The 55,932-nt window shown below is 60.9% G+C and carries 53 protein-coding genes and 2 pseudogenes (2 of these 55 only partly in view); 32 read left to right on the top strand and 23 right to left on the bottom strand.

Going from position 1 to position 55,932, the window contains the following annotated elements:
• Both CLU80_RS17100 and CLU80_RS17095 read left to right on the top strand, forming a co-directional pair.
• On the top strand, positions 1–75 hold the 3' portion of the coding sequence (locus tag CLU80_RS17100; protein ID WP_093430325.1) for an ABC transporter permease. The gene continues 1,032 nt to the left of window position 1, outside the view; 75 of the gene's 1,107 nt are visible here — the last part of the coding sequence; its start codon lies off the left edge, out of view; it ends in the stop codon at positions 73–75.
• Positions 75–1,001, top strand: a complete 927-nt coding sequence (locus CLU80_RS17095) for an ABC transporter permease (protein ID WP_099757921.1) — start codon at positions 75–77, stop codon at positions 999–1,001. Before CLU80_RS17100 ends, CLU80_RS17095 begins: the two co-directional genes overlap by 1 nt.
• Positions 1,002–1,060: 59 nt before the next feature.
• Here CLU80_RS17095 and CLU80_RS17090 read toward each other — a convergent pair whose 3' ends face one another.
• Positions 1,061–1,477 carry a hypothetical protein gene (locus tag CLU80_RS17090; RefSeq protein ID WP_099759386.1) on the bottom strand — a complete coding sequence of 139 codons (417 nt, stop codon included), beginning with the start codon at positions 1,475–1,477 and terminating at the stop codon, positions 1,061–1,063.
• 84 nt (positions 1,478–1,561) lie between these two features.
• Here CLU80_RS17090 and CLU80_RS17085 point away from each other — a divergent pair, with 84 nt between their 5' ends.
• From CLU80_RS17085 to CLU80_RS17075, 3 genes are all read left to right on the top strand, one after another.
• The gene (locus CLU80_RS17085) at positions 1,562–1,912 is read left to right on the top strand and encodes a MerR family transcriptional regulator (protein WP_099757920.1); all 351 of its coding nucleotides are present in this window, start codon (positions 1,562–1,564) and stop codon (positions 1,910–1,912) included.
• A 22-nt stretch (positions 1,913–1,934) separates the two neighbouring features.
• Positions 1,935–2,621: an SDR family oxidoreductase gene (locus CLU80_RS17080; protein WP_099757919.1), complete on the top strand. Its 687-nt coding sequence runs from the start codon at positions 1,935–1,937 to the stop codon at positions 2,619–2,621.
• Positions 2,622–2,874: 253 nt separating this feature from the next.
• Positions 2,875–4,233 carry an 8-oxoguanine deaminase gene (locus CLU80_RS17075; RefSeq protein WP_099757918.1) on the top strand — a complete coding sequence of 453 codons (1,359 nt, stop codon included), beginning with the start codon at positions 2,875–2,877 and terminating at the stop codon, positions 4,231–4,233.
• A 123-nt stretch (positions 4,234–4,356) separates the two neighbouring features.
• Here the strand turns inward: CLU80_RS17075 and CLU80_RS17065 are convergent, their stop codons facing one another.
• The gene (locus tag CLU80_RS17065; protein ID WP_099757917.1) at positions 4,357–5,448 is read right to left on the bottom strand and encodes a calcium:cation antiporter; all 1,092 of its coding nucleotides are present in this window, start codon (positions 5,446–5,448) and stop codon (positions 4,357–4,359) included.
• Between the two features lie 288 nt (positions 5,449–5,736).
• Between CLU80_RS17065 and CLU80_RS17060 the strand changes: the two genes are divergently transcribed.
• The 3 genes from CLU80_RS17060 (at position 5,737) to CLU80_RS17050 (ending at position 8,865) form a co-directional block, all read left to right on the top strand.
• A complete protein-coding gene (locus CLU80_RS17060) occupies positions 5,737–6,810 on the top strand; it encodes a BMP family ABC transporter substrate-binding protein (protein WP_099759385.1) in 1,074 nt (357 codons plus the stop codon).
• Between the two features lie 55 nt (positions 6,811–6,865).
• The gene (locus CLU80_RS17055) at positions 6,866–7,831 is read left to right on the top strand and encodes a 2-oxoglutarate and iron-dependent oxygenase domain-containing protein (protein ID WP_099757916.1); all 966 of its coding nucleotides are present in this window, start codon (positions 6,866–6,868) and stop codon (positions 7,829–7,831) included.
• Between the two features lie 80 nt (positions 7,832–7,911).
• Positions 7,912–8,865 (top strand): adenosine deaminase, encoded by a 954-nt coding sequence (locus CLU80_RS17050; protein WP_008082147.1) that lies wholly within the window; start codon positions 7,912–7,914, stop codon positions 8,863–8,865.
• Between the two features lie 118 nt (positions 8,866–8,983).
• On the opposite strand, the gene CLU80_RS17040 is transcribed toward CLU80_RS17050, so the two are convergent.
• The 3 genes from CLU80_RS17040 to vimR form a co-directional block, all read right to left on the bottom strand.
• On the bottom strand, positions 8,984–10,366 hold the full coding sequence (locus CLU80_RS17040) for an MFS transporter (RefSeq protein ID WP_093430308.1): 1,383 nt from the start codon (positions 10,364–10,366) through the stop codon (positions 8,984–8,986).
• Between the two features lie 140 nt (positions 10,367–10,506).
• Positions 10,507–11,241: an ArsR/SmtB family transcription factor gene (locus tag CLU80_RS17035; RefSeq protein WP_093430305.1), complete on the bottom strand. Its 735-nt coding sequence runs from the start codon at positions 11,239–11,241 to the stop codon at positions 10,507–10,509.
• A gap of 317 nt (positions 11,242–11,558) precedes the next feature.
• Positions 11,559–12,488 carry a transcription regulator VimR gene (vimR, locus tag CLU80_RS17030; RefSeq protein ID WP_093430303.1) on the bottom strand — a complete coding sequence of 310 codons (930 nt, stop codon included), beginning with the start codon at positions 12,486–12,488 and terminating at the stop codon, positions 11,559–11,561.
• Positions 12,489–12,607: 119 nt separating this feature from the next.
• On the opposite strand from vimR, the gene CLU80_RS17025 reads away from it, so the two are divergent.
• From CLU80_RS17025 to CLU80_RS30265, 3 genes are all read left to right on the top strand, one after another.
• On the top strand, positions 12,608–12,901 hold the full coding sequence (locus CLU80_RS17025; protein WP_093430300.1) for a putative quinol monooxygenase: 294 nt from the start codon (positions 12,608–12,610) through the stop codon (positions 12,899–12,901).
• Between the two features lie 32 nt (positions 12,902–12,933).
• Positions 12,934–13,947, top strand: coding sequence for a zinc-binding alcohol dehydrogenase family protein (locus tag CLU80_RS17020; RefSeq protein WP_099757915.1), 1,014 nt, complete (start codon positions 12,934–12,936; stop codon positions 13,945–13,947).
• A gap of 160 nt (positions 13,948–14,107) precedes the next feature.
• Positions 14,108–14,281, top strand: a complete 174-nt coding sequence (locus CLU80_RS30265) for a hypothetical protein (RefSeq protein ID WP_007914687.1) — start codon at positions 14,108–14,110, stop codon at positions 14,279–14,281.
• Between the two features lie 5 nt (positions 14,282–14,286).
• On the opposite strand, the gene CLU80_RS17015 is transcribed toward CLU80_RS30265, so the two are convergent.
• Complete coding sequence (locus CLU80_RS17015; RefSeq protein ID WP_093430290.1) at positions 14,287–15,489, bottom strand: multidrug effflux MFS transporter; 1,203 nt, start codon at positions 15,487–15,489, stop codon at positions 14,287–14,289.
• A gap of 88 nt (positions 15,490–15,577) precedes the next feature.
• On the bottom strand, positions 15,578–15,775 hold the full coding sequence (locus CLU80_RS17010; RefSeq protein WP_007914683.1) for a cation transporter: 198 nt from the start codon (positions 15,773–15,775) through the stop codon (positions 15,578–15,580).
• Positions 15,776–15,922: 147 nt separating this feature from the next.
• Between CLU80_RS17010 and CLU80_RS17005 the strand changes: the two genes are divergently transcribed.
• Entirely contained in the window at positions 15,923–16,306 is a 384-nt protein-coding gene (locus tag CLU80_RS17005; protein ID WP_093430287.1) for a hypothetical protein, read from the top strand.
• An 8-nt stretch (positions 16,307–16,314) separates the two neighbouring features.
• Here the strand turns inward: CLU80_RS17005 and CLU80_RS17000 are convergent.
• Positions 16,315–16,407, bottom strand: a pseudogene (locus tag CLU80_RS17000) (metal ABC transporter ATP-binding protein); the annotation flags it as partial.
• Between the two features lie 93 nt (positions 16,408–16,500).
• Here CLU80_RS17000 and cueA point away from each other — a divergent pair.
• Both cueA and cueR read left to right on the top strand, forming a co-directional pair.
• The gene (gene cueA / locus CLU80_RS16995; protein WP_099757914.1) at positions 16,501–18,894 is read left to right on the top strand and encodes a copper resistance metal-translocating P1-type ATPase CueA; all 2,394 of its coding nucleotides are present in this window, start codon (positions 16,501–16,503) and stop codon (positions 18,892–18,894) included.
• Complete coding sequence (cueR, locus tag CLU80_RS16990) at positions 18,891–19,304, top strand: Cu(I)-responsive transcriptional regulator (RefSeq protein ID WP_025111722.1); 414 nt, start codon at positions 18,891–18,893, stop codon at positions 19,302–19,304. The genes cueA and cueR overlap by 4 nt, the downstream gene beginning before the upstream one ends.
• On the opposite strand, the gene CLU80_RS16985 is transcribed toward cueR, so the two are convergent.
• The gene (locus CLU80_RS16985) at positions 19,258–20,466 is read right to left on the bottom strand and encodes an MFS transporter (RefSeq protein WP_099757913.1); all 1,209 of its coding nucleotides are present in this window, start codon (positions 20,464–20,466) and stop codon (positions 19,258–19,260) included. The genes cueR and CLU80_RS16985 overlap by 47 nt on opposite strands.
• A gap of 309 nt (positions 20,467–20,775) precedes the next feature.
• Positions 20,776–21,672, bottom strand: a complete 897-nt coding sequence (locus tag CLU80_RS16980) for a PA4780 family RIO1-like protein kinase (protein ID WP_007914672.1) — start codon at positions 21,670–21,672, stop codon at positions 20,776–20,778.
• A gap of 447 nt (positions 21,673–22,119) precedes the next feature.
• Between CLU80_RS16980 and CLU80_RS30700 the strand changes: the two are divergent.
• Both CLU80_RS30700 and CLU80_RS30695 read left to right on the top strand, forming a co-directional pair.
• A pseudogene (locus CLU80_RS30700) lies at positions 22,120–23,208 on the top strand (cache domain-containing protein); the annotation flags it as partial.
• 90 nt (positions 23,209–23,298) lie between these two features.
• Positions 23,299–24,066: a methyl-accepting chemotaxis protein gene (locus tag CLU80_RS30695; protein WP_371748302.1), complete on the top strand. Its 768-nt coding sequence runs from the start codon at positions 23,299–23,301 to the stop codon at positions 24,064–24,066.
• Between the two features lie 250 nt (positions 24,067–24,316).
• Here the strand turns inward: CLU80_RS30695 and CLU80_RS16970 are convergent, their stop codons facing one another.
• Positions 24,317–25,594, bottom strand: a complete 1,278-nt coding sequence (locus tag CLU80_RS16970; protein WP_099757911.1) for an acetyl-CoA C-acetyltransferase — start codon at positions 25,592–25,594, stop codon at positions 24,317–24,319.
• A gap of 284 nt (positions 25,595–25,878) precedes the next feature.
• Here CLU80_RS16970 and CLU80_RS16960 point away from each other — a divergent pair, with 284 nt between their 5' ends.
• From CLU80_RS16960 to CLU80_RS16945, 4 genes are all read left to right on the top strand, one after another.
• Entirely contained in the window at positions 25,879–27,231 is a 1,353-nt protein-coding gene (locus CLU80_RS16960; RefSeq protein WP_099757910.1) for a 3-oxoacyl-ACP reductase, read from the top strand.
• A gap of 2 nt (positions 27,232–27,233) precedes the next feature.
• Entirely contained in the window at positions 27,234–28,088 is an 855-nt protein-coding gene (locus CLU80_RS16955; protein WP_099757909.1) for a MaoC family dehydratase, read from the top strand.
• A 299-nt stretch (positions 28,089–28,387) separates the two neighbouring features.
• Entirely contained in the window at positions 28,388–29,944 is a 1,557-nt protein-coding gene (locus tag CLU80_RS16950) for a collagen-like triple helix repeat-containing protein (protein WP_099757908.1), read from the top strand.
• A 134-nt stretch (positions 29,945–30,078) separates the two neighbouring features.
• Positions 30,079–31,749, top strand: coding sequence for a ShlB/FhaC/HecB family hemolysin secretion/activation protein (locus CLU80_RS16945; RefSeq protein WP_099757907.1), 1,671 nt, complete (start codon positions 30,079–30,081; stop codon positions 31,747–31,749).
• Positions 31,750–31,893: 144 nt separating this feature from the next.
• Here CLU80_RS16945 and CLU80_RS16940 read toward each other — a convergent pair whose 3' ends face one another.
• The 4 genes from CLU80_RS16940 to CLU80_RS16925 all read right to left on the bottom strand — a co-directional run bounded on the left by CLU80_RS16940 (position 31,894) and on the right by CLU80_RS16925 (position 35,854).
• Positions 31,894–34,302 carry an autotransporter family protein gene (locus CLU80_RS16940; protein ID WP_099757906.1) on the bottom strand — a complete coding sequence of 803 codons (2,409 nt, stop codon included), beginning with the start codon at positions 34,300–34,302 and terminating at the stop codon, positions 31,894–31,896.
• 631 nt (positions 34,303–34,933) lie between these two features.
• Complete coding sequence (locus CLU80_RS16935) at positions 34,934–35,341, bottom strand: response regulator (protein ID WP_093430277.1); 408 nt, start codon at positions 35,339–35,341, stop codon at positions 34,934–34,936.
• 72 nt (positions 35,342–35,413) lie between these two features.
• Positions 35,414–35,626 (bottom strand): Flp family type IVb pilin, encoded by a 213-nt coding sequence (locus CLU80_RS16930; RefSeq protein ID WP_093430276.1) that lies wholly within the window; start codon positions 35,624–35,626, stop codon positions 35,414–35,416.
• A gap of 18 nt (positions 35,627–35,644) precedes the next feature.
• Positions 35,645–35,854, bottom strand: coding sequence for a Flp family type IVb pilin (locus CLU80_RS16925; RefSeq protein ID WP_175559555.1), 210 nt, complete (start codon positions 35,852–35,854; stop codon positions 35,645–35,647).
• Positions 35,855–36,185: 331 nt separating this feature from the next.
• Here CLU80_RS16925 and cpaB point away from each other — a divergent pair, with 331 nt between their 5' ends.
• From cpaB to CLU80_RS16885, 8 genes are read left to right on the top strand one after another with little or no spacing between them, the layout of a single operon-like run.
• Positions 36,186–37,127, top strand: coding sequence for a Flp pilus assembly protein CpaB (gene cpaB, locus CLU80_RS16920; RefSeq protein WP_099757905.1), 942 nt, complete (start codon positions 36,186–36,188; stop codon positions 37,125–37,127).
• Positions 37,128–37,147: 20 nt separating this feature from the next.
• Positions 37,148–38,365, top strand: a complete 1,218-nt coding sequence (locus tag CLU80_RS16915; RefSeq protein WP_093430274.1) for a type II and III secretion system protein family protein — start codon at positions 37,148–37,150, stop codon at positions 38,363–38,365.
• The gene (locus CLU80_RS16910; protein WP_099757904.1) at positions 38,362–39,552 is read left to right on the top strand and encodes a CpaE/TadZ family protein; all 1,191 of its coding nucleotides are present in this window, start codon (positions 38,362–38,364) and stop codon (positions 39,550–39,552) included. Before CLU80_RS16915 ends, CLU80_RS16910 begins: the two co-directional genes overlap by 4 nt.
• Positions 39,549–40,817: a TadA family conjugal transfer-associated ATPase gene (locus CLU80_RS16905; protein ID WP_093430272.1), complete on the top strand. Its 1,269-nt coding sequence runs from the start codon at positions 39,549–39,551 to the stop codon at positions 40,815–40,817. Before CLU80_RS16910 ends, CLU80_RS16905 begins: the two co-directional genes overlap by 4 nt.
• An 18-nt stretch (positions 40,818–40,835) precedes the next feature.
• On the top strand, positions 40,836–41,720 hold the full coding sequence (locus CLU80_RS16900) for a type II secretion system F family protein (protein WP_099757903.1): 885 nt from the start codon (positions 40,836–40,838) through the stop codon (positions 41,718–41,720).
• Between the two features lies 1 nt (position 41,721).
• Positions 41,722–42,606, top strand: coding sequence for a type II secretion system F family protein (locus CLU80_RS16895; RefSeq protein WP_099757902.1), 885 nt, complete (start codon positions 41,722–41,724; stop codon positions 42,604–42,606).
• Between the two features lie 22 nt (positions 42,607–42,628).
• Positions 42,629–43,351, top strand: coding sequence for a tetratricopeptide repeat protein (locus CLU80_RS16890; protein ID WP_093430269.1), 723 nt, complete (start codon positions 42,629–42,631; stop codon positions 43,349–43,351).
• Positions 43,352–43,361: 10 nt separating this feature from the next.
• The gene (locus CLU80_RS16885) at positions 43,362–43,634 is read left to right on the top strand and encodes a DUF3613 domain-containing protein (protein WP_099757901.1); all 273 of its coding nucleotides are present in this window, start codon (positions 43,362–43,364) and stop codon (positions 43,632–43,634) included.
• Between the two features lie 118 nt (positions 43,635–43,752).
• Here CLU80_RS16885 and CLU80_RS16880 read toward each other — a convergent pair whose 3' ends face one another.
• From CLU80_RS16880 to CLU80_RS16870, 3 genes are all read right to left on the bottom strand, one after another.
• A complete protein-coding gene (locus CLU80_RS16880) occupies positions 43,753–44,115 on the bottom strand; it encodes a DUF6124 family protein (RefSeq protein ID WP_099757900.1) in 363 nt (120 codons plus the stop codon).
• Between the two features lie 803 nt (positions 44,116–44,918).
• Positions 44,919–45,707 carry a response regulator transcription factor gene (locus CLU80_RS16875; protein ID WP_093430265.1) on the bottom strand — a complete coding sequence of 263 codons (789 nt, stop codon included), beginning with the start codon at positions 45,705–45,707 and terminating at the stop codon, positions 44,919–44,921.
• A gap of 126 nt (positions 45,708–45,833) precedes the next feature.
• The gene (locus tag CLU80_RS16870; protein ID WP_286079747.1) at positions 45,834–46,304 is read right to left on the bottom strand and encodes a prepilin peptidase; all 471 of its coding nucleotides are present in this window, start codon (positions 46,302–46,304) and stop codon (positions 45,834–45,836) included.
• A gap of 75 nt (positions 46,305–46,379) precedes the next feature.
• On the opposite strand from CLU80_RS16870, the gene CLU80_RS16865 reads away from it, so the two are divergent.
• Both CLU80_RS16865 and CLU80_RS16860 read left to right on the top strand, forming a co-directional pair.
• Positions 46,380–46,823 carry a TadE/TadG family type IV pilus assembly protein gene (locus tag CLU80_RS16865; RefSeq protein ID WP_093430263.1) on the top strand — a complete coding sequence of 148 codons (444 nt, stop codon included), beginning with the start codon at positions 46,380–46,382 and terminating at the stop codon, positions 46,821–46,823.
• The gene (locus CLU80_RS16860) at positions 46,820–49,573 is read left to right on the top strand and encodes a PAS domain-containing sensor histidine kinase (protein WP_099757898.1); all 2,754 of its coding nucleotides are present in this window, start codon (positions 46,820–46,822) and stop codon (positions 49,571–49,573) included. The genes CLU80_RS16865 and CLU80_RS16860 overlap by 4 nt, the downstream gene beginning before the upstream one ends.
• On the opposite strand, the gene CLU80_RS16855 is transcribed toward CLU80_RS16860, so the two are convergent.
• The 5 genes from CLU80_RS16855 to CLU80_RS16835 all read right to left on the bottom strand — a co-directional run bounded on the left by CLU80_RS16855 (position 49,570) and on the right by CLU80_RS16835 (position 54,071).
• Positions 49,570–51,558: a pilus assembly protein TadG-related protein gene (locus CLU80_RS16855; protein ID WP_099757897.1), complete on the bottom strand. Its 1,989-nt coding sequence runs from the start codon at positions 51,556–51,558 to the stop codon at positions 49,570–49,572. The genes CLU80_RS16860 and CLU80_RS16855 overlap by 4 nt on opposite strands.
• Before the next feature lie 222 nt (positions 51,559–51,780).
• A complete protein-coding gene (locus tag CLU80_RS16850; RefSeq protein WP_099757896.1) occupies positions 51,781–52,338 on the bottom strand; it encodes a DUF4136 domain-containing protein in 558 nt (185 codons plus the stop codon).
• Positions 52,339–52,392: 54 nt separating this feature from the next.
• On the bottom strand, positions 52,393–53,007 hold the full coding sequence (locus tag CLU80_RS16845; RefSeq protein ID WP_099757895.1) for a DUF4136 domain-containing protein: 615 nt from the start codon (positions 53,005–53,007) through the stop codon (positions 52,393–52,395).
• 12 nt (positions 53,008–53,019) lie between these two features.
• Entirely contained in the window at positions 53,020–53,769 is a 750-nt protein-coding gene (locus CLU80_RS16840; protein ID WP_099757894.1) for a methyltransferase, read from the bottom strand.
• Positions 53,769–54,071 carry a MazG-like family protein gene (locus tag CLU80_RS16835; protein ID WP_007914625.1) on the bottom strand — a complete coding sequence of 101 codons (303 nt, stop codon included), beginning with the start codon at positions 54,069–54,071 and terminating at the stop codon, positions 53,769–53,771. The genes CLU80_RS16840 and CLU80_RS16835 overlap by 1 nt, the downstream gene beginning before the upstream one ends.
• 242 nt (positions 54,072–54,313) lie before the next feature.
• Between CLU80_RS16835 and CLU80_RS16830 the strand changes: the two genes are divergently transcribed.
• Both CLU80_RS16830 and CLU80_RS16825 read left to right on the top strand, forming a co-directional pair.
• Positions 54,314–54,607: a hypothetical protein gene (locus CLU80_RS16830; RefSeq protein WP_007914623.1), complete on the top strand. Its 294-nt coding sequence runs from the start codon at positions 54,314–54,316 to the stop codon at positions 54,605–54,607.
• A gap of 272 nt (positions 54,608–54,879) precedes the next feature.
• Positions 54,880–55,932: the 5' portion of an MATE family efflux transporter gene (locus tag CLU80_RS16825; RefSeq protein ID WP_099757893.1), read on the top strand. The gene runs 297 nt beyond the window's last position; 1,053 of the gene's 1,350 nt are visible here — the first part of the coding sequence; it begins with the start codon at positions 54,880–54,882; its stop codon lies off the right edge, out of view.

Raw genomic sequence — 55,932 nt, 5'->3', positions numbered from 1 at the left:
CTCTATCGGCCACGCCTGAACCTGCGTTGGGTGAAGCGCACTTCGACCACTGCCGTAACCGCCGGAGCGCTGTGATGGATATCGATCTGTTGAGCAATATTTTCTACGCCATGGTGCGTTGCGGCACGCCGTTGTTGCTGGTGGCGCTGGGGGAATTGATCTGCGAGAAGAGCGGCGTGCTCAACCTCGGGCAGGAAGGGATGATGCTGTTTGGCGCGGTGATCGGTTTTATCGTCGCGCTCAACAGCGGCAACCTGTGGCTTGGCGTGTTGTTGGCGATGCTGGCCGGGATGTTGTTGTCGTCGCTGTTTGCGCTAGTGGCGTTGGTGTTCAACGCCAATCAGGTAGCGACCGGATTGGCCCTGACGATTTTCGGTGTCGGGCTGTCGACCTTTGTCGGCGCAGCTTGGGTCGGTAAACCACTGGCCGGTTTTGAGCCGTTGGCGATTCCTTATCTGAGTGAGATTCCGCTGATCGGGCGGATGCTGTTTGCTCAGGATTTGCTGGTGTATCTGTCGTTCGCGCTGTTTGCGCTGGTGGCGTGGGTGATCATCAAAAGTCGTGTCGGGTTGATCATTCAAGCGGTCGGCGAGAATCCGGATGCGGCCAGTGCAATGGGGTTGCCGGTGTTGACCGTGCGCACGTTGGCGGTACTGTTCGGCGGGGCAATGGCCGGGCTGGCCGGAGCGTATTTGTCGCTGGCGTACACGCCAATGTGGGCGGAAAACATGACCGCCGGGCGTGGCTGGATCGCCCTGGCGCTGGTGGTGTTTGCCAGTTGGCGGGTGTGGCGGTTGTTGCTCGGGGCTTATTTGTTCGGCCTCGCCAGCATCCTGCACTTGGTGGCGCAGGGGTTGGGGCTGGCGATTCCGTCGAGTTTGCTGGCGATGCTGCCGTATGTGGCGACGATTGTGGTGCTGGTGCTGTTGTCGCGCGATGCGCTGCGGACGCGGTTGTATGCGCCGGTTTCGCTTGGGCAGCCTTGGCAGTCAGGGCATTAAGAGGTGAATTCACTGCCCTCTTCGCGAGCAAGCTCGCTCCCACAGTTGACCGAGTTCACTCAGATCCCCTGTGGGAGCGAGCTTGCTCGCGAAGGCGTCCGCACAGGCAACACCTGAGCAACGCCCCACGCCAGTTCGAAGACCAGGAAAATAATCAGGATCGAACTGGCGCCATGGGCCAAGGCATATGCTTGCCAAGTCGCAAACAAAAACCGCCCCACCGCGTCATACCGTCCATAAAGCGCCTGCGGATCACGAATCCGCAGCACCGCCCACACGCACACCACCGAGCCCAGCAAATTCGCCATCAACAGGTGCACAGGCGCAAACGCCGGCAGTTCACCGGGCAAATTCAGCGCGGTCAAAAACCCATGCAAAGAGGCAAAACTCCACGGCGTGGCAAATGCCACCGTGACGATCAGGTCATACCAGGCACTGCCAAGCACCACATTGCGATACTGCGTTGAAGTCCACATCATCCATGCTCCGCAAAATTCAGGGAGCAAGCACGGTAAAGCCTGGAGTATGCTCCAGGGTCAATAGCCTTTTTGAGAGCCCGCATGCGCATCGGTGAATTAGCCCAGGCCTGCGCCGTCAGCCGTGACACTCTGCGCTTCTACGAGCAGCGTGGGCTGATAGCCGCGCAACGCCGTGCCAACGGTTACCGCGACTATCCGCCAGACATGGTGCAACTGGTGCTCTATATCAAAACCGCGCAACGCCTGGGATTTACCCTCGGCGAGATCAGTGAAAGCGTTGCCGCGCTGTGGAACGCCCCCAACCCGGACAACGCCGTGGCGCAGTTGCTGCGCGACAAACTGCAACTGATCGAAACCCGTATGCGCGAACTCGACACGCTGCGGCAAGAGTTGCAACTTCGCCTCGGTCAGGCCTGTCCATTGAATCCATGATCCTCATTCATCAAGGAAGCCCATCATGTCTGCAAAAAACGCACTGATCATCGGCGCCTCCCGGGGCCTTGGCCTCGGTCTGGTGAAAACCCTGCTGGCCGACGGCTGGCAAGTCACCGCCACCGTGCGCAATCCGCAAAACGTCGAGGCGCTGCAAGCGCTGGGCAAGGTGCGGATCGAGAAGCTCGACATGGATGACCAGCAAGCGGTGATCACCCTGAGTCAGCAGCTCAAGGGCGAAACCTTCGACCTGCTGTTCGTCAACGCCGGGGTCAAAGGCCCGGCGGACCAGACCCCGGGCGGCGCGACACTGGCCGAAGTCGGTCAGCTGTTTTTCACCAACGCGGTGGCACCGATCAATCTGGCCCAGCGGTTTGTCGGGCAGATCCGCGATGGCAGCGGCGTGCTGGCGTTCATGAGTTCCGGGCTGGGCAGCGTGACGGTGCCGGACGCGCCGGAGTTGGCGCTGTACAAAGCGAGCAAGGCTGCGCTGAATTCGATGACCAACAGTTTTATCACGCAACTGGGTGAGCAGAAGATGACAGTGTTGTCGCTGCATCCGGGTTGGGTGAAGACGGACATGGGTGGCGAAGGGGCTGACCTTGACGTGGATACCAGCACCCGTGGGCTGGTTGATCAGGTGAATGCGTATACCGGCAAGGGCGGGCATCACTTCATCAACTACAAGGGTGAAACCATTCCCTGGTAAGCATACAAATCCCCTGTAGGAGTGAGCCTGCTCGCGATAGCGGTGTGTCGTTCAGCAAAAGTATTGCCTGATACACCGCTATCGCGAGCAGGCTCACTCCTACAAGGGACCGTGTTGTCCTGTCGGGTTGGGCTTGCCCGCTGCAACAATTTGTTTGAAACTGCGCACCTCGTCCTCGCGGCGACCCTGGATCAGCAGACAGGGCATCACTGAGCTGGCAACCCTGAACCCCATTTTCAGAGGAGCCGGCAACATGCCCGCGACCCGTACCTGGTTAAAAAATCCCCTCGCCATTTTCACCTCCAACTCGCTCGATGCCCGTGGCGGTCTTGTTGTGCAAGACGGTGTCATTGTCGAAGTCCTCGCCGCTGGCCAACAGCCGTCGGCGCCGTGCAATGCAGTGTTCGACGCCCGTGAACATGTGATCCTGCCGGGCCTGATCAACACCCACCATCACTTCTATCAAACCCTGACTCGCGCCTGGGCGCCGGTGGTCAATCAGCCGTTGTTCCCGTGGCTGAAAACCCTGTACCCGGTCTGGGCGCGCCTGACGCCGGAAAAACTCGCGCTCGCCACCAAAGTCGCTTTGGCCGAACTGCTGCTGTCGGGCTGCACCACTGCGGCCGATCACCACTACCTGTTCCCGGACGGCCTGGAAAACGCCATCGACGTGCAAGTCGAAACCGTCCGCGAACTGGGCATGCGCGCCATGCTCACTCGCGGTTCGATGAGCCTCGGCGAGAAGGACGGTGGCTTGCCGCCGCAGCAAACCGTGCAGGAAGGTCAGGTGATTCTCGACGACAGTCAGCGCCTGATTCACGAGTACCACGAGCGTGGCGACGGCGCGCAGATCCAGATCGCTTTGGCGCCGTGCTCGCCGTTCTCAGTGACCCCGGAAATCATGTCGGCCAGCGCGGAACTGGCGAACAAGCTCGACGTGCGCCTGCACACCCACTTGGCCGAAACCCTCGATGAAGAAGATTTCTGCCTGCAGCGTTTCGGCCTGCGCACCGTCGATTATCTCGACAGCGTCGGCTGGCTCGGCCCGCGCACCTGGCTGGCCCACGGCATTCACTTCAACCCGGACGAAATCGCCCGCCTCGGTCAGGCCGGCACAGGTATTTGCCATTGCCCGAGTTCGAACATGCGTCTGGCCTCCGGCATTTGCCCGAGTATCGATCTGACTGATGCCGGCGCGCTGTTTGGTCTGGGCGTCGATGGTTCGGCGTCCAACGATGCGTCGAACATGATTCTCGAAGCGCGTCAGGCGTTGTACATCCAGCGTCTGCGTTACGGCGCCGAGAAGATCACCCCGGAACGCGTGCTGGGTTGGGCGACCAAGGGTTCGGCGAGCTTGCTGGGCCGTACCGATATTGGTGAGATTGCCGTGGGCAAGCAGGCGGATCTGGCGTTGTTCAAGCTCGATGAGCTGCGCTTCTCCGGTAGCCATGACCCGATTTCGGCGTTGCTGTTGTGCGGTGCCGATCGTGCGGATCGGGTGATGATTGGTGGTAAGTGGCGCGTGGTCGATGGCCAGGTTGAGGGTCTTGATCTGAAAGGCCTGATTGCCGATCACAGCCAGGCGGCGCGCCAGTTGATCGCCGGTACCTGATCCGATCACCAATCCCTGTGGGAGCGAGCTTGCTCGCGAAGGCGTCGTGTCAGTCAATATTTGAGTTGACTGATACGACGCTTTCGCGAGCAAGCTCGCTCCCACAGTTGTTTTGTGTCGGGGCTAGAGACCGAGCAGGGACAACATGATGAACGTCGCGAACAGCACGAAGTGGGTCATGCCTTCGATGGCATTGGTCTCACCGTCATTGAGGTTGATCGCGCTGACGATCAGCGTGATGAAGATCATCACCGTCTGCACCGGCGTCATCGCCATCTGAAACGGCTGGCCGGTATACAGCGCCATCGCTTCCATCACCGGCACCGTCAAAATCACCGTCGACAGCGACGCGCCCATCGCAATGTTCACCACCGACTGCATGCGGTTGGCCAACGCTGCGCGCAACGCGGTCAAAATCTCCGGCGCGGCGGAAATCGCCGCCACCAGAATCGCCGTGATCACCGGCGGCGCGCCCGTGCCTTCCAGGCCCAGATCGAGGGTCTTCGACATCACTTCGGCCAGTGCGCCGATCACCACAATGCCAAACACCAGAATGCCGATCGACAGGCCGATGCTCGGCGCATTCGTCTGCGCGTCCTGCGGTTCTTTCTTGCGGCGTTTGTCCGGATAGCTGTAGCTGAAAAAGTAACTGTGCGGGCCGACCTGCATGCGCAGAAACAGCGCGTAAAGCACCACCATCGCGCCGATGGTGAACGCCGAATAAATCTTCCAGTTGGCCTCGGGAATAAACTCCGGCACCACCATCGACACCCCCATGGCGGTGAGGATCATCACGCTGTAGCTGCGCGCGGAATCGTCGTTATAGGACTGCTCGCCATGTTTGATCCCGCCCATCAGTGCGGCGAGGCCGAGGATGCCGTTGATGTCGAGCATCACGGCAGAATAGATCGTGTCGCGCACCAACGTGGGCGACGCTTCGTTGCTCATCATGATCGCGAGAATCACCACTTCGACCAGCACGGCCGCAAGCGTGAGGATCATCGTGCCGTAAGGATCGCCAACCTTTTCCGCGAGCAATTCGGCGTGATGGGCGACGCGCATCGAGGCGGCGACGATGAAAGCGATCAGCACCAGACCGCCGAGTAGCGCGACGATCTGGCCGCTGTGCAGCAGCCAGTGTTCCAGGGGATAGGCAACGCACGCGGCGATGACTGCCAGCAGCAGAAAGCTTTCTTGCTTGAGAATTGTGAGCATGGCGGGCCTTTTGCCGAAAGAGAGCGAATGAGCTACTGACTGCGGGGCGGCGCTAACGTTTCGTTACACCTTAGCGCACCAAGCGATGGCAGCTAGTTTCAGGCATGCACTTTTATCGGCCCTGCCGGCCCCTTCGCGAGCAAGCTCGCTCCCACATTGAAATGCGTTCACCTGTGGGAGCGAGCTTGCTCGCGAAGGTCACACTGCGGTTTCGAAGGAGTTTGTTGTCCTGTTGGTCAGCAATTTGCATTGGCCCTGACCACACACAACAAAATGGAGTTCGAATTCATGCAAATACGTCCGCTGCACAAACTGCTGTGCGCCGCCCTCGGTCTGGGAATCAGTCTGAGCGCCAGCGCTGCCGATCCGCTCAAGGTCGGTTTCGTCTATATCGGCCCGATCGGTGACCACGGCTGGACGTATCAGCATGAGCAGGGGCGCAAGGCCCTCGCGGAAAAATTCGGCAATCAGATCACCACCAACTATGTGGAGAACGTCGCCGAGGGCGCCGACGCCGAGCGGGTGATCCGCAACATGGCCAAGGATAAATACGACCTGATCTTCACCACTTCCTTCGGCTACATGAATCCCACCGTCAAAGTCGCCAAGCAGTTTCCCAAGGTGACCTTCGAACACGCCACCGGCTACAAACAGGACAAGAACCTCGGCACCTATCTGGCGCGTACTTACGAGGGTCGCTACGTCGGTGGTTTCCTCGCGGCGAAGATGACCAAGACCAAGAAGATCGGTTACGTCGCTTCGTTCCCGATCCCGGAAGTGATCCGCGACATCAACGCCATCCAGCTGGCGCTGAACAAGTACAACCCCGGCACCGAGATCAAAGTGGTGTGGGTCAACTCCTGGTTCGACCCGGGCAAGGAAGCCGATGCGGCCAACGCGCTGATCGATCAAGGCGTCGACGTGGTGTTCCAGCACACCGACAGCCCGGCGCCGATTCAGGCCGCCGAACGTCGTGGTGTGTATGCGGTGGGGTATGCCTCGGACATGGCCCACTTCGGGCCGAAAGCGGTGCTGACTTCGATCGTCAACGACTGGGCGCCGCATTACATTCAGGCGACGCAGAGCGTGATCGATCACAGCTGGAAACCTCAGGATTACTGGGGTGGGTTGAAGGAAGGCACGGTTGAACTGCCGATCAGCGACCTGGTACCGGCACCGGTGAAAGCCGAGGCCGAGCAGATCATTGCCGACATCAAGAGCGGCGCGTTGCAGCCGTTTACCGGGCCGATCAAGGATCAGGCCGGGGTCGAAAAAATCCCCGCAGGCGTAAGCGCGACGAATGCGCAACTGGCGTCGATGAATTATTACGTTGAAGGCATGAAGGCCGAGATGCCGAAGTAATCCCCCGACTCACCACGCTCCCACATTGGAAACACAGCGTATTCAAGGATTGTGTATGGATCAGCTTCCGATCATTGATATCAGCCCGCTCTATAGCGACGACGAAAACGCCTGGCCCGCCGTGGCCGGGCAAATCGACCAAGCCTGCCGCGACTGGGGCTTCTTCTACATCAAGGGTCACCCGATTTCAGCGCAACGCATCGACGCAGTGCTCGACCACGCCCAGCGTTTCTTCGCCCTGCCAGCAGCAGAAAAACTCAAGATCGACATCACCCAGACCCGCCACCATCGTGGCTACGGCGCCATCGCCACCGAGCAACTCGACCCGAGCAAACCCAGCGACCTCAAAGAAACCTTCGACATGGGCCTGCACCTGCCGGCCAACCATCCCGATGTGCTCGCCGAAAAACCGTTGCGCGGTCCTAACCGGCATCCATCGCAAACGGGTTGGGAAACCTTGATGGAGCAGCATTACCTCGATATGCAGGCACTCGCGCAAACCCTGCTGCGCGCGATGACCATCGCCCTGAACATCGAACGCGATTTCTTCGACAGCCGTTTCAACGACCCCGTCAGCGTGCTGCGCATGATCCATTACCCACCGCGCCACACTGCCAGCTCCGCCGAGCAGCAAGGTGCCGGCGCGCACACTGATTACGGCTGCATCACCCTGCTCTATCAGGACAGTGCCGGTGGCTTGCAGGTCAGGAACGTGCGAGGCGAATGGATCGACGCGCCGCCCATCGACGGCACCTTCGTGGTCAACCTCGGCGACATGATGGCGCGCTGGAGCAACGACCGTTATCGCTCAACCCCGCACCGGGTGATCAGCCCGCTCGGCGTGGATCGCTACTCGATGCCGTTCTTCGCCGAGCCGCATCCGGACACCCGCATCGAATGCCTGCCGGGTTGTCAGGACGCACAGCATCCGGCGAAATATCCGACGACCACCTGCGCCGAATTCCTGCTCTCGCGTTTCGCCGATACCTACGCCTATCGCCGCGAGCAAGAAGCCGTGTGATGGATCGCTTGGTCAGGTTTTGCCAATTGTTTCGGCGAGCATCTGTAGAATGCCGTCATTGCACCTGATGAGAAAAGAATATGTACGACTGGCTCAACGCCTTGCCCAAGGCTGAACTGCACCTGCATCTGGAAGGCTCGCTGGAGCCTGAGTTGCTGTTCGCCCTGGCCGAGCGCAACAAGATCGCCCTGCCGTGGAACGACGTGGAAACCCTGCGCAAGGCCTACGCCTTCAACAACCTGCAGGAATTCCTCGACCTGTATTACCAGGGCGCCGACGTATTGCGCACCTCGCAGGACTTCTACGACCTGACTTGGGCCTACCTGTTGCGTTGCAAAGCGCAGAACGTGATTCACACCGAACCGTTCTTCGACCCGCAGACCCACACCGACCGGGGTATCCCGTTCGAAGTGGTGCTCAACGGCATCGCCGCGGCACTCAAGGATGGCGAGCAGCAACTGGGCATCACCAGCGGTTTGATCCTCAGCTTCCTGCGCCACCTCAGCGAAGAAGAAGCCGAGAAAACTCTGGACCAGGCACTGCCATTCCGTGACGCGTTTGTCGCGGTCGGCCTCGACAGCTCCGAGATGGGCCACCCGCCGAGCAAGTTCCAGCGCGTTTTCGACCGTGCCCGCCACGAAGGCTTCCTGACCGTTGCCCACGCTGGCGAAGAAGGCCCGCCGGAGTACATCTGGGAAGCCATCGACCTGCTGAAGATCCAGCGTATCGACCATGGCGTGCGCGCCATCGAAGACGAGCGCCTGATGCAGCGGATCATCGACGAGCAGATTCCGCTGACCGTGTGCCCGCTGTCGAACACCAAACTCTGCGTGTTCGATCACATGTCGCAGCACAACATCCTCGACATGCTCGAGCGTGGCGTGAAGGTCACGGTGAACTCCGATGACCCGGCGTACTTCGGTGGTTACGTGACTGAAAACTTCTACGCGCTGCATGAACACTTGGGCATGACCCAGGATCAGGCCAAGCGTTTGGCGCAGAACAGCCTGGATGCGCGACTGGTAAAACCCTAAGCAACACCGAATAACCTTTGTAGGAGTGAGCCTGCTCGCGATAGCGGAGTGTCAGACACCGATGTGTTACCTGACAGACCGCTATCGCGAGCAGGCTCACTCCTACATTGGATCGGTGTTAGCCGATGGATTGGGCTTCAGTCAGCTCTTCCAGGGTCTTACCCCGCGTCTCCATCCCGAACAACCACACCACCCCCGCCGCAATCGCAAAGCACGCCGCGCCCAGCGCAAACACCCCGCCCTGCCCGGTAATCGGGAACACCAGTCCGGTCACCAACGGCCCGAGCAGCGAACCTACGCGGCCAATCGCCGAGGCGAAGCCCGAGCCGGTCGCCCGCGCCGACGTCGGATAAAGCTCCGGCGTATAGGTGTAGAGCACCGCCCACATGCCGAACAGGAAAAACTGCATCAGCAAACCGGTGCCGATCAGCAGCGCCACGTTGCCGCCAAACACCGCGCTCTGCCCATACAGGAACGCCATTACACCTCCGCCGAGCAACGTCACGATGCATACCGGTTTGCGCCCCCAGCGCTCAACCAGCCATGCGGCCATGAGAAACCCGGGAATCCCGCCCAGGGAAATCAGCACCGTGTAATACACCGACTGCGTCACCGCGAAACCCGACTGTTGCAACAGCGCACTGAGCCACGACGTCAGCCCGTAAAAGCCGAGCAGCGCAAAGAACCACAGACTCCAGAGCATCGTCGTGCGCTGGCGATACTGCGGCGACCAGATCTGTTTCAGCGCCGCAAAGAAGTTGCCCGGCGGCGTCACGGTACGCGGCAATCGAATCGGTTCCGGCAACGCGGCACCGCCGAGCGACGAACGCACCCGCGCCTCGATGCCGTTCAACACCTTATCCGCAGCGTCATCGCGCCCGGCCTGCTCCAGCCAGCGCGGTGACTCGGGAATGAAAAACCTGATCGCCAGTACGAACACCGCCGGCACCGCCAAGACCAGAAAGATGTCGCGCCAGCCAATCAGCGGCAGCAGAAAGTAGGACAGCACGCCGGCAGCAACGAAGCCGAGAGGCCAGAAGCCGTCCATCAACGCGATGTAACGTCCGCGGCGCTGCGCTGGAATCAGCTCGGACAGCATCGACTGGGCGATCGGAAACTCCATGCCCATACCGATCCCCAACAGGATGCGGAACAGCGTCAGCGTCTCGACCGTTTGCGCTGTCGAGCACAGATAACTGGCCACGCCCCACAGCACGATGCTCCACTGAAACACCGGTTTGCGCCCGAAGCGATCGGCGAGCATGCCGGACAGCGACGCCCCCAGCACCATGCCGAAAAAACTCGAGCTGGCGAGCAACCCCGCTTGCGCACTGCTCAGACCGAACTCGGCTTTGATCGAGCCGAGCAGGAAGGTCATCATCGCCAGATCCATGGAATCGAAGAAAAACGCCAAGGCGATGATGATGAAAATGATCCGGTGATAACCGCTGATCGGCAGTCGTTCCAGACGTTCTGCCGCGCTGTAGCCGTGAGTCTCCATGCCACCTCCCCCATCCGAAAAATATCCCCGGATCGAGTGTGCTTGATCGCGAAACGGCGTTCGTGCTGGATACGACCTGTTCGCAGTCGCGGGCGACGCCAGAAGCGCTTACGCAGTTCCGGCCGTCGATTGCGAGTGCTCTACAACGCCATTTCCAGCTCGGTCTCCTTGGCGAAACGGTGAAGTTCCCGTTGGCCGGTGGCGGTCAATTGCAAAGCTCTCGAGTCGTTGGGCAGGGTCAGCCAGCCGGACTGCATGAACAACTGCAATAACGCGGCGCCGAGTGATCCCCCCATGTGCGGACGACGTTCGCTCCAGTCTGGACAAGCACACGCCACCTGCACGTTGCGATGGGCCAGCGCCTGAATGAACACGCCACGTCCAGCCAACAGTTTCGAACCCTTGTGGGTCACCACGACGCGTTGTTCGAGCTGTTCGATCCAGCCGGCATCGAGCAAGCGCTGATACAGGTCCGCCGCCAGCGTACCGCCGAGGTGGTCATCGCAAAAACGCGCGCGCAACAATGAGGACGGCGCGGTTTGCGGTTTGGCCATGGGGGTGGTGCGTTTGAAGACCTCGGGAATTTCCCGTGGAGCACTGGCAATGGTGGCGCTGGCCAATGCTTCTATCGCAGCACCGACCTCCGGTGCCGAGAGACGGAAAAAGCGTTTGCGACCACGGACTTCGACCTTCAACAGACCACCCGTGGATAGCCGCGCCAGATGCGCACTGGCCGACGATGGCGACAGCCCTGCCAGTAGCGCAAGCTCCTCGGTTTGCCGGGCCGAGCCATCCATCAACGCCCACATCATCGCGCTGCGCTTGGGGTCGGCCAGCAACGTGGCGATCTGGCTGATGCAAGGTGCATGTTCCATGTGTTCACTCCCTGTTGAATCGTATCGTCTACTGCTCGGAGACATCTTGGCCGGTAATGAGTCATCGGCCAAGACGCGAAAATCGCCATGAACCGGGGCGAGGCAAGCCGCTGACGCAGCCTGCTCCGGCACAGAACCCGCAGCAGTTGCGCGACCGTCACTCGAAGACTGGCGACGCGGTGCGAGGGTCTCCGGGCCGGGGTGTCGGTGCTGGCATGAGGCGGGCGCTAGTATAAGCGGGTTAGCCCGCGCGTCCTGCGCCGGGGCCTGCGCAGGTGGTGATTGTTCCTGACAGAAATTTCTCTATTTACCTGCGACTAATGATCAACTTCCGAAAAAGCGGGAAATTGACTACTCACTTCAGCGCATCGGCTGGCGAGCATTTCCCTCAGAAGGTTCACCGGCTTACTCAATTGGGCGCGATGGGCGCACAACAAATTCAGCGGTGCGCGCTCACAAAGCAGCTCTGGCAGCAGCACTTTGAGCCGCCCGGCGAGCACATCGGCGCCCACGTCCAGCCACGACTTGTAGGCAATGCCGGCGCCGGCCACCGCCCACAGACGCACAACGTCGGCGTCATCGCTGAAACGGTCACCACTGACGGTCAGACCAACTTCACGTTTACCGTCATGAAAACTCCAATGGTCATGCACCCGGCTGCCGAGCATGTACAACAGGCAGTTGTGCTGGGCCAGTTGTTCGAGCTGGCGCGGTTCGCCGTGTCGGGCCAGATACGCCGGGGAGGCGCACAGCACACGGCGGTTGTGCGGGGCGATAGGCAAAGCAACCAGACTCGAGTCCTCCGGCTCGCCGTAACGCAAAGCGATGTCCACGGGTTGGCGGAACAGGTCGGCGATGCGATCGCCGAGCAGCAAGCGCACGGTCAGCTTCGGATGCTCGCGCTGGAACTCGTCGAGCCACGGCAGCAACAGGTTGCGGCCGAAGTCCGAAGGCGCCGACAACTGCAGGACACCACTGACCTGATCCTGTCCGCTGGCCAGCAAGCGCCGGCCTTCATCAAGGTTGCTCAGCGCCGCCCGCGCGTATTCGAGAAAGCCGTCGCCCTCGGCTGTCAGGCGCAGACTGCGGGTCGAGCGCGCGAGCAAGCGCGCACCGAGCTGCTGTTCGATCCGTTTCAACGCCGCACTCGCCACGGCAGCGGACATGTCCATCACCCGCGCGGCTGCCGACAGACTGCCCAGATCCGCCGCCCGGACAAACAACTGCAAATCGTCAAAACGCAGCATGCTCAGCCTCGATTATCAAAAAAATATTGAAAGAGACTGCTCTTTTAGCCGGTTTTATCTCGCAGAGAAATAGCCAATCATCTCTCCATCGCATTCATCCCGCGTCTCTGGAGCCGAGCATGTCCCAGCCCTTCACCGCTATCGCCACCCTGACCGCCAAACCCGGCCAACAGGATCTTCTCGAACAAGGCCTGCGCGCCCTGGTTGAACCGAGCCGCGCCGAAGACGGTTGCAGCCAGTACGACTTGCACCGCGACCTCGCTGATCCGCAGGTGTTTTATGTGATCGAACACTGGGCCAGCGAAGCGATTCTTGAGGCGCACAACGCCAGCGCGCATTTCCAGCATTTCCAGGCCAGCGCCGGCCACGCCATCGAACACTTCCAACTCAAGCGCCTCGGCGCGATTGTCTGATCCCTTCTTCTATTACCCGTACGGAGCCACTCATGAAAGCCATCGCCTATTACGCTTCCCTGCCGATCAACGACGCCAAGTCCCTGCAAGACATCGAACTGCCAGAACCGGTCGCCGGCCCGCGCGACGTGCTGGTGGAAGTCAAAGCCATTTCGGTCAACCCGGTCGACACCAAAGTGCGGCAGAACGCGGCACCGGAAAACGGCGCGGCGAAAGTGCTGGGTTGGGACGTTGCCGGTGTGGTCAAGGCTGTCGGCAGCGAAGTGACGTTGTTCAAGGCCGGCGACAAGGTTTTCTACGCCGGCTCCATCGCCCGTGCCGGCGGCAACAGTGAACTGCACGTGGTGGATGAGCGCATCGTCGGCCATATGCCGAAATCCCTCGGTTTTGCCGAAGCCGCCGCACTGCCGCTGACCGCGATCACCGCATGGGAGTTGTTGTTCGAGCGCCTGCAAATCCGCGAAGGCAATACCGATGAAGGCCAGAGCCTGCTGATCGTCGGTGCCGCCGGCGGGGTTGGCTCGATCCTGACGCAATTGGCCAGGCAACTGACCGGCCTGAAGGTGATCGGCACCGCGTCCCGCGAGCAAACCCGCGATTGGGTCAAAGAACTGGGCGCCGACCTGGTCATCGATCACAGCCAGCCGCTGAGCGAAGAACTCAAGCGCGCCGGGATCGACAGCGTGACCCACGTCGCCAGCCTGACCCAGACCGACCAGCACCTGGATCAACTGGTCGAAGCGCTGGCGCCGCAAGGCAAACTGGCGTTGATCGACGATCCGAAGTCGCTGGACGTGAGCAAGCTCAAGCGCAAGAGCCTGTCGCTGCACTGGGAGTTCATGTACACCCGCTCGCTGTTCGAGACGCCAGACATGATCGAGCAGCACAAACTGCTCAACCGCGTGGCGGATCTGATTGATGCCGGGACGTTGAAGACCACGGTGGGCGAGCATTTCGGCACGATCAATGCGGCGAACCTGCGTCGCGCCCATGAGCTGCTGGAAAGTGGCAAAGCCAAGGGCAAAATTGTTTTAGAAGGTTTCTAAAAAACCGCACAGCGCAGCCTTCGCCGAACCTAGAGCGGTCGGCGGGGCTGCGCTGTTTTTTGCCGTCAGTCCGATGCTTGACCCTTGTCACAATTGCGATCGTATTCAGGTCTACAATCGAAGCCTCTGCGATACATCTTTTACGCAAGGGAGGTCAGCAATGAAGATCCTGATAAAAGAAGTGGCAAAGTCTCAATGGCAGGTTCGTCTGGACCAGCACGCCGTGACATTCCGCAGTGAAGCCGAAGCACTGGCCTTCACCCGCACCCTCGAAGCGCGACTGTGCGCACCCCATCAGATTCCCGATCGCAGCCAGCAGCGCGCTGCCGGCTGAGGTATTTATGCCTCGGCCTGAGCTTGCGCCAGTGCCCGGGCATTCTGCAGACGGCGGGTGAGCAGCGCCACGCACACCACCAGCAAACCGCACAGGCTGATGACCATGGCCATCGGCACGGCGGTGCCGTCGTGCAAGACCCCCACCAGTGCCGAAGCGCCGGCGGCGACACTGAATTGCATGCAACCGAGCAACGCCGAAGCACTGCCGGCCCGTGCGCCCTGCCCGTTCATCGCGCAAGCGGCGGCGTTCGGGCTGATGCAACCCAGGCTTGACACGCAGATGAACAGTGGAATCAGCAGCGGCCACAAGGACTCTGTGTGCATTGCGCTGACCGCGAGCAGCGTCAGCCCGGCGGCGAAGTAAACCCATACCGCCCGCGACAGCAGGAATGCCGGGCCGCGCTTGGCCAACATCCGCGCGTTGACCTGCGCCACCAAAATGAACCCCGCCGCGTTAGTGCCGAACAGCCAGCCGAAATGCTCGGCCGGCACGCCGTAAAGTTTGATGAAAATGAACGGTGAACCCGCGATGTAAGCGAACATCCCGGCGATGGCGATGCCGCCGGTCAGGGCGTGGCCGAGGTAAACCCGGTCCTTGAGCAAGCGCCCGTACTGACGCAGCGCGCCGGACAACGGCTGACGCGGCATGTGCGCCGGCATACTTTCCGGCAGCCCCAGCGCCACGGCCAACCCGGCCAATGCGCTGAAGCCGGTCAGCACCAGGAAGATCGACTGCCAGCCTGTGGTGTTGACCAGCAGACCGCCGAGCATCGGCGCCAGAATCGGCGCCAGGCCCATCACCAGCATCAATTGCGAAAAGACTTTCGCCGAACCGACTGCATCGCACTTGTCGCTGACTACCGCCCGGGAAATCACCATCCCGGCACAGCCGCCCAGCGCCTGGACGAAACGCGCACCGATCAGCCATTCCAGGTTTGGCGCATAAGCGCAGGCCAGCGACGCCAAAGTGAACAGCGTCAGACCAACGAGCAACGGAATACGTCGGCCGAAGCGGTCCGCCACCGGGCCATAAGCCAGTTGGCCGATGGACAGACCGGCGAAATACGCCGCCAGCGTCATCTGCACGTGTTTCTCGTCGGTGCCGAACGCCAGCGCCATCGAGGGAAAGGCAGGTAAATAGAAGTCGATCGCCAAGGGCCCGAAGGCGGTCAAGGCACCGAGAATCAGAATGGTACGGAAGTTCATCAGGCATCCAGGTTGGCAAGTCGGCAGCCCGACAGTCTAGCCGCGCCCGAACGCCTTGAACATTCCGATAGCTCGCTAACGATCAAATTCAGACGAGCTTCACCTCATATCCTTCCTCGCGGATCGCTTCGATGACCTGATCAGCACTCATGGCGCTTTCGACGCCGACCTCTTTAGCCGCCAGATCAACCCGCACACTGGCCGCTGGATCCTTGGCCTGCACGGCGTTGGTGATGGCTTTGACGCAGTGACCGCAGGACATGCCTTGAACGTTGAACACTTGCATGGAATGACTCCTTTGAGTGAGGTTGCCGGCAGTCTCGAGCTTGCCACGATGGCAAGGTCAAGTTCTTCAATAAACTGCCGGGCTGGCAATCGGCGTCGCGCTCGGCCAAGCTGCGTACATCAATGACTCGATTCAGGAGATTCAGCCATGCGCTGGTCAGCTTTCAGCCTGTTTGGCTTTCTCAGCCTCTTTGCCGCCGTCCCTCAAGTGCAAGCTGCTGGCGAGGATTATGCGGTGCTGATTATTTCCCGCGAGCGCCTGGAAGTGTCGACTTCTTGCGAGATCGGCGTGTACATCCAGGATCAGCTTTCGGCGCGGCTGCTGCAGGAGCAAAGCATTTCCTTCAACTTGCCGCCGGGGACTGTTTCGCTGCGCTTGAAGTTGCTGCCGGGACAGGTCGCCGGTTGTAACCCGGGGATGCTCGCGCCGGGGTCGCAGGAGATCAAATTGCATGCCGGTGATGTGCTGAAGTATCGGTTGGCGATGAATTCGGAAGGCGTCTACTTGAAGCGCGCCGATCTCGAATACTAAGTAAATCCCAATTGTGGGAGCGAGCCTGCTCGCGAATACGGTGTGTCATTCAGCGATGATGTTGACTGACCCGCCGCTTTCGCGAGCAGGCTCGCTCCCACAGTTGGTTTTGCGGCGCGTCAAAGATTGGCGCTTGACCTTGCCCGCATGGCAAGGTTGATCCTTGTAGGCATCTACTACAGGGAGTACGACCGATGTCCGATTCCATCACGTTCGATCTGCCGATTACCGGCATGACCTGCGCCAGTTGTGCCGGGCGTGTCGAGCGGGCCTTGAGCAAAGTCAGCGGTGCCAGTGCCGTCAGCGTCAACCTCGCCACCGAGCAGGCCCGCGTACAGGCGCCCGGCGACAGTCTGCCGGCCTTGATGGCAGCAGTTGAGCGCGCCGGTTACAGCGTGCCGCAGCAGGCTATCGAATTGAATATCGAAGGCATGACCTGCGCCTCCTGCGTCGGTCGCGTCGAACGTGCGCTGAACAAAGTGCCGGGCGTGAAAAGCGTCAGCGTGAACCTGGCCAACGAACGCGCACACCTCGAATTGCTCGGTCAGGTCGACCCGCAAACGCTGCTTGAGGCCGTGAGCAAGGCCGGTTATTCGGCCAGCGTCTGGCAAGCCGAACACCCGCAAACCGATAACCAGCAACAGCGCCTCAAGCATGAACGCTGGGCGCTGATCTGCACGATTGCCCTCGCCCTGCCGCTGGTGGCGCCGATGTTGCTGCAACCGTTCGGCATCCACTGGATGCTCCCGGCCTGGGCGCAATTCGCCCTCGCCACGCCGGTGCAGTTCATTTTCGGTGCACGTTTTTATGTCGCCGCGTGGAAAGCCGTGCGTGCCGGAGCGGGCAACATGGACTTGCTGGTGGCCCTCGGCACCAGCGCCGGCTACGGCTTGAGTCTTTACGAGTGGGCGACCGCCGCCGGGCGCATGCCGCATCTGTATTTCGAAGCGTCGGCGGTGGTCATTGCCTTGGTGCTGCTCGGCAAATACCTGGAGAGCCGCGCCAAACGCCAGACCGCCAGCGCCATCCGCGCGCTGGAAGCATTGCGTCCGGAACGGGCGATTCAAGTCATCGACGGTCGCGAGCAGGATGTCGCCATCAGCGCCTTGCGCCTGAACGATCTGGTGCTGGTCAAACCCGGCGAGCGTTTCCCGGTCGACGGCGAAGTCATCGAAGGCCAGAGCCACGCCGATGAAGCACTGATCAGCGGCGAAAGCCTGCCGGTACCGAAACAACCCGGAGACAAAGTCACCGGCGGCGCGATCAACGGTGAAGGCCGCTTGCTGGTGCGCACCCTGGCGCTCGGCGCAGAAACCGTGCTGGCACGGATCATTCGTCTGGTTGAGGACGCTCAAGCCGCGAAAGCACCGATCCAGAAACTGGTGGATAAAGTCAGCCAGATCTTCGTGCCAACGGTGTTGCTGATCGCGTTGGTGACACTGATCGGCTGGTGGCTCTACGGCGCCCCCATGGAGACCGCGTTGATCAACGCCGTCGCGGTGCTGGTCATCGCCTGCCCTTGTGCGCTGGGCCTTGCCACGCCGACGGCGATCATGGCCGGCACCGGCGTGGCCGCGCGTCACGGCATTCTGATCAAGGACGCCGAAGCGCTGGAACGCGCCCATGAAGTCAGCAGTGTGGTGTTCGACAAAACCGGCACGCTGACCTCCGGCACGCCGCGCATTGCCCATTTCAGTGCAATGGATGGTGATGAAGACACGCTGCTGAAACTGGCCGGCGCGCTGCAACGCGGCAGTGAACATCCGTTGGCCAAAGCGGTACTCGATGCCGCAGCGGAACGAGGCCTGAACGTGCCGGATGTCAGCGACAGTCAATCGCTGACCGGTCGCGGCATTGCCGGCAATCTTGAAGGCCGGCGTCTGGCGCTGGGCAATCGGCGGATGCTCGAAGAAAGTGCTTTGAACGCGGGCAACCTGAGCGAATCTGCCCAGACTTGGGAAGCCGAGGGCCGCACGCTGTCGTGGTTAATCGAGCAAAGCCCGGAACCGAAAGTGCTCGGCTTGTTCGCCTTCGGTGACACCCTGAAACCCGGTGCACTGGAAGCCGTGCAGCAGCTCGCCGCCCGCGATATCCACAGCCATCTGCTGACCGGCGACAACCGTGGCAGTGCGCGCGTGGTCGCCGAGGCCCTCGGTATCAGCAATGTCCACGCCGAAGTGCTGCCAGCGGACAAAGCCGCGACCGTCAGCGAGCTGAAAAAAACCGGCGTGGTCGCCATGGTCGGTGACGGCATCAACGACGCCCCGGCCCTCGCCGCTGCCGACATCGGTATCGCCATGGGTGGCGGCACCGACGTCGCCATGCACGCGGCGGGCATTACCCTGATGCGCGGCGATCCACGGTTGGTGCCGGCGGCACTGGAGATCAGTCGCAAGACTTATGCGAAGATCCGCCAGAACCTGTTCTGGGCCTTCGTCTATAACCTGATAGGCATTCCGCTGGCGGCGTTCGGCTTCCTCAATCCGGTGCTGGCCGGCGCGGCGATGGCGCTGTCGAGCGTCAGCGTGGTGAGCAATGCGTTACTGTTGAAAACCTGGAAACCCAAGGACCTGGAGGAACACCGATGAACATCGGCCAAGCGGCCAGACACAGTGGCCTGAGCGCGAAAATGATCCGCTATTACGAGTCGATCGGCCTGCTCAAAGCGGCGCATCGCACTGACAGCGGTTACCGGGTCTATGGCGACGATGATCTGCACACGCTGGCGTTTATCAAGCGCTCGCGGGATCTGGGCTTTTCGCTGGAGGAAGTCGGCAAACTGCTGACCCTTTGGCAGGATCGCCAACGGGCCAGCGCCGATGTGAAAGCATTGGCGCGCCAGCACATCGACGAGTTGAACCAGAAGATTCGCGAGCTCGGCGAATTACGCGACACCCTGCAAGACCTCGTCGAGCACTGCAACGGCGACCACCGCCCCGATTGCCCGATCCTCAAGGAGCTGGCGTCGGGCTGCTGCGCACAACCCGCCCGCGCTTGAGCGCCAGAACTTTCACCAGCAGCAACGTACTGAGCGGAATGCCGTGGAACAGCATGACCACGGCACCCGGCGTCCACCACGCGTAGAACGGCGCGGCGATCAGCATGCCGATACCGAACCCGGTCATTTGCAGCAAAGTCAGTACGCTAAAGATCGGCAGGCGCAATTGCTCGGGTTCACGTTGCAGACGCGACATCAGCCCGACCTCGGAAAAACCGTCACCCAACCCTGCCGGCAAGGAAAACAGCAACAGAGCATAGAGGCTGTGTTGCTGGAACATCAGGATAAAGCCGCAGGACATCAGCGCCACGCCAAAGAAAAACCGCCGTTCCAGATGGATGTTGTCCGAGCCTTTGAGACGGCTGGCGATTCGCGCACCGAGGAGCTTGCCGCTGGCCCAAACTGCGAGCATCAGCCCCAGCGTGGTACTCGCCGACTCCGGCGTGAGCAGTCTGGAGATGATCGGAAAGCCGACGTTGTGCGCGGCGCTGCCCAAAGTGTCGGCCATGGTGACCGCGAGCATCGCGGCAATCACCGGCGCAGAACGCAGGCCTTGCTTGAGCGCTGTCCATTCGCCGCGTTCCGGTGCGTCGTTGACGGTTGCGGGTGCGAACCGCAGCGGCACAATCAATAACGCGGCCAGCAAATAGGTCAGCGCATTCAGTGCGAACACCGTTTCAAAACCAAACCCCGCGACCAGCAAACCTGAAACCAGACTGCCGCCAACCATCGCAGCGGATGAGGCCGAAGTGATCCAGGCGTTGGCCTTGAGCAGTTGATCAGCGGGGACCAGACGCGGCAACTGGCTGTTGAGGCCGATGGCAAACATCGAATTGCCCAGGCCCAGACCGAAGGCGATCACCGGCAACAGCAAGGCCTGTTGGCTGACGGGCACGATCAACAACAGACCGAGCACGCTGGCGCGCAGCAGGTCGAAGGCGATCAGCGGTGCGCGTCCGCTGCAACGACGGTAAAACGCGGTGCCGATCAGACTGGCAAAAATCCCCCCGCCGACACGACTGGCGAGAAAGATCCCGACGCTTATTGCGCTGTTGCTCAGCAGGTAGACGTAGGTGGCCAGCGCGACCATGTTGAGGAAGGCGCCGAAATCGGAGATCAGTCGAGCGGTGACGATCAGGTGGGTGTTGCTCGGGGTGGTCACATTCAGTCCTTGAGTGTGGTTGGGGCGGTGGACAGTAGACTTGAATTTGCGGGGATCCGAAAGAGCCCTCACCCTAACCCTCTCCCATGGGGAGAGGGGACTGATTGGGGGATATTTGGGAGGTACACCGACCTGAACGTTTTTCGTTGAATCCATAATCGACTCGTTTTTTCAGGTCGATGTATGACGCAAGACACCTCGGTCGGCCCCCTCTCCCTCTGGGAGAGGGCTGGGGTGAGGGGCTTCTGGGTTCCAAGGCTTCTGATTCAAACAAAAAACCCGGCCGAAGCCGGGTTTCTCATCAAGCAATCACTGCATCCACGGTGGTGGCGGTGGTTCGTCGGACTTGCCTTTCGGCTCGTCGTCCGCTGCACGGATGGCCTGCTTGCGTTCCTCGTCGAGGCGCGCCGCTTCGATCTCGCGCAACACCCCGCCAACGTCGGCCAGGTCTTCCGGATCATCGAACTCACCGGTGAGCACACTGTTTGGGTGCAGAGTGCCGGCTTCGTACAACGCCCACATTTCCTTGGCGTATTTGGTCAGCTTCAACTCCGGGGCAAAGCGTCCGAAGTAGGAAGCCATGTTGCCAACGTCGCGCTCCAGCATGCTGAACGCGTGGTTGTTGCCGGCAGCGTCGACAGCTTGCGGCAGGTCGATGATGACCGGGCCGGTCGGCGTCAGCAGCACGTTGAACTCCGAGAGGTCACCGTGCACCAGACCGGTACACAACATCAGCACGATCTGCGAAATCAGGAACGCGTGATACTCGCGCGCCTGATCCGGCTCCAGCACCACGTCATTGAGACGCGGCGCGGCATCGCCGAACTCGTCGGCCACCAGTTCCATCAACAGCACGCCGTCGAGGAAGTCGTAGGGTTTGGGCACCCGCACACCGGCGCCGGCCAGACGGAACAGCGCCGCCACTTCGGCGTTCTGCCAGGCATCTTCGGTCTCTTTGCGACCGAACTTGGAGCCCTTTGCCATTGCGCGAGCCTGTCGGCTGTTGCGCACCTTGCGGCCTTCCTGATACTCGGCCGCCTGGCGGAAACTGCGTTTGTTCGCCTCCTTGTAGACCTTTGCGCAACGTAACTGATTGCCGCAGCGCACCACATAAACAGCTGCTTCTTTGCCACTCATCAGTGGGCGCAGCACCTCGTCGACCAGACCGTCCTCGATCAGGGGTTCAATGCGTTTTGGAGTCTTCATCAGCTTTTATTGTGGGTCCTTTATTACCAAACACGCGAATGTCACTCGTTATACGGCAATCCTCGCATCACGGGGAGGGGTTGCCGACCTGTGAACGTTGAGAATGCACACACTGTGCCGGATTAAACAGGGCCAACTCTGCGCTCGCGCATCGACCGTGGGGAATCATAGCCGAGGCTGTTGTACTTGTTGGTACATGTCTTCAAGGGCATTTGCGACAGAATCTGACATCCGGCTGATGCCCCTTCGGCAGATTTTTGCAAAGTCGCCTCAATTTCCCTGTTTTGCAGCCGAAGCCCTCAATGACAGAGGGATTTGTCCGGCAATCGTTCCACAACAATCAGCGATGCCGCGCTCGGGGATACGAGTGATCCACAACGTTTTCGGCTGCCAATAAACCACAAGTCATCTGCACTGCGTGGGCCTACAAGAAAATCTGGAGCGCGGATGAACATCAAACAGAAATTGACGTGGGCGTTTGCAATCATCGCCTGCTTGCCGGTGGTGCTGGTCGCAACGCTGGTGGTGATGAACTTGCGCAGCGATGCCCGGGACAGTTTTGTCGACAGCAGCGGTCGCGAAATCCGTCAGGTCAGCAATGCCATGCAGCTGTTTTTTGATGGCATCAGCCAGAACGTCGATTACCTGGCGTCGCAGCCGCTGATCAAAAACACCGACGACAGCCTCAAGACCTACATGAGCGCCAACGCCGAATCCATCCCGCAGGGCGAGATGGACAAAAAGGTCTTCGCGTTCCTCCAGGACCTGGGCAACGCCCACCCGGCTTACGCCTACGCCATCGTTGGCACCGCCGCCGGTGGTTATGTGTCATGGCCGGACGATCCCAAACTCAACAATTACGACCCGCGTCAGCGGCCGTGGTACAAGGCTGCCCAGGCCAAACCGGGCAAACCGTTGCGGACCGCCGCTTACTACTGGGCGCAGGACGATGCGACCTACGTCAGCACCGTGCGCACCATCGACAACAAACTCGGCAGCAACGGCGGCGTGGTCAGCATCGACGTGACGCTCAAGCAGCTCACCGAGATCGTCAAACAGATCAAGCTGGGCGAAACCGGCTACCTGATGCTCCTGGAAAACAGCGGCACGGTGCTGGTCGATCCGAAACAGCCGGAACACAACTTCAAGCCGCTGGACAGCCTCGGCGAAGGCTATGCGCAGCTGGCCAAGGCCGGCAAAGGCCTGGTCGAAGTCGAGCTTAACGGTGAGCGCTACATGGCCAACGTCTGGCCATCGGAGCAATTGGGCTGGACCTTCGTCGGCCTGATCAAGCAGAGCGATGTGATGAGCTCGGCCACGCAACTGACCTGGCTGATCGCGATCATCGCCGCCGTGCTCGCCGTGCTGTTCGCCGTGGTTGGCGCCAGTTTCGCCACCCTCATCGTGCGGCCGATCCGCAGCGTCGCCAGTGGCCTGGAAGGCATTGCGCAGGGCGAAGGCGACCTGACCAAAAACCTCGACATCCGTGGCAATGATGAAACCGCGCAACTGGCCAACTGGTTCAATCAGTTCCTCACCGCGATCCGCAGCCTGATCCAGCACATCGGCGGCGCCGCCGGGAAAATCCTCGCGACCTCGCAGAGTTCGACCCGCGTCTCAAGCGACATGGCCGAAGCCGCCGGGCGTCAGCGTGAAGCGGTCGACATGGTCTCGACCGCGTTCCACGAAATGGTCGCCACCGCTAACGAAGTCGCGCGCTCGTGCAGTCAGGCAGCGGACTCCGCCGACAGCGGCCAGCGTCAGGCCCGCCAAGGCCAGCAACAGATTGATGCGGCGGTGCACAGCGTCGATCAACTGAGCCAGGAGCTGGAGCAATCGGCGCAGTCAATGCAACAACTGGAGCGCGACAGCAACGATATCCAGTCGATCCTCGGCACCATCCGCTCCATCGCCGAACAGACCAACCTGCTGGCGCTCAACGCCGCCATCGAAGCAGCTCGCGCCGGTGAACAGGGGCGCGGTTTTGCCGTGGTGGCGGATGAGGTGCGCGCCCTGGCCAAACGCACGGCGGATTCGACGGCAGAGATCGATGGTCTGCTCGGCAATCTGGCCAAGCGCACCAGTCAGGTCACACAACAGATGCACGCCAGCCTGCAGGTCTCGCAGCAGTCGGTGACGCGTATCGGCGAAGCGCGCGAGAGTTTCGGGCAGATCCGCGAGTCGGTGGACGTGATCCGTGACATGAACACGCAAATCGCTACCGCCGCTGAAGAACAGCATCAGGTGGCTGAGGACATCAACCGGCACATCAGCCAGATTCACGGGGATGCGCAGTTGGTGGCAGAACTGGCCAACTCGGCGCGTCTGGATTCGCAGAGTCTGGCGGGGTTGTCGAATGAGCTGGATGGGTTGGTCAGACGGTTTCGTACCTGAACCTCAACAGCCACCCTCACCCCAGCCCTCTCCCGGAGGGAGAGGGGGCTGACCGAGGTGTCTGGCGTTATGCATCGACCTGAAATACCGCGTCGATTATGGACTGGCAGAATTCTCCAAATCGGTTCGATTCTGGATTCAGCACGACTCTCTCAGGTCGGCGCACCTCTGAAGCATCCCCCAATCGGTCCCCTCTCCCTTTGGGCGGTCCGACGTTTCGGGAGGGTTAGGGTGAGGGGCTCTTTCAGCGTCAGCGTTCGATGATGGCGGTGACGCCCTGCCCACCCGCCGCGCAAATCGATATCAACCCCCTGCCCTTCCCCGCTGCGTCCAGCAACTTCGCCAGGTTCGCGACGATGCGCCCACCGGTCGCCGCAAACGGATGCCCGGCCGCCAGCGAACTGCCCTTCACATTCAGCCGGCTACGATCAATCGAACCCAGCGGCGCATCAAGGCCCAGACGGGTTTTGCAGTATTCGGGATCTTCCCAGGCCTTCAACGTGCACAGCACTTGCGCCGCGAACGCTTCATGAATTTCGTAGTAGTCAAAATCCTGCAAGGTCAGCCCGTTGCGTGCCAGCAACCGTGGCACGGCATACACCGGCGCCATCAGCAGCCCTTCGGCGCCGTTGACGAAATCCACTGCCGCCGCTTCGCCATCGCGCAGGTACGCGAGGATCGGCAAGCCGCGTTCCTTCGCCCACTCTTCACTGCCGAGCAGCACCACAGACGCGCCATCGGTCAGCGGCGTGGAGTTGCCTGCCGTCAACGTGCCTTTCGCGCTTTTTTCGAAGGCGGGCTTCAGCGTCGCGAGTTTTTCCAGGGTCAGGTCCGGGCGCAGATTGTTGTCGCGGGTCAGACCAAGGAACGGTGTCATCAGGTCGTTGTGCCAGCCCTCGCTATAGGACGCAGCGAGTTTGTGGTGGCTTTCGAGGGCCAGTTGATCCTGATCTTCACGCGGGATGTTCCAGGTCTGCGCCATCAGTTCGCAGTGCTGCCCCATCGACAGGCCGGTGCGCGGTTCACCGTTACGCGGAAATTCCGGGATCAGGTGTTGCGGCCGCAACTGCAGTAAGGTTTTCAGCTTGTCGCCGGTGGTCTTGGCGCGGTTGGCTTGCAAGAGGATTCTGCGCAGGCCTTCGCTGACACTGATCGGCGCGTCCGAGGTGGTGTCGACGCCACCGGCGATGCCGCTCTCGATCTGGCCGAGGGCGATCTTGTTCGCCACCAGGATCGCCGCTTCCAGGCCAGTGCCGCAGGCTTGCTGAATGTCGTAGGCGGGCGTCGCCGGGGACAGACGCGAGCCGAGCACACATTCACGGGTCAGATTCATATCTCGTGACAATTTCAGCACTGCGCCCGCCACCACTTCGCCAATGCGCTGGCCGTGCAGGTTGTAGCGTTCGATCAGGCCTTCGAGGGCGGCGGTGAGCATCGCCTGATTACTCGCCGTGGCGTACGGCCCGTTGGAACGGGCGAAGGGAATGCGGTTACCGCCGATGATCGCGACGCGGCGCAGCTGACTCATGAATAACTCCTTTTCCGAAGGTTTGAATTCACGCCGATCCCCTGTAGGAGTGAGCCTGCTCGCGATAGCGGTGGGTCAGATAAACATTTCTTGACTGATACACCGCTATCGCGAGCAGGCTCACTCCTACAGGGGGTCAGCTGTGTTTCTGACTGTGGGTTCGGCAACACAAACGCCGGGGGCAAACTACTCTGCTGTTCTAGCGTAGGCCTTATTGCGTGGATCGAACGATTGATTGCCATCGGTAGTCCACACTTTGAACCCCAACTTCTGGAGAGCGTTCCATGTCTGACCGCTATATCGACTTCGCCAACTCGTCCATCGGCCATCGCCTGGTCGGGGCGCTGGGCCTGCCGTCGCCGGTGCGGCTGGAACGCTGGCAGGCCGGGCGCCTGCGGCCGGTGGAAGGGGCGCTGCTGATCGGCGGCGGGCCACTGGCGGAGCGCGTCAGTGCCTTCGCCAACCGTTTGACCGACGGCATCTACCGTTACGGCGAACAACCGGCAACCGCTACCGAATGGATTCCCGGCCACGGCCCGAAACTCAAAGCCGTGGTGTTCGACGCCAGCGAGTTGCTGCATACCGACCAGCTCAAGCAACTGCGCGAATTCTTCCAGCCGTTGATGAAGAATCTTGAGCACAGCGCCCATCTGGTGATCCTTGGCCGTGCGCCGGAAACCCTCAGTGATCCGTTTGCTGCCAGTGCGCAACGAGCGCTGGAAGGGTTTTCCCGTTCGCTGGCCAAGGAACTTCGCAGCGGCGGCACGCTGCAACTGATCTACGTCGGTGAGGGCGCCGAAGATCAACTGGAAGGCCCGCTGCGGTTTTTCCTCTCGCCGAAAAGTGCGTTCGTGTCCGGGCAGGTGATTCGCCTGACAGCTTGTGCGACGCCAGTGACTGACTGGACCCGGCCGCTGGCCGGACGCAAGGCGCTGGTCACTGGTGCGGCTCGCGGTATCGGCGCATCGATTGCCGAAACCCTGGCGCGCGACGGCGCCGAGGTGATCCTGCTCGACGTGCCGCCGGCGAAGACCGATCTGGAAGCCCTTGCCGCCCGCCTCGGCGGCCGCGCGATTACCCTGGATATCTGCGCCGCCGACGCCGCCACGCAATTGATCGAACAACTGCCTGACGGCCTCGATATTCTGGTGCACAACGCCGGCATCACCCGCGACAAAACCCTGGCCAATATGACCCCGGAATTCTGGGACGCGGTGCTGGCGGTCAACCTCAACGCACCGCAAGTGCTGACCCAGGCCCTGCTCGACAGCGGCACGCTGCGCGACAACGCGCGGGTGATTCTGCTGGCCTCGATCAGCGGCATTGCCGGCAATCGCGGGCAAACCAACTACGCCGCGAGCAAGGCCGGGCTGATTGGTCTTGCGCAAGCCTGGGCGCCTACGCTGCTGGAACGTGGGATCAGCATCAATGCCGTCGCCCCCGGTTTTATCGAGACGCAAATGACTGCACACATTCCGTTTGGCCTGCGTGAGGCGGGCCGACGCATGAGTTCGCTCGGTCAGGGCGGTTTACCGCAAGACGTCGCCGAAGCCGTCGCGTGGCTGGCGCAACCGGGCACCGGAGCATTCACCGGGCAGGCGCTGCGGGTCTGCGGACAAAGCGTTCTGGGGGCTTAGGCATGAGCATCGAATGGCATACGCTGGATCGCGAACCGAGCCTGCCTGGGCTCTACGCACGGGCGGCGACGCGACGCAAAATCACCGGCACCCAATTACCCGACAGCGGCCTGCGCTGTTGGGTCGATGTCGATGGCCAACGCCTGGCGGGCTATCGCAAGGTCTGCGGATTCGTCGATGACGGTCTGTTGCCGCCGACCTATCCGCACATCCTCGCCTTTGCATTGCAGATGCAATTGCTCACCGCCAAAGCCTTTCCGTTCCCGCTGCTGGGGCTGATTCATCTGAGCAACCGCATTCGCGTGTTGCGCCCGATGGGCGGGATCGGTCGGGCGCAGGTCAGCGTGCGCGTGACGAATCTGCAAGCGCATCCCAAAGGTGCGACGTTCGATCTGCTGACCACCCTGGATGATCAGCTCGGGCCGCTGTGGGAAGCGGAAAGCCAGATGCTCTGTCGCGGTGTGAAACTTGAGGGCGAGCCGGCCGAGCAGACCTGGGAGCCGTCGCAATCGCTGGTGGAGGTGGCGCGCTGGAAAGCCCCGGCCGATATCGGTCGGCAATACGCCAAAGTGTCCGGAGACTACAACCCGATTCACCTGAGTGCGGCCAGTGCCAGGTTGTTTGGCTTTCCAACAGCGATCGCCCATGGTTTGTGGAACAAGGCGCGGACCCTCGCGGCGCTGAACGATCATTTGCCCAAGGCCAACCTTGAGATCGCCGTGCACTTTCGCAAACCGGTGCGCCTGCCCAGTGAGGTGACCCTGCTGGCGAGTGCGGCGGGGTCCAGTGGTGAGTTGCGGCTGATCGGTGCGCAAGACCTGGAGCATATGGTCGGGCAGTGGCAACCGATTGCCTGAGCACGCGGGATACCGTTAATTGTGTGTATATAACTTAAGTTTTCGCCGTCCTTCCGCCTTCCGCTGAAAAAACCATGGCCTTGATTATCAAGGCCTTTTTTTGTCCGGCTATATCCTGGGTATTAGTCCTTAGGCGCTGAACTTCACCTTATATATAAAGGCGTTAATACCAACTTGAGAATGGCCTGAAACCTGCCTCTGGACTGAGATTGAGCACAACGGGCGAAGGCATCACCGACAACAGATCGGCGAGCCATCGAAGACAACGAACGTTGTGACAGGTGCAAGGAATCTCAATCATGAAAACTCAAGATGTGTGGTGCAAATCGGCAATAGCTCTGGCATTGATTCTCTCCCTCGGCCTCGCCGGCTGCAGCAGCGGCGGTGGCGGCCATCACAGCAGCTCCGGCAGTTCTGCGGCGGACGGCACCGCTGGCACTGGCGGCACCTCGGGTACTGGCGGTACGGGCGGCAGCGGTGATACTGCAGGCACAGGCGGAACCGGCGGGACCGGGAACACAGGTGGTACTGGCGGAACCGGTGGCACCGATCCGACCAATCCAACCAACCCGACAGACCCAACGGATCCGACCAACCCGACCAATCCGACCACCACACCGCTGGTGACCACCACCCTGGTGCAGGATGTCGGTAAGACCGTCGCTGGCGTCGGCGATGGCGTTGGCCAGATCGGCGACTCGCTGGGTACCGTACCGGTGGTCGGTGGTGTGGTGCAGAGTGCGGCCAACACCGCAGGCAATGTTGTCAGCACCTTGGGTGATGGCGTCGCCAATGGCGTAGGCAAACTGGCCACCGACCCTAATGGCCTGACCACCACCGTTGCTTCGGTTGGCGGTGTAGTGACGGATGTTGGCAACGGCGTCTCCGACCTCAGCGCCAAGCTGTCCACTGCGACGGGCAGCGTACCGGTGGTGGGCGGTGTGGTGACCAAAGTCGCGCCGCTGCTTGATGGTGTCGGCGAGAAAGTCACCATGCTCGGCAATACCCTCGACACCACGCTGACCAGCGGCCCGACCAGCCAATTGACGAACAAACTCGGCGGTAGTCTGGTGCCAGTGATTGCGATGGTTGAAAGCACCACGGACAAACTCGGCGCGACCACAGGTCTTGGCGATCCACTCAAAGGCGTGGTTGCGCAAGTCGGTGGTGCGGTGAACACACTGGGCGGCAATGTTACCGATGCGGGTAACGGCAACGCCTTGACCAACACACTCGGCGGCGCGTTGAGCGATACCGGCACCGCAGTCGCCAAGGCCGGTGGTCTGGTGTCCAACGGCACTGGTTCGGGTACTGGTGGAGTGGGCGGTGGCCTCGGTGGTACTGGCCTGCTGCAAACCGTTGGCGGCGCGGTGGTCAATGTCGGCTCAGGTCTGGCGGCAGGCAACGGCACTCTCGCAGCGCCTGGCAACGTCCTCGCAGCGGCCGGCAACACAGTGGCTTCGCTCAACACCGTACTCGGCGGTTCGGGCACCCCGATCACCGCAACCACCTCACCTCTGGCCACGGTTGGCGGAACCTTGGGGGCAGGCCTGAACCCGGTCACCAGTGGCGTTACCAACGTGACTCAGCAACTCGGCGCCGCTACCGGTATCGGCTCACCTGTTGCAGGTCTCACCGGCCAGGTGGGCGGCGCGGTCAGCAGTATCGGCGGCAGCATTGCTGCGACCAACAACCCGGTCACCACCGCAGTCGGTGGTCTGGTCAGCAACGTCGGCGGCACCGTCGCCGCCGTCGGTGGCCTGGTTAACGGCGGTACCAGCGGGGGTACCACCAGTGGCGGTCTGGGCGGTGTACTCGGTGGTCTGACTGGCACTCTGGGAGGCAACACACGCTAAATTGCACCTGGCCGATTCGACGGCCTCACCTACAGCGCCTACGCTTGGTTGAGGGCGGAAGATTCCCACGAGTCTTCCGCCTTTTTTCTTAGGAAAATTCAGCCCAGTGCCGTGATCTGACCATGGAGTGTCCTATGCGCGTAATGGCATCCCTGCTGTTCCTCAGTCTCAGTTCCGCCGCCCTCGCCGACACCCTGCCCAGCTTTCTCAACAGCAACGAAACCATCCGCAATCTGCCGGTGCCGAACCTGCCGGCCGACGCCTATCGCCCAAGCGCCACGCCGGTGCAAGTACCGGACGCTGGTGCCGCCACTGCGCAACCGCTGTTGATGGACACCAAGATCAAACTGCAAACCGTGCAGATCGAAGGCGGCACCCTCTACCCGCTCAACGAACTCGCCGAAATCTATAAGCCCCTGATCGGCCGGCAAGCCACGCTCGCCGAGCTGATCGAGGCCACGCGCAACATCACCCGACGCTATCAGCAGGACGGTTACCTGCTGTCCTACGCGTTCTTGCCGCAGCAAAATTTCAATGACGGCGTAGCGCGCGTGGTGCTGGTGGAAGGCTACGTCCGCGATATCCAGATCCAGGGCGATGTCGGCCGGGTCAAAGCGCTGCTCGACAAACTGGCGGCGAAGATTCAGACCGAGCGGCCGCTGACCCGCAAGACGTTCGAGCGCTACACCACGCTGATGACGCGCATTCCCGGGGTGACGATCCAGGCCCAGGTGCCACCGCCCGGCACCACCGACGGCGCCACAACGCTGGTGGCCCAGGCCAGTCGCAAACCCTTCACCAGCACGCTGAGCACCACCGAAGACAACCGCAACGGCACCCAGGCCCTGCTCGGTGTCAGCAGCAATTCGCAAACCGCGATGGGCGAGCAACTGACCCTCAGCGGCCTGTTTCCACCGGGTGACGATCACGAACATTACTACCGGCTCGACTACAACCAGTTCCTCAATGACGAGGGCGCACAACTGGCGCTGTCGGCTTCACGCTACCGTGCTGACCCCGGCACCAATGTCCTGCTCGACAATGGCCTGCAACTCAAACCGCACCGCGAAAACGACCGCTACTCGATCGGTTTCACCTTGCCACTGATTGCCGCCTCCAACGAACTGCTAACGGCCGGTTCAAGGCTTTACGCGGTCAACGACAAGACCCGCTACAAGGTAATCGGCTTCCCGCTGAGTGTCGAAGAACGCACCGACATCCGCGCCCTCGCCTTCGAGAGCGACTGGCGCAAGGCCGATGCCCGCCAGTTGCGGATCCTCAGCGGCGGCGTGTACCAGGGCCTCGACAGCATGGGCGCGAAAACCAACAACAACGCCATCGACCTCGACTTCTTTCGCCTGCGCCTGTCTGGCGTACAGAGCGACAAGTTCCTCGACAACTGGCAAGGGGTGCTGTCGGCCGCGCTGTACTGGAGCGACGATACCCTGCCCGACAGCGAGCGCGCGGTGTTCGGCGGGCAGAACTTCGGTCGTGGTTATCCCGACGATCAAGCGTCCGGCGACAAGGGCTGGGGCGTGGCGTACGAGGTCAACTACAGCTTCAACCGCGACGGCAACTGGGTACGCATCCTGCAACCGTATGTCGTGCTTGATCGCTCGCGCAGTTGGTTCAACGAATTGCCGGTAAAGGCCAACAACCTGTCATCGGCGGCGATCGGGCTACGGTTTGGCGATGCCAAGTACTACAACATTGCGCTGGAAGCGGCGAAGGCGATGTCGGATGAAGCACTGGACACGTTCAATCGCCGGACGCGGTACAGCATTAGTTTCAGCTATCAGTTGTAGGGCCGGGATTGCACCCCGACCGTGAATCAAAACAACGATGGGAGCGAGCCTGCTCGCGAAAGCGCTGGATCAGCCAACAAATCTGTCGACTGACACACCGTCTTCGCGAGCAGGCTCGCTCCCACAGGTTTTACGTGATGCGGATCAGAACGCGTAACGCACCTTCGCGGTAAAGCCGTCGGCATTGAAACCGCTGGCCGTTACGTAGTTGTACGAACCGCCGACACTCCACGCGCCCATCCGGTAGTTGGCGCCCAGGCCCAGTTCATAGCTGTCACGCACAGGTGTGGTGCCACGGCTGGTGAATGAATCGCCGCCGAGTACGAACGATGAGGAGGTCGCAACCTTGTCGCCAATCACGTCATGCCAGGCCATGACTTTCGCCTCAGGCTCCAGACTGCCGGTGCCGAGCGCAAAATCGGCGGCCAGGCGCGCACCGAAGCCCATCTCACCGACTTCGTAACGCTGGCCGCCGACATTCAGCGCTGCCGAACTGCCCTTCTCGCGATAAGAATCCATGCCGACGTTGGCGTAACGCGCACCGACCTGCGGCTCCAGCACCACACCCGGGGTCAGGCGCAGGGTATAACCGGCCAAGGCGCTAACGCCGAATACATCGCTGTCGTAATCGCCTTTGGCGCGGGTGCCGGCGATGTAGCGTTTGGATTCGTTGTCGTTCCAGCCGTACATCAGCGAAGCGTCGACAAACCAGTTGTCACGCGTCCAGTTGCTGTAAACCGTCAGCGCATGGCCGGTCACTTTGGTTTTGCTGCCGAGATCGGATTTCACATCGGTGTCGAGGTAGCTGTAAGCCAGACCGATCGATGTGTCGGCGGTCAACTGACCGTCGGCACCAACGGCAACCCCGTGGCTATCGGCGTCATAACCGGCGACACCGCGACGGGCATCCTGGTCGGCATCGCTGCTGAGGGCTTGCAGCCAAACGCCTTTTTCCAGGCTGCCGATGGCGGTGCGTGCACGATTGGCGCGGCCGTTGATCACGTCAGAAACCAGCGTCTGGCTGTTGGTGGCGGCGTGCAGCACGCCACGGCTGACGTCCGGACTGAGTGTCTCGGCCAGCCGCGCCAGTTGCGTGTTGGTGCTGGCGTTGGCAAACGCCTGGAACACCGGATCCTGTTCACCAAGACGTGACATCAGCGAGGCCGACAGTCCGACCAGAGCAGAAGCAGCGTTTTGGCTGCCACCGGCATCGAGGGTATTTTGTGTTAACACATCTTGCGACTTGGTGCTGACCAGCGCCTTAACGTCGTTGCCCTCAACGCCATAGCTTTTGACTTCGAGCAATGCCGAGGTCGACTCGACCGTAAGGTTTTCGCCGCCGATCAGATTGCCAGAACGGATCAACGTGTAACGGTTGCCGCCAGCGGCCGTGCGAAAATCGCTAGAGCGCGCCTGCAATTGCAGGTGTCCGCCCGGCGCGATCTCGGTGGTGCCGGTGACCGTCAGAATCGCCCGGTTGATGTCGGTGTCATTGCCGACCGACATCGCGATATTCGAGTCCGCTTCCTCCATGTCCAGATTGCCGATGATCGTGGTGTGAGGCTGCATCAAGGTCAACGTGGCCTCTTGAATGGCCACATAACCGGACTTGATCACCGAGCCATAGAAGTCGACCTCACCATCGACCGACATCCCCGACAGCCCGAGCAAATCGCCTTTGACGTCACCGCCCCACCAATACAAATAACTCGTCCCATCGTCCACTTGAATGGCCGCCGTCGAGCCTTCGACCAAGCCTCCCCCCAAGGTGATATTGAATGAGCCTTGCGCCGCTGGTTGATTGCTCACATGGATGCCAATGCTCTCGCCGGAAATGGTGCCCCTGTTGAAAAGGCTGTAGGCGGTATTGCCAGGCTGGGGTACAAACGCCGCCCCGTTCAACGTCAAACCTTCCGCGCCACTGCCAGTGGCCTTGATCGTCGAGGCGTTGAAGATCGGCATGGACTGCGAGGTGTTCTCCAGGTAAATGCCACGAGCGTTGTTACCGCTGACGATGATGGAGCCACCGGCATCGTTGGTCACGCCGTAGCCCATGGTCGTGCCGATCAGCGAAACCCCTGTGGCGTTATTGCCGGAGACGTTGATAGCACCGGTGTTGTTGAAGTTGCCGGTGATCGGCATGTCCTTAATGGCAATACCCGTCGAATCCCCATTGCTGGCCAGACCATTGACCGTCACCGAACCCTGGTTGGTGAAGTTCGAGTCCAGCTCGACCCAAGACACCCCCGCCGACTTGATGTCGATCCCGACACCGTGGGTGGCACCATCAATAGTGATCGCGGCCTTGTTGATGATTTCAGCATTGACCCTCGAACCGGAGAATTGAGCGGCGCTGGTCATGGCCGATGGCGAGCTCTCGGCGACGTTTACTACACCGACGAGGTTCAGGAAGTCATAAGTCTGGTTGACGCTGACCAGAGGTCCGCTACCCAGATCGTAATTGAGCGTGACAGCCCCGGTAACCGGAGCGTTGACAGCGGAAGCCGCAACAGAAAGCGCCAGCAAAGAGCGGCGCAGACAAGAAGTATTCAAACGAGAGTCCCTTCGAAAACATGAAAAACAGTTTCAGCAGGGTTCACGTACTCATACAGGCATCCCTACCGGCCCGCCATGTGTCCTGGCTCGGGCGCGGGGAATCTACAGGAGCCATCATTTTGATACCACCAAAAAGTCAAAGAGATGGCGCCAAATTCTCAAGAACCCGACCAGCAGTCGAACCGCCATCGCGAGCAGGCTCACTCCTACAGAAGAACAAAAGCAATGCACCAACCCCCGCATCACCTCTGCCCTTCACCACTCAACAGGATGAGCGTTAGCTCGGCTGCAGCTTTTGATCTTGACTCACCGGCCGCGTCGGCAGGCTGAGTGGAGGGATTGATCCGGGGGTGGGAGCGTAGCGACCGTTTGGCGAAGCCAAACACAGCGAGAGGAGGTGCAGCGAAGCAAACCGTAGGCGCTGCCCCCGGATCGATCCCGGAGCGAAGGAACCCCGAGCCTCAGCGAGTGGGCCGAACGTTGCGGCAAGCCTTTTTGGGTACTTTTTCGGCGTCTGGAAAAAGTGCCTCGCCGTAAGGGCGAAACCGCCAGCTGCAACACCCAAAAAAACGGATATTCACCCAAAACACCCAAAGCACGGTCGGCCCAGAGGCCGCCGAGTTCAACCTCAGCCAACCTGAACCTTAGGCTTGGGAAACAAATTATCCAAAGTCTCCAACAACCTGACGTAATAAATCGGCTTGCGAAACAGATCCACCACCTGCAACCGCAACAAATCACTGACGTCTTCCATATCCGCATGCCCCGACATCACAATCACCGGCAAATGCTGCCGAGAAGTATGCTCACGCAACCTCTTGATCAACGACATCCCGGACTCCTCCGGCATACGCAAATCAGTAATCACCAGCGCGATATCGGGATGGCGAGTCAGATGATGCAACGCCAGCTTCACCGACGTCGCTGTATGACAGACAAACCCCTCCCCCTCGAGCAACTCCGCCAGCTCCAGCAACGCGTCCTCTTCATCGTCAACCAGAAGCAACTGTTGGCGCGGCAGCGAGGAAGCAGTCATGGGCAATCCCTGAAAACTGAAAGTGAACCCGAGTGTAGCCCGACATCAGCCGGGCATTGAGCTTCGTTCAACTCAGGGTGTCGCGGGTGGCGTCTGCACCGTCGATCCGCCCAACGCGACCAACAGATTATCGAACATGATTAACACTCGGCCACCCACAGGCGTAACGAACACAATGACCACCACAGCGACCATCGCCACCACAATCGCATACTCGATGGCCGATGCAGCGTCATCATCGGCCAGGAAACTGCGGGCACGAATCATCAGATATTCAAAAAGCATCGCAGTTCTCCTCCGTCATCAGGGTCGGGTCACGGTTTGGCCGCCAAGTCCGGTCAAGATGCTGTTGAAGTAGAACAACACTCGATTACCGAGGGGGGTCACAAATGCCACAACCACAACGGCCACCATCGCCACCACGATCGCGTACTCGATAGCCGATGCCGCCTCCTCGTTTCTGAACAACAGACGCACTCTGGCCATCAAGTAATCAACAATCATCTGGAACATACATCCACTCCTTCGCGCCTCTGGCGCCGATGTCGCACTACAGCGGCAAGGTTCCACCGTGCCATTTGAGCATTGTCAACAAACCCCCACCCAACAACTGTAAGAACGGATTAACCGGAAAGTATTAATCCAATCGTGTTTTTGCCATCGGCTGCTGTTAATTGGCCAAGACTCATACTTTCGTGAGTTATTTTCCTGTCAGTAATGGCGTTTTGGCTTGGATCAGCTAGCGTGGAAATAGCGAAATAGTTGCATGTTCATAGCTGCCGGATTGGGAACTTCTCTCGTTAGCAATAGCAGTGGGTAGTGCAGCAGGAAAGGGAGAGCCGTCATGAACAGTCGCGTCACCATGGGCCTTGCAGCCATCCTGTTATTGGGAGCCATTTTTGTCGGTTACTGGGGACTGGTACTCAGTCGTCAACCAGCGCCCGTCGCCGTCGCCCCCGTCGCCCCAACTGTCACTGTTGAAAAAACTGTCGCGATCGCCGAAGACCAGACCCGCCAACCCGTGGTGGTGCTGCTGCACGACGTGCCACCCTTCACTGCGCTGACCGCCGCCGATGTAGCGGTGGAAAAACTGCGCAGTGCACCGGCGGGCAGCTTGAGCACTGTCGATCAGGCCATTGGCCGCACACCTTGGCGGCACCTCAGCGCCGGCACCTGGCTGAACGATGAAAGCTTCACCGCCGGCGGTTCACTGGCACGCATGATTCACAGTGACGAACGCGCGCTCACCGTGGCTGTTGACGAAGTGATCGGTGCCGCCGGGCAACTGATTCCCGGCGATTACGTCGATGTCTTGCTCTACCTGCGCCAGGATTCCAGCAACCTCGAACAGTCGGCACAGATCGTTTTACCGGCCATGCGTGTGCTTGGGGTGGGTGACCAGTACGGCCTGACCAACGACGGTCAACCGGCCTCGCCGGCCCTGAGTGCAGACGAAAAACTCAAACAGGATCAACGCCGCGTCGCCGCGCGCACCGTGGTGCTGGCGGTGCCGGAGCAACTGCTCAGTCGCCTGATGCTCGCCACCCAGGCCGGCACCTTGCGCCTGGCCGTACGCAGCAGTGAAGAGCAGCGCCTGGCCAAATACTGGGCCGGCGAAAACCAGTCCACGGCCCATCTCGACACCGCCAACCGACAACTCTTCCAGTTCAACCAACTGGCCATGGGCACCGCACCGAAAGCACCGTCCAGTGGTGGTTCCGGTGGCGCCGCACGGCCTGCCGTGGAAATCATTCGCGGCAACCAGATCACCCAACAAAACCCATGACTGCGCAAGGATCCAAGGGCATGCAGAGTCGTTTCAGGCCGACATTCAAACCCATGCTGCGCGCCCTGTTACTGATGGGCCTGTCGATGGACGCTGCGTTCGCGGCAGTCGGCAATTGTTCGGCACTGGGGCGCATGCCGCCAGTGATCGAAATCGGCGAAGGGTTTCAGCAGGACGTGCAGTCCCCCGTGGCGATCACGCGTCTGGCCATCGGCGACCCGAAAATCGCCGACGTCCACGCCAACGGCAGTTCGTCCTTTCTGCTCACCGGTGTTGCACCAGGCGCCACCAGCCTGATGGTCTGGACGTCGTGTTCGAGCGAGCCGCGCCAGAGCATGGTGTTCGTTCAGGGCGCCGCCACCGCCGCGCTGAACAGCAGTCTGCCGTCGGATGATCCGAACCTGCCGTCGCAAGTGCAGACCGACATTCGTTTCGTCGAAGTCAGCCGCACCAAACTCAAGCAAGCCACCGCCTCACTGATCGGTACGCGCGGCAATTTCCTCTTCGGTTCGCCCGGCACCCTGCCGCCGATTGACGGGGTGCCGCAGCCCCGCCTGCCGGTGGACAACTCGCTGTTCAACTTCTCGTGGATCGGCGGCAAGACCATGGCAATCATCAATGCCCTGGAAACCAGCGGCTTCGCCTACACCCTCGCGCGGCCAAGTCTGGTGGCGTTGAACGGGCAGAGCGCAAGCTTTCTGGCCGGCGGTGAAATTCCGATTCCGGTGCCCAGCTCCGGCAGCGACAGCGTGTCGATCGAATACAAGGAATTCGGCATCCGCCTGACCCTCACGCCGACCATCATCGGTCGCGACCGCATCGCGTTGAAGGTCGCCCCGGAAGTCAGCGAACTGGACTTCAGTAACGCCGTACAGATCGCCGGCACCACTGTGCCGGCGCTGACTATCCGCCGCACCGACACCAGCGTGTCGCTGGGCGATGGCGAGAGTTTCGTCATCAGTGGCTTGATCAGCACCACCAACAGCTCGCAGGTGAACAAGTTTCCCGGCCTCGGTGACATCCCGGTGCTCGGCGCTTTTTTCAAAGGCTCGCAGATCAAGCGCGAAGAGCGCGAACTGCTGATGATCGTCACCCCGCACCTGGTGCAGCCATTGGCCGCCGATGCCCAGTTGCCGTCGTTGCCCGGGGAAAAACTGCGCAATTACGACCCGAACTTCTACCGCATGTTCTTCTTGGAAAACGGCAATTTCGACAAGCGCAGCGGGTTATCGCAATGAGCCAGAACCTGAGCCAGACCTTTCTCGCCATCACCCGCAACAGCACCGATCTGGAGTGGCTGCAGGGCGCGCTCGCGCCGCTCGGCCAAGTGGTCAGCGCCGGTGGCGGCAGCCTGGATGAGCTGCTGGCGTTGGTCGACGTCACCTTTGCCAGTCTGGTGTTCGTCGGCCTGGATCGCGAACACGTGGTCGCCCAGAGCGCGTTGATCGAAGGCGCGCTGGAAGCCAAACCGATGCTGGCGATCGTGGCCCTCGGCGACGGCATGGACAATCAGCTGGTGCTCAATGCCATGCGTGCCGGGGCCCGGGATTTTGTCGCCTACGGTTCGCGCTCCAGTGAAGTCTCCGGGCTGGTGCGACGCTTGAGTAAACGCCTGCCGCCCGTGGCGCCGAATACGCAACTGGGCGGCCTTACGGTCATGTATGGCGTGCAGAGCAGTTCCGATGGCGCACTGTTGGCCAACCATATGGCCCTGGTGGTGCAAAAGAGCGGTCAGCAAACCTTGCTGCTCGATCTCGGTCTGCCGCGCGGTGACAGCCTCGCCCTGCTCGGGCTGGAAAGTTCGTTTCACTTTGGCGATGCCCTGCGTCACTTGCGCCGGCTCGACGCCACGCTGATCGACAGCGCCTTCACCAGCGCTGAAGCCGGCTTGCGCATTCTCGCCTACGCCAGCAACGACGAGCCGCTGGAAAACACCAGCGCCGCCGAGCTGTACATGTTGCTCAGCGCCTTGCGCCAGCACTTCCAGCACATCGTCGTGAACCTCACCGGGCAGACCGACAGTGAAGCCTTGCGCACCTTTGTCAGCCACTGCGACAAGTTGCTCTGGTACACCGACCAGAACGTGCTCAACTGCCGGCGCAACCTCGCCGTGCTCAATCTGTGGCGGGAAAAAGGCATGAAGCTCGACCACGGGCGGCTGCTGATCGACCGCTACCTGAGCAGCGTCGCGCCCAATTCGGAAACCCTCGGCAAGACCTTCAATCTGGAAGTGATCGCCACGCTGGCCCTCACTCCAGAAGTGCGCCTGAACGCGAAAAACCAGGGCGTCAGCCTGTTCGAACTGGCCCCGCGCGAAAAACTTACCCAGAGCCTGCGCACCCTCGGTGAGCGCCTGGCCAAACGTTCCGAGGGTCTGGCCAAGCCCAAAGTCACCTGGTTCGACCGCTTGCGAGGCACCTCATGAGCGCAGAAAAACTCTTCGGCGCTGCGCCCCGCAGCAGCGGCGGCAACAGCGATCACGAAGGCCTGAAACTGGTCCTGCATCGGTACATCATCGACGCCCTCGAAGAGTCGGGAAAAAACCTGCTGGAAGGTTCTCGTCAGCAACTCGCACAGTTCGTCACCGACAAGGTCGCCGAGTACATCGCCCGTTTGCACTTGGCGATTTCCCGCTACGAAATGGAGCGCCTGGCCGAGGAGATCGTCGACGAACTCACCGGTTTCGGTCCGCTGGAGGTGTTGCTGCGCGATCATTCGGTGACCGAGATTCTGGTCAACGGCCCGCATCGGGTATTCATCGAACGCGACGGTGTGCTGCACCAGAGTGACCTGCGGTTTATCGATGCGCATCACGTCGAACGCGTGATGCAGCGCATCCTTGCACCACTCGGACGGCGCCTCGACGAGTCCTCACCGATGGTCGACGCACGCCTGCCCGATGGCAGCCGGGTCAATGCGATCATTCCGCCGATTGCCCTCGACGGCCCCTGCCTGTCGATCCGCAAATTCCGCAAGGACATGCTTAAAAGCAGCGACCTGATCGCCATGCAAACCGTCGACCTGTCGATCTTCGAGTTTTTCCAGGATGCCGTCGGCAAGCGCTGCAACATCCTGATCAGCGGCGGCACCGGCACCGGCAAGACCACGCTGCTGAATATTCTCAGCCAGTTGATCAACCCGCACGAACGTCTGGTGACCATCGAAGACGTCGCCGAATTGCAGCTCGGCCACCCCCACGTGGTGCGCCTGGAAACCCGTCCGCCGAATGCCGAAGGCCATGGTGAAGTGAAGGCCAGCGACCTGATCCGCAATGCCCTGCGGATGCGCCCCGACCGGATCATCCTCGGCGAGATCCGCGGTGTCGAAGTGGTCGATGTACTCACGGCGATGAACACCGGCCACGACGGTTCGATGAGCACCGTGCACGCCAACAACGCCCAGGATGCCCTGCTGCGCCTGGAAACGCTGGTCGGCCTGACGGGTCGCTCCATCGCCGAGCGCACCCTGCGCCAGATGATCTGCGCCGCCCTCGACGTGATCATCCAGCTGACGCGCATGCCTGACGGGCGCCGTTGCGTCAGCGAGGTCGTGGAAGTGGTCGGCATTCGCGAAGACGTTTACGTCACCAATACTCTGTTCCGCCTCGACCGCCGCAGCGGTTTCGGTTTCCTGCGCGAAGCCGTCAATCCGGCCGGCGACAAGCTGCGCCACGAGACACATCTGGGCTGACGGCAAGGAGCATCGAGCATGCTGGGAGCGATCATTCTCATTGTTATCTGCCTGACGCTGCTGGGGCTGTCGATTCGCCTGTTTTTGCAGGGTCTGCGCAAGACCGCCACGGAAAAAGTGCTCAACCGTCTCGCCGCCGGACAACCGCAACCGGCGCCGGAAAAACCTGTGTGGGTCGGACTGGAGCGGATGTTTCTGCGTGCCGGACTGGGCCGCCCGACCGAGCGTTTCGGCCTGTGGCTGAGTCTGTGGGCGCTGGCGATAGCGCTGGGGTATTTTCTTGCTGACTGGATCGGCCTGCTACTGATGATCGTCATACCGCCACTGCTGTTGCGGCTATACATCGCCATTCTTTACCAACGCCGGATCAAACGCATGATCGAGCAACTGCCGCAGTTGCTTGATCACACCGTGCGTAGCCTGAAGTCCGGACGCACCCTGAGTGACGCGGTCATGGGCGGCATTGAAGCCAGCGAAGATCCGCTGAAAAAAGCCATGGGCCGGGTCCAGCGCAACGTGCAACTGGGGGTGAACCTGCCCGATGCAGTCAGTGATTTTGCCGAGCTGTATGAACAGGATGAACTGCGCATGTTCGCCCTCGGCCTGAAGGTCAATCATCGCTACGGCGGCAACGCCAGCGAGCTGCTGGAGAACCTGATCAAACTGATCCGCGAACGCGACCAGGGCGCCCGCCAACTGCGCGCCCTCACCGGCGAAACGCGCATGACCGCGTGGGTGCTCGGCTCATTGCCGCTGCTGCTGGTGAGTTACTTCATGCTGACCAACCCCGGCTACATGCTCGGGATGTGGAACGACGCCAGTGGTCAGCACATGTTGATCAGCGCCGCCGTGCTGCAAGTGGTCGGCAGCCTGGCGCTGTGGCGCATGTTGAGGAGCGTCTGACATGGTCTGGCTCGCGGCACTGATGTTGCTGCTCGGCGCCTTGATGCTGGTGATCAATCACCTGCTGATGGAGCGGCGCCGGGTGCGTCAGATCAATCAGCGCCTGCAAGGACAACTGGTACGCGAGAACCGCTTCGGCAGCTGGTTGCGCGCGCTCGGCAGCAGCAAGTTCGGTCAGCGCTCGGTGAGCATCGACAGCGAAACCCAGACCCTGCTCAACCGCATCGGCTGGCGCCGGGCCAATGAACGCGCGCTTTTTGCGGCCTGCCAGATCGGCACGCCGCTGCTAACGTTGGGTTTGGCAATTTTTCTGCAAGAGGTGTTTTTCCCCCAGGCTGACAACCGCTGGATCGTGCCGATGCTCGCTACCGGCGGCGGTTATCTGCTGCCTAAACGCCTGCTGGCCTACGCCGCAGCACGGCGGCAGAAAACCATCTCAGTGGAGGTTTCGACGTTTATTCCGCTGCTGCGCATCCTGTTCGAATCCGGCATGGCAGTCGAACAAGCCCTGCGTGTACTCAGCATCGAAGCGCAAAAACTGCTACCGGAACTGACCAGCGAACTGCGCCTGATCCTGACCCGTGTCGACTCTGGCCTGGAACTCGGCCAGGAGTTGAACAAAGCGGCGGTGATGCTCGCCGTGGACGAATTCAGCGACACCTGCGTAATCCTCCAGCAACTGATTCAACAGGGCGGCGGCGCGATGAAATCGCTGCTGGCGCTCAAGCAACTGCTGGATGACCGGCGCCTGACGCGCTTGCAGGAGTACATCTCGAAAATGTCGGCGAAGATGTCTGTAGTGATGATGCTGTTTCTGTTTCCGGCACTGCTGATCGTCCTCGCTGGCCCCGGTTTCACCGCGATAGCCCGGGCGTTCGCAAACTGACCTTGCTCATGGAGAGCGTTTGATGAAAGTACTGATAGTCATGGCAAGTCTGTTGCTGCTCGGCGGTTGCGCCACCGACGGCCAGGCACCCTGGACAGCGCTGCTGGCACCGAGCAATTGCAGCAAGATGACCCAGGAGCAAGAGCTGGCCCTGAACCTCGCGGACGATCTGGCCAACGACGGCAAACTGCACGCCAGCCTGGCTAACCTGCAAAGCCTGCCGGACAACATCAGCGAAGTGCGCCTGCGCAAAGCCAAGGTCTATCGTCTGCTCGGCCGTAGCGAAGCCGAGCCGCTGTACCGCGGCCTGCTCGGCGGCTGCCTGACCGCCGAAGCCGAACACGGCCTCGGTCAGCTCTACGCTGCTCGCGGCGACAACGGCCAAGCCCAGGCCCACCTGCAACGCGCCGCGCGCCTGGCCCCCACCGACGAAAAAATCCGCAACGACCTGGGCGTGGTCTACCTCAACCAACTGCGCCTCAACGACGCCCGTTTCGAGTTCCTCACCGCCATCGAACTCAAGCAGAACAACCAACTGGCAACCCTGAATATGGTCACCCTGCTGCTGTACCAGAACGATTGGCCACAGGCCGCCGAAATCGTCAGCCGCGCCAAACTGACCCCGCAACAATTCACCGAAGCCCAGGAACGCGCAGAAAAACTCAAAGCCCCGGTCAAGGCCAAACCGGCCACGAGCAATCAAGTGGCCGCCGTCGCTGACCCGTTGCCGTCATCGCTCAAATAAGGAGACAGCCATGAACCCCTTCAAAGGCCTGTGCTACCTGACCCTGCTCAGCCTGCCCCTCAGCGCCGCCGCCATCGACGCCGGCCCCGCCTCGGCGCAACAACAGGAAACCGAAGGCTGGCTGGTCCTGCAAAGCCGCAACAAAGCCGCCTCCCCCAAACCCCAAACGGCGACTGCGACCGAACGGGATTTGGCAATGCAGCGCTGGCTGAGGAAGTACAAATATGAGATTCCGGATTTTTATGATCCGGATGCGGGAGGGAAGATCGAGAGCAAGAATTAGTGATGGGGTGACCTTGCGAGCGCTTTCGCGAGCAGGCTCGCTCCCACCTTTTGAAATGCACTCCACCTGTGGGAGCGAGCCTGCTCGCGAAGAACGATGACGCGGTGTGCCTGGCGGATCAGGCCTGCGGATCCACCCGATCCAGTGCCCGGTTTACCGCCAGCTCGGCCAGCATGATGATCTGCTGAATCGCCAGCGCGGTATTGCGCTCCGGCCGACCCAACTGATCGGCAAAATTACCCGCCAGCGTATTGGCCGAAGCCAGGGATTCGCAGGCATGGGCGAGCAGGCTTTCGGTATCGATTTTCGGATGGATGAGAAACATCGTGCTCGGTTGGTGGGGTTTCGCGGGTTCGGGGCAGAGGTAGAAATCGAGGGCGCGTTTGATGGCCTCGCGGTTTTTGACGAGGTCGTCGCCGCGGATAGCTTCTTCGAGCGGGGTCGTGGGTTCGGTGGGTGGGTCGGGGATCAGTTTGTCCATAACAACTCCTACTTGGCTGAGGAGCCAACCTTTGTCGTTTCCACACGACAAAAGGTGGCAGCTGTACGCAGGGTGGAAAACCGATAAGTAGGCAACCGGCCAGACCGAAGCCTGCCCGCGCACAGCCGCCGCGACACAGTTTGCAGACGAAAGAAGACGCCGACAATGATTGCGGTAGCGATGCAACGCATCTACTTGAAATTCAGGTTTCCACACCCGGTCGCTGAATTGGCAGCGACAGCCAGAGACTAGAGAGCGCACGTCCGACGGACAACCTGAAAACCGTGTGGGAAGGTTCCGGTTATCTGCCACACATTTAAACAGCCAAAAGCCAACCCTCACCCTAGCCCTCCCGAAACTTCGGACCGCCCATAGGGAGAGGGCTGGGCGGGCGGTGTTCCGATGAGGGGCAAATCCACCACAAAACTAAAGCCGAACACCCGCTCTTCACCACTCAATAGGCCGAGTGTCAGCTCGCCTGCTTTTGATCTTGGAGCCCGTCGGCAGGCTGAGTGGAGGGATTGATCCGGGGGTAGGCGCGCAGCGCCGTTCGACGAAGTCGAACACATCGAAAGGAGGTGCAGCGAAGCAAACCGGAAGCGATGCCCCCGGATCGATCCCGGAGCGAAGGAACCCCGAGCCCCAGCGAGCGGGCCGAACGTCAGGGCGCAGACCTTTTGGTTACTTTTGGGGCGTTTGCCAAAAGTGACCCGCTGTAAGAGCGGAACCGTCAGCAGCAACACCCGCAGCAACGGATATTCACCCAAAACCCCAAGAACCTGGTCGGCCCACAGGCCGCCAAGTCAATGCGCCGTAACCCGCTGCCGCGCAGCAGAAGCACTCGGCGAAAGAGCCAAAGCCAACTGCGTCCGATTATGCATATGCGTCAACCGCAACACCTGCGAAACATAAAGCTTCACCGTGTTCTCGGTAATCCCCAACTCACAGGCAATCTGATAATTGGTCTGCCCCTTGCCCACCAACCGCGCCACATCCAATTGCCGCGGCGACAACTGATTGAAAATCTCCGGCATCTCCTGAGCCTCCGCCTCGGCAGGCTCACCGCCCAACACATCACGAACCACCGCCGAAGGACTACGACGCACCTTGTCCAGATCCTGATAAAGGTCATCAATCGACTCAGACAGATACTGCAACTTCTGATTCAAATGCCCCAATTGCAGATTCTTCTGCCGCTCCTGCAGCGCCGCCTCCTGACGCCGCACCCCGTCGAGCAACTCATCCAGATCAATCGGCTTCTGATAATAATCGGCAATCCCGGCACGCAATGCCTTGATCACATCCTGCTTGTCGGCACGCCCAGTGAGCATGATCGCCTCAAACACCCGACGCTTGCCCGCCAAACGCTGCAACGCCTGAATCAGTTGAATGCCATCCATGTCCGGCATGTGCAGATCACTCAGCACCAGACCGATTTCCGCGTCCTCACTGAAACACTCGATCGCCTGCAGACTGGATTCGCACGGCACACAGCGATAACCATTGCTTTCAAGAAACTCGCACAACTCCTCCACGATCAACGGCTGATCGTCGACCACGAGGACTTTTACCGCAGACGTAAGCTTGTTCACGTGCTACTCCATGTCCCAGGCCAAAGCTGACCATTCCTGTACTGCCAGCCTTTGGCTGTATAACCAGTTCATTTGAAAGTAGACGTACTTTCCGACTATGTACATAGAACTAGTGGCGCTTGGCGACTAGTGGATCCAAAGCATAACGAGCACTGCACCGACCAGCACGAACGGTGCAAATGGCAGCTTTTTTGACATGCCCGGGGCCAGATATCGCAGACGTTCTCTAAGCCCTTGACTCATATGGAGCCAGACTCTTGGCGCCAGCAGCATCCAGATCAGGCTGGCGACGCCCGCCCCCATAAATACGCCAAGAATAAACAGACCGTCCGTCGCAAGACCGAGGGCTGTCATTAATTTCACATCGCCGGCGCCCATGCGCCCCATGAAAAAACCCGGCAGGGTCAGCGCCAGCGCGATCAGGCAGGCCCAACCGCCCTGCCCCGCCTCAGCGCCCAGCCAAGTGCTGCCGGTCCACAACAGCCAGATCAGCGCCAGCGCCGCCGCACCGAGCGTCAGCCCATTGGCAATGCGTCGCTGGCGGGCATCTTGCGCCGCGCACAGGCCCAGCCAGATCAGAAGGAGAAAACTGTACATCCGGTAAAAACCGTCCATTTTTGCGGAATGATTCTATGCTGAGACTACGCAGTGACAGTCAGGGTAGACGCACTCATGAAAACCGGCTTTCGCAAGTCGCAAAAAGGTGCGGTGGCGATTGAGTTCGCCTTGGTGTTCATCATCTTTTTCGCCGTGTTTTACGGCCTGGTCAGTTACAGCCTGCCCTTGGTGATGATGCAATCGTTCAATCAGGCCACGTCCGAAGCCGTGCGCCGCAGTGTCGCGGTCGATCCCAACACACCCAACTATTCAACCGTGGTGATCAACACCGCGAATGCCACGCTGACCCAGCAATTATCCTGGATCCGTCCGATCTTCAACCTGGTGGTCGGCGTTGACACCAGTGTCGAATACAGCGCGACGGGCCTACTGACAGTGCAAGTGAATTACCCGGTCAGCAAGCTCAATCAGGTCATGCCGTTTCTGGTTCTGCCGGGCATCGGCACGGTACCCAGCCTGCCCACCTACCTGACCGCCAAGTCGAGTCTGCAATTTTGACGTCGGGAGACAAACTTTTCGGGCGTTTGCTCAAACGCACACCGCCCGCCGCCCATGAGTTGCCCGACCCACTTGGTTCACCCGCAACAGGCTTGCACCTGTACCTGAACGACGACGGTGACGTGCTGCAAATGGCCGGGCCGCTGCGGCATCTGTTGGCGCAGTTCAAGACTCACGATCGACCCTTACCGCTGAGCGCCTATCTGCTGCCGCACAGCACACTGACCATCGAAGGTCGGCCAAGGGAGTGGCAGGGGCTTTTGCTTGATCTCGACTTCTTCGGTCTGGGCGAGCAGACCGTGCACGTGCGTGGCTGGGTTCAACCGCTGGGCGAGGGCTGGCTGATGCAGTTGATCGATATCGCCGACTTGTTGCTCGAACGCCAACAATCGCGCCAGCGTGATGCCTGCCAATTGCTCGCCGGGCAGATCAGCGAACAGTTGCGCGCATGCAGCCAGGCGCGGTTGCCGACGATCGTCTGCGAACAATTGCAAATGATCGCCCAGCGCTGGCACATCCCTTGTCTGGCGCTGGCCTTGCTCGATGATGAGCAGCAGGGCTGGCAGATCTATCGTCAGCATCGCGCCCACGATGCGCCGAACCTGTGGCACGACCAGCAACGTCTGGGCACGCCGCTGGACAGCCTGAACGGTGCCGCGCCGCAACGTGTCGGCGCGCATCAGGGCCTGGATGAACATTCGCGAGTGCAGGTTCTGTTCGGCAGCGCCGAAGGTTTCGCGGTGCCGTATAGCGATGAACACGGTGTGGTGGTCTGGCTACTCTGTGGGTTTTATCCCGTGGACAGCGCCGCACCATACCTGACCGAGCGTGACTGGATGGCACTGCTCGGCGCGCTGGCCGGGCCGTTGCTCGGCCGCCTGCGCGAACAGCAGCATCACTTGCAACTGGAGCGCATCGAAGCGCTGCAAACCCTATTGGGTGCAGGCTGGTGGGAGATTTTGGCAGGCGACAAGCACATTCAACTGGCACCCGCGCTGGCGGCGGTCTTGAACGTGAACCCTGGCGGATTACCGCTGGAAGACTGGCTGACGCAAATCCATCCCGCCGACCGCGACGAGTTGCGCAGCCGTCTGCACGCTTTGCAACAACACGGTGAAGCCCTGACGCTGTCGGTGCGTCTGCACGACGGCAATCCCGCGCAAGCGCCCACGTGGTATCGCGTACAGGGCCAACTGATTGGCAGCGGCGAGCACCGCCGGCTGGTCGGTTTCATGCTCGACATCAGCGACATCCAGAACCAGCAACAACGGGCCGCCGCCGCGCATGCGCGGCTGGACAACCTGATTGCCAGCTCGCCCGCGGTGATTTACGTCCAGCACTACCAAGAAGGCGCGCTGATCCCGGCGTTCTTCAGTGCCAGCCTGCAACCCTTGCTGGGCTGGAACCTTGAGGACTGCAGCGACGGCGCTCTGGTCGAGATGATCCATCCCGAGGATCGCGAGGTGTATTTCGCCCGCAGCCGCCAGTTGCTGCGCGAAGGTTCGGTGCGCAGCCGTTATCGACTGCGCGACCGTCGCGGCGAGTATCACTGGTTGCTCGATGAAGCCCGTCTGCTGCGCAATGACCTCGGCCTGCCGGTGGAAGCGGTCGGTTTGTGGCTGGACGTCACCGAGGCGACCCTGGCAGCCGAACAGGTGAAAAAGAGTGAAGAGCGCTATCGGATTCTGGTGGAAGACTCGCCGGCAATGATCTGTCGCTATCGCCCGGATCTGATTCTGACCTTTGGCAACCGGCCGTTGGCGAAGTATCTGGAATGCACGCCGGAGGAACTGCCAGGGGTCGATCTGGGCAGCTGGATGTCCGAGGAACAACGTACTGCGTTCGTCCAGCGTCTCGCTGCACTGACTGTGGAGCAACCGGTGAGCACCGCGGAAATCAGCCTGCAACTGCCCGGCAGAGAACATGCCTGGTGGGTGTGGTCCGATCGCGGCGTGTTCGATGAGCACGGCCAGTTGATCGAAGTGCAAGCGGTAGGCCGCGACAACACCGAGGTGCGCCGCTCGCAGCAGCAACTCACGCAAAGCGCGAAAATGGCCACCCTTGGCGAAATGGCCACCGGCCTCGCCCATGAAATCAATCAGCCGCTGAACGTGATGCGCATGGCCATCGTCAACGTGCTCAAGCGTCTGGGCAACGGTGATGTGCAGGTCGATTACCTGACCGACAAACTCAACCGCATCGATGCGCAGGTACAGCGTGCAGCGAAAGTCGTCGATCACATGCGCGTATTCGGTCGACGTTCGGAGATCGAGCAGCAACTGTTCAACCCGGCCTCGGCCATTGAAGGCACGCTGTCGCTGCTGGCCGAGGGCATGCGCGGCAAAGGCGTGGATTTGCGCATCAGCGAGACCGGGTTCGAGGTGCAAGTGCGCGGCTACGTCGATCAGCTTGAACAGGTGTTGATCAACCTGATGGTCAACGCGCGGGATGCGTTACTGAGCAAACGCGAGAAGGACTCAAGCTTCAAACCGTGGATCTCAATCTACGCTGAACGTGATGAGCAGCATGTGCGACTGTGGGTCGAGGACAACGGGGGCGGCATCGATCCACGTTTGCTGGAGCGGATTTTCGAGCCGTTTTTCACCACCAAACCCATCGGCGTCGGCACCGGGCTGGGGCTGTCGGTGAGCTACGGCATCATCGACAACATGGGCGGCGAGTTGAGCGTGCGCAACTCGGTGGAGGGCGCGCGGTTCTGCATTGAGTTGCCGGTTGCCGTGGACGCCTAGATCACCAGATAGGCCTTGCCGGTCTGGCCGCAGGTCATGTTGGCACCGACGTCGACATCCATCAGGTTAATGCCCAGGCCTTTGAGCAGGTTGTTCAGCAGCGGGTCGAGCAACGGGCTGACCAGGTTGGTCACCACCGGCAGCAGTTTGCTGGTGACATCACTGATCAACGAGGCAACGCCGGTAACAACGGCACCCAATGGATTGCTGCCCTGGGGTTTGTAGACGATCAGGTTGATCCCCGCGAGGGTGTTCGACAGGCTGCCGACGATGTTACTGGTGGGTGCGGCTGACTGAATGCTTGGGGGTAATTTGAGGTTGGCCGGGGTGGCGAATGGCGTAGCGCTGGAGAACACCAGATCCTGAGTGTTTTGCGCAACGCTGGTGTCGAGCATGATCGCAATGCCGCCAGCGCCGTATTGAATATGGGTGGAGGGGTCGCAAGTCCCGATGCCCAGAATCTTGTGGCAGGTGACGATTCCCAGGTCAACCAACGGTAATGGCGTGACAGTCGGTTCAGCGGCCGAGGAAAAGGCGTTGGCAGGGTCGATCTTGCCGAGTTTGAGGTCGGCAATGGATGTGATGGTGTGGGCAGTCAGGCTTTTCGTGCCTGTTGTCCCGGTTGGGCAGCTGTAATCGGTGACATAGCTTTTCGCGCCACCAGCATCCAGGCTGATGTCAATTTCGGGGGATGGCAAAAGGAGTGGGTCAAGTTGCTGGCAACCGGCGCAGGCGACCGAACTCAGGACTGCTACCAGATTCAGACTCAGGACTGCATTGAGCGTCGGCGTCAGTCCCGCGACCAATCCCAACACCGCATTGGTCAGTCCCGTGACCCCGGACAGCACCGGCAGATTCACTGAGACCAGCGTGCGCACCTGCGCCGTACGCACATAAATCCGGTCCGGCCCGGTCGGATTGACCTTGGCCCGCGCCGGATCGCCAATGGCGGAAAACTGCGGCGGCTCGATCACTTTCACCCGCACCGTGACATTCGCCAGCCCGAGCACGCTGATTGGCAACGTCGCCGCCACCGCACTCTTGCTGTTGGCCAGTTGCACCACGCCTTGAATCAGTTGCAGCAGTTGCAGATTGGCGTCCAGCCCTGCTGCCGTGGTCCCGGTCTGCAATTGCAGGATGTCGCCCAGTTTGACCGGCGCCGCGTTGATCGCCGCCACCTGCAATTGGCCTAGCGCAGTGATCACCTGCGCGGTCGCACCATTGAGTTGCACCACCGTCGCCGCCGCCTGAATCAGTTGCGTCACCGTGGCCTGAGTGTTGAGTAATTGCGTGTAATTGCCGGCCGCGACATTGAGATTGATCGCCAGTTGATCAAGGTATTTCAGCAAGTTGATATCAGTGTTCAGCAAACCGTCCCAGCCTAGCGCGGTGAGATTAACGTTTCCGCCGAGCAGCCCGGAAAACAGCGGATTGAGGATGTTCGACTGGGCTGTATCGATGCTCGCCAGCGTGCTGCGAATATTCAGCTGGGCGACCGTTGGCTGCGGTTTGGCGGCCACCGCCGAGGCATTCAGCGTGGTATTGAGACTGACCGGTGTACCGCTGAACAAGGCTTGTACGCCGCCGGCAAAACTGGTGATCACCGTGCGACTGGCGACGACTTTGACCGCAGCCATTTGCGTGGCATCCACGGCGAACGTGCGTAAACCGCTGGCGGCAGTCACCAGGGTGCCGCACGTGGTGGCGAGGGTGTTGCTGGCGTCGACAACGTAGCCGTTGCGCACGGCGCTTTGCCCGGCGTAACTGGCAGCGCTCAGCCCCGGCAGGCAATTGCCGCCACGACTGACGGCTTCGAGGGCGGCGTTGTCCACCACCCGCTGCAATTTGCGTTGTTCCATGTACAAGCGGCCGGTGTCGACCACCAACAGCAGCATCACCACCGCCAGACTGAGGGTGGCCGCCGCCATCAAGCCAATCGCCCCGCGCTGCCGGGCCGGGCTGGTGAATCGCGAACGAGGCGACATGGCGCACTCCTTTGCCGCAAGCTCCATTGGTGCAGCTGAGTGTAGACGCGCCTAATGGCAACGCACCATTTCAAACAGACAAACATCCCTGCTCGCGAAGGCGTCGTGTCGGATAAATAACAGTTGAATGACACCCGGCTTTCGCGAGCAGGCTCGCTCCCACATCAGAATTTAGGGTGGAACAAAAAATGGGAGCTCAACAGCTCCCACTTTTTAACGGATTCAGCGCGGTGGATAGTTGGCCAGAATCCGCCCGACAGTCTCGCGAATGGCATTGCTGCGATCTTCGGGATTCGGCCTGCTGGCGAGCATCTGTTCATCGCTGCCGCGCCACACCAGTTTGCCGTCCTTGCCGTCGAGCAGGTCGATCTGGATGGTCGCGACCTTGTAGGTGATGTTGCGCGTTTCGTTGTACATCGGCGCGCCCCAGTAGCCGTTCCACGGGCCACCCCAACCGCCACCGTAATTGGTCGTCACTTGCTGCTGACGATCCTCGACGATCAGGTAGGTCTGTACATTCAGGTCACCCTTGCCCCCCGCCGCCGCAGGACGCAAACCGCGCTGGTCGAGCTGATCGGCGACGGCCTGGCGGATGCGCTGTTCGGTCAGGTCGCTTTTGATTCGTGGATCATCGGGGCGATATTGCAGGGCGGGGTCTTTCCAGCTCCAGCTGCGATAGGCGGCAAAGTCGCGGCTGGCATCGAAGTCGTGGTTGACCTGGTTGGCGGCGCAGGCGCTGAGCAGCGCGGCCATGGTCAGTAGAGCGAGACGGCGGAACATGGTTTTTCTCCGGTTGAAGACATGAACCTGCGGCAGCTTCCCGTTGGCAGAAAGCTAACTCGGAGGATACGCCGACATGGCCTTTTCCACAGCTTCGCGGATCGAATCGGTGCGATCGATTTCGCTGCCCTTGTTCGCGGTTTCAGCACTGGCACTCCAGACCGGTTGCCCGCTGCCGGCGTCGAACAGATTGACCTGCACCACCACGACCTGCTCCGAATACGTGCGCACGATCGGCACCGTGTTGTACATGCCATAACCGCGACCATATCGATCGTAGCCGCCGTATCCGCCGTCGTAGTAGCCGTAGTCGTCCTGGACCTGCCGCAAACGGGTTTCCAGCCGCAGATCGGCGCTGACCAACAGGTCGGCCGGGCGGTTGTCGTGCAACGGGCGCAAACCGCGCTGATCGAGGGCATTGCTCACCGCTTCGGCCACTTGCGCCGAGTCCGCCCACGCCGTACCCGGCGGCAACTGCCCGTTGAGCCAGGCCCAACTGCGATAGCGTCCGTAGTCACGCGGCGGCGCCGGGTAAGCGCTACGGTCGAAGGTGGTGGCGGCTTGCGCTGGCGCCGGCGGCAAGGGCCGCGACTGCGCCACGTACGGGTTGCTGCCCTGGCAGGCAGCCAACCCCAGACAGATCAGCAATAACCCGGATTGAGCTTTCATGTCGCGCTCCGATCAGATCGGCCGGCAGATCCAGTGCAAGTAGCGCCCAAGCCCGGCGAAGCTTGGGTGACGGCGGTGAGCGAGCTCCATCTCGAGCAAATCCGCGAGTTCGGCGCGGGCCTGGAATTCCACCGGCATGTAGTCGTGAAAAACCCGGATCCCGCTCTGGGTTTCGACCTGCCACAGGCCTTCGAGTTGCGTTGCCAATTCCCGTGGGTCGAGAGGCTGCTGCGGGGTCAGGCTCTGCTTTTCCCCAGCCATGCTGTTCTTGCGCATTTTCTTGAAATGGCCTTTGAGCAGGTTGCGGTAGATCAGCGCATCGCGGTTGTAGAACGCCAGCGACAACCAGCCGCCGGGCTTGGTGAGTTGGTGCAGCACCGGCAGGATCGCGTGGGGTTCGGCGAGCCATTCGAGCACGGCGTGGCAGATCACCAGATCGTACGGCTCAGTGAGTTGGCCGAGCAGTTCCTGCCACGGCGCCTGGATGAATGTTGCGGTTTGCCCGGCTTCAGCAAAACGCTGGCGCGCGCCTTCGAGCATCGGTGCGGCGGGCTCGGTGAAGGTTACGTCATGGCCGCGCTCGGCCAGCCACAGCGACATGTGGCCAAGACCACCACCGATGTCGAGAACGCGCAACGGACGATCCGGCAGTGCCTCGATTAGGTCGGCCTGCAACACCGCGAGGCGAATCGCGCCTTTGGCACCGCCATAGATTTTTTCGGCGAACCGCGTCGCCAACTGATCGAAATGCCGGTCGCTCATCAGCTGAACCGCCGTTCGCTGTCGGCAAGCTTGGCGCGCACCACTTCATTCATGTCCAGGCCCAACTCGCTGCACAGCAGCAACAGATACAACACGATATCGCCGACTTCCTGCCCGGCGTGGGCGAGTTTGTCGGCGGGCAACTGGCGCGACTGGTCTTCCGTCAGCCACTGGAAGATTTCCACCAGTTCGGACATCTCGACACTGGCCGCCATGGCGAGGTTTTTCGGGCTGTGAAATTGCCGCCAGTCATTACGGTCGCGAATGGCGTGCAGGCGTTCGGTCAGTTCAACAAGGTTCATCGGGTTCTCCTGAAGGCGTATAGCTTCGGGGGGATATCGCCTGAAGGCAAGGGCCGCCGATGCTCTTTGTAGGAGTGAGCCTGCTCGCGATGACGTCGTGTCATTCAACATTGATTTGTCTGACACGACGTCATCGCGAGCAGGCTCACTCCTACAGGGGCGGTGCAAACACTCTATAGTTGCAGGGAACTCGGCCACCCGCGTTGTGGCCCAAGGCTCAGCTCTTTCATCAGGATGCACACATGCAGGTAGAAAGCTTTTTCGAATGGCTCGGGCAGGCGCTCGGTTCAGTCATCCGCTTTATCGTCGATGGCCTCAGTGGTTTGTTCAACATTCTGAGCAATGCCGGTGGCAACTTTGTCGACGGGCTGGCCAAGACGCTAGGGATGGACACCTCGATCATCAGCATCATCGCTCTGATTGTCGGGCTGATGCTGTTGTGGTCGGCGATTCGGGCGTTCATGAATGCGTCGATCATTGCCGGGATCATCTGGTTGTTGCTGGGGTTGTGGCTGCTTAGCTGGATTATTCATTAACCGCTTGAAGAGCCCCTCATCGGAACGCCGCCCGCCTAACCCTCTCCCGGAGGGAGAGGGGACTGAATGGGGGATATTCAAGAGCTACACCGACTTGAGCGAGCTTCAGCGAATCCATAATCGGCACATTCTCTCAGGTCGATGGATGACGCCAGACACCTCGGTCGGCCCCCTCTCCCTCTGGGAGAGGGCTGGGGTGAGGGGGTTGTTTCTGTCAGACACAGCAAATCCTCCATGAATCGTTACAATCCCCGCTCCCCCAAGGAGCCCGCATGTCTACTCTGATCGCCGACTGGCGCGACCGCCCGACGCACCGCAAGGTCTGGGCACTCGCCGCGCCCATGATTCTGTCCAATATTTCCGTACCGTTGGTGGCGCTGGTCGACAGCACCGTTATCGGCCACTTGCCCCACGCCCATCAATTAGGCGCGGTGGCGGTCGGTGCCAGCCTGTACACCTTTCTCGCCTGGGCTATGGGCTTTCTGCGCATGGGCACCACCGGGTTTGCCGCGCAAGCCGCCGGGCGCAGCGACGGTGCGGCGTTGCGGCAGATTCTGTTGCAGGGCTTGCTGCTGGCGATGGGACTGGCACTGGTGCTTGGCACTTTGGGTGTGCCACTGAGTGGTGTTGCGTTGCACTTCATGCAACCGTCGGCGGAGCTGGATCAGCTCACCCGGGACTTTTTCCATACACGCCTGTTCGGCCTGCCGGCGGCGCTGGCCAGTTATGCGCTGGTCGGCTGGTTCCTCGGTACGCAAAATGCCCGGGCGCCGCTGGCGATTCTGCTGACCACCAACCTGATCAACATCGTCCTCAATCTGTGGTTCGTCATCGGCCTGGACTGGGGCGTGGTCGGTTCGGCGCGGGCCTCGGTGATCGCCGAATGGAGCGGCGCCCTGCTCGGCCTGCTGCTGACCCGCAAGTCGCTGCGCGCGTACCCGGGGCACATTGTCTGGGCAGCGCTGAGCATCTGGCAGAGCTGGCGTCCGTTGCTGGCGGTCAACCGCGATATCTTCATCCGCAGCCTGGCGCTGCAATCGGTGTTTTTCCTGATCACCGTACAAGGCGCGCGACTGGGTGATTCGACGGTGGCCGCCAACGCGCTGCTGCTCAATGGCTTGCTGCTGACGGCGCATGCGCTGGATGGTCTGGCCCACGCCGTCGAAGCCTTGTGCGGACACGCCATCGGCGCCCGTGATCGTCTGGCCCTGCGTCGCTCGCTGGTGGTGGCAGGCGGCTGGTCACTGATCGCCAGCCTCGGCTTCGCCATGCTGTTCCTGCTGGCCGGGCACTTGTTCATCGAGATGCAGACTGACATCCAGAGC

This window comes from Pseudomonas sp. 29 (assembly GCF_002754355.1).
Lineage (GTDB): Bacteria > Pseudomonadota > Gammaproteobacteria > Pseudomonadales > Pseudomonadaceae > Aquipseudomonas > Aquipseudomonas neuropathica.
This window is presented reverse-complemented; position numbering and strand designations above follow the sequence as displayed.

What these genes read in the sequence shown, in the direction of transcription:
- CLU80_RS16830 (WP_007914623.1), top strand. Translation starts at nt 54,314, where the DNA reads ATGCAGGTAGAAAGCTTTTTCGAATGGCTCGGGCAGGCGCTCGGTTCA.
- CLU80_RS16900 (WP_099757903.1), top strand. Translation starts at nt 40,836, where the DNA reads ATGCTGGGAGCGATCATTCTCATTGTTATCTGCCTGACGCTGCTGGGG.
- CLU80_RS16915 (WP_093430274.1), top strand. Translation starts at nt 37,148, where the DNA reads ATGCAGAGTCGTTTCAGGCCGACATTCAAACCCATGCTGCGCGCCCTG.
- CLU80_RS16935 (WP_093430277.1), bottom strand. Translation starts at nt 35,341, where the DNA reads ATGACTGCTTCCTCGCTGCCGCGCCAACAGTTGCTTCTGGTTGACGAT.
- CLU80_RS16850 (WP_099757896.1), bottom strand. Translation starts at nt 52,338, where the DNA reads ATGTTCCGCCGTCTCGCTCTACTGACCATGGCCGCGCTGCTCAGCGCC.
- CLU80_RS16870 (WP_286079747.1), bottom strand. Translation starts at nt 46,304, where the DNA reads ATGTACAGTTTTCTCCTTCTGATCTGGCTGGGCCTGTGCGCGGCGCAA.
- cpaB (WP_099757905.1), top strand. Translation starts at nt 36,186, where the DNA reads ATGAACAGTCGCGTCACCATGGGCCTTGCAGCCATCCTGTTATTGGGA.
- CLU80_RS16880 (WP_099757900.1), bottom strand. Translation starts at nt 44,115, where the DNA reads ATGGACAAACTGATCCCCGACCCACCCACCGAACCCACGACCCCGCTC.
- CLU80_RS16890 (WP_093430269.1), top strand. Translation starts at nt 42,629, where the DNA reads ATGAAAGTACTGATAGTCATGGCAAGTCTGTTGCTGCTCGGCGGTTGC.
- CLU80_RS16855 (WP_099757897.1), bottom strand. Translation starts at nt 51,558, where the DNA reads ATGTCGCCTCGTTCGCGATTCACCAGCCCGGCCCGGCAGCGCGGGGCG.
- CLU80_RS17020 (WP_099757915.1), top strand. Translation starts at nt 12,934, where the DNA reads ATGAAAGCCATCGCCTATTACGCTTCCCTGCCGATCAACGACGCCAAG.
- CLU80_RS16905 (WP_093430272.1), top strand. Translation starts at nt 39,549, where the DNA reads ATGAGCGCAGAAAAACTCTTCGGCGCTGCGCCCCGCAGCAGCGGCGGC.
- CLU80_RS16925 (WP_175559555.1), bottom strand. Translation starts at nt 35,854, where the DNA reads ATGTTCCAGATGATTGTTGATTACTTGATGGCCAGAGTGCGTCTGTTG.
- CLU80_RS16960 (WP_099757910.1), top strand. Translation starts at nt 25,879, where the DNA reads ATGTCTGACCGCTATATCGACTTCGCCAACTCGTCCATCGGCCATCGC.
- CLU80_RS16910 (WP_099757904.1), top strand. Translation starts at nt 38,362, where the DNA reads ATGAGCCAGAACCTGAGCCAGACCTTTCTCGCCATCACCCGCAACAGC.
- CLU80_RS16980 (WP_007914672.1), bottom strand. Translation starts at nt 21,672, where the DNA reads ATGAAGACTCCAAAACGCATTGAACCCCTGATCGAGGACGGTCTGGTC.
- CLU80_RS17095 (WP_099757921.1), top strand. Translation starts at nt 75, where the DNA reads ATGGATATCGATCTGTTGAGCAATATTTTCTACGCCATGGTGCGTTGC.
- CLU80_RS30695 (WP_371748302.1), top strand. Translation starts at nt 23,299, where the DNA reads ATGGCCGAAGCCGCCGGGCGTCAGCGTGAAGCGGTCGACATGGTCTCG.
- vimR (WP_093430303.1), bottom strand. Translation starts at nt 12,488, where the DNA reads ATGCTGCGTTTTGACGATTTGCAGTTGTTTGTCCGGGCGGCGGATCTG.
- CLU80_RS17050 (WP_008082147.1), top strand. Translation starts at nt 7,912, where the DNA reads ATGTACGACTGGCTCAACGCCTTGCCCAAGGCTGAACTGCACCTGCAT.
- CLU80_RS17005 (WP_093430287.1), top strand. Translation starts at nt 15,923, where the DNA reads ATGCGCTGGTCAGCTTTCAGCCTGTTTGGCTTTCTCAGCCTCTTTGCC.
- CLU80_RS17085 (WP_099757920.1), top strand. Translation starts at nt 1,562, where the DNA reads ATGCGCATCGGTGAATTAGCCCAGGCCTGCGCCGTCAGCCGTGACACT.
- CLU80_RS17090 (WP_099759386.1), bottom strand. Translation starts at nt 1,477, where the DNA reads ATGTGGACTTCAACGCAGTATCGCAATGTGGTGCTTGGCAGTGCCTGG.
- cueR (WP_025111722.1), top strand. Translation starts at nt 18,891, where the DNA reads ATGAACATCGGCCAAGCGGCCAGACACAGTGGCCTGAGCGCGAAAATG.
- CLU80_RS16950 (WP_099757908.1), top strand. Translation starts at nt 28,388, where the DNA reads ATGAAAACTCAAGATGTGTGGTGCAAATCGGCAATAGCTCTGGCATTG.
- cueA (WP_099757914.1), top strand. Translation starts at nt 16,501, where the DNA reads ATGTCCGATTCCATCACGTTCGATCTGCCGATTACCGGCATGACCTGC.
- CLU80_RS17075 (WP_099757918.1), top strand. Translation starts at nt 2,875, where the DNA reads ATGCCCGCGACCCGTACCTGGTTAAAAAATCCCCTCGCCATTTTCACC.
- CLU80_RS16865 (WP_093430263.1), top strand. Translation starts at nt 46,380, where the DNA reads ATGAAAACCGGCTTTCGCAAGTCGCAAAAAGGTGCGGTGGCGATTGAG.
- CLU80_RS17055 (WP_099757916.1), top strand. Translation starts at nt 6,866, where the DNA reads ATGGATCAGCTTCCGATCATTGATATCAGCCCGCTCTATAGCGACGAC.
- CLU80_RS30265 (WP_007914687.1), top strand. Translation starts at nt 14,108, where the DNA reads ATGAAGATCCTGATAAAAGAAGTGGCAAAGTCTCAATGGCAGGTTCGT.
- CLU80_RS16840 (WP_099757894.1), bottom strand. Translation starts at nt 53,769, where the DNA reads ATGAGCGACCGGCATTTCGATCAGTTGGCGACGCGGTTCGCCGAAAAA.
- CLU80_RS16895 (WP_099757902.1), top strand. Translation starts at nt 41,722, where the DNA reads ATGGTCTGGCTCGCGGCACTGATGTTGCTGCTCGGCGCCTTGATGCTG.
- CLU80_RS16885 (WP_099757901.1), top strand. Translation starts at nt 43,362, where the DNA reads ATGAACCCCTTCAAAGGCCTGTGCTACCTGACCCTGCTCAGCCTGCCC.
- CLU80_RS17025 (WP_093430300.1), top strand. Translation starts at nt 12,608, where the DNA reads ATGTCCCAGCCCTTCACCGCTATCGCCACCCTGACCGCCAAACCCGGC.
- CLU80_RS17065 (WP_099757917.1), bottom strand. Translation starts at nt 5,448, where the DNA reads ATGCTCACAATTCTCAAGCAAGAAAGCTTTCTGCTGCTGGCAGTCATC.
- CLU80_RS16955 (WP_099757909.1), top strand. Translation starts at nt 27,234, where the DNA reads ATGAGCATCGAATGGCATACGCTGGATCGCGAACCGAGCCTGCCTGGG.
- CLU80_RS17035 (WP_093430305.1), bottom strand. Translation starts at nt 11,241, where the DNA reads ATGGAACATGCACCTTGCATCAGCCAGATCGCCACGTTGCTGGCCGAC.
- CLU80_RS17040 (WP_093430308.1), bottom strand. Translation starts at nt 10,366, where the DNA reads ATGGAGACTCACGGCTACAGCGCGGCAGAACGTCTGGAACGACTGCCG.
- CLU80_RS17010 (WP_007914683.1), bottom strand. Translation starts at nt 15,775, where the DNA reads ATGCAAGTGTTCAACGTTCAAGGCATGTCCTGCGGTCACTGCGTCAAA.
- CLU80_RS16835 (WP_007914625.1), bottom strand. Translation starts at nt 54,071, where the DNA reads ATGAACCTTGTTGAACTGACCGAACGCCTGCACGCCATTCGCGACCGT.
- CLU80_RS17015 (WP_093430290.1), bottom strand. Translation starts at nt 15,489, where the DNA reads ATGAACTTCCGTACCATTCTGATTCTCGGTGCCTTGACCGCCTTCGGG.
- CLU80_RS17060 (WP_099759385.1), top strand. Translation starts at nt 5,737, where the DNA reads ATGCAAATACGTCCGCTGCACAAACTGCTGTGCGCCGCCCTCGGTCTG.
- CLU80_RS16930 (WP_093430276.1), bottom strand. Translation starts at nt 35,626, where the DNA reads ATGCTTTTTGAATATCTGATGATTCGTGCCCGCAGTTTCCTGGCCGAT.
- CLU80_RS16945 (WP_099757907.1), top strand. Translation starts at nt 30,079, where the DNA reads ATGCGCGTAATGGCATCCCTGCTGTTCCTCAGTCTCAGTTCCGCCGCC.
- CLU80_RS16845 (WP_099757895.1), bottom strand. Translation starts at nt 53,007, where the DNA reads ATGAAAGCTCAATCCGGGTTATTGCTGATCTGTCTGGGGTTGGCTGCC.
- CLU80_RS16970 (WP_099757911.1), bottom strand. Translation starts at nt 25,594, where the DNA reads ATGAGTCAGCTGCGCCGCGTCGCGATCATCGGCGGTAACCGCATTCCC.